This window comes from Mesorhizobium sp. LNHC221B00 (assembly GCF_000502935.1).
Classification (GTDB): domain Bacteria; phylum Pseudomonadota; class Alphaproteobacteria; order Rhizobiales; family Rhizobiaceae; genus Mesorhizobium; species Mesorhizobium opportunistum.
This window is the reverse complement of the sequence record NZ_AYWR01000020.1, coordinates 1-55103: the sequence shown is the minus strand read 5'-3', so window position 1 is coordinate 55103 and position 55103 is coordinate 1. Positions and strand designations below refer to the sequence as shown.

The following is a 55103-nucleotide window of genomic DNA, read 5'->3' as shown; positions in this document are numbered from 1 at the left end:
TTCGCCCCTGGCAACGAAATCGCGCAGATGTCGAATGACGTCGCCTGCCCGCAGGGCCTGCTCGGCGGCCTTTTCCACGGCATCCCGCAGCATCGGCGCGTTCTTTTCCTCGCTATTCTCGAGAAGCCGTCGGCTGCCCTTCAGGTAATTCGTGATGGCTGTCAGCGGTTGGTTGATCTCATGGGCAAGCGTCGATGCCATCTCGCCAAGCGCGGTAAACCGCGCCATGTGCAGAAGCTCCTGCTGCTGTTCCTGAATTCTTGCTTCCGCGCGATGACGTTCGGTCAGGTCGCGGCAAAAGCCGGTAAAGAAGCGTCCGGTTCCCGGGTGCATTTCGCCGACGGAAAGTTCCATCGGGAAAGTCGTGCCATCTTTGCGCGCCCCGGTCACGGTCCGGCCGAGCCCGATGATCCGGCGCTCTCCCGTCGTCAGGTACCGAAGCAGATAGGCATCGTGCTCTTCGCGATATGGCGCCGGCATCAGCATTTTGACATTCCGTCCGATGACCTCGCCTGACTGGTAACCGAACAGCGTTTCGGCAGCCGTGCTGAAGGACTGGATACTGCCTTGCTCGTCAATGACGACCATCGCATCGGGCACGGTCGCCAAGATTGAACGCAGATGATCTTCGCGCAACAGAAGCGCAGCATTCGCAAATGAGAGGTCGCTGACATCCGTGCCTTCAATGAAGATGGCGGTAATTCGCCCATCGTCGGCCTTGATCGGCTGATAGACAAAATCCAGGATGCGCTCTTCAATTGGCCCATCACTGCTGTTGCGGAAGCCGACCTTCACGCCTTTGCCGCTATAGGGCTGGCCGGTCATGTACACACGGTCGAGCCGTTCGAGAAATTCGTGCCTCTCGAGTTCGGGAAAGGCCTCGCGCGCCGATTTTCCAATAACCTGCCGATCGCCAACGAGATGCTGGTAGGCGGCATTGGTCAGCACGAATACATGGTCAGGCTCACGTATCAGGGCCATGAATCCGGGAGCTTGCTCGAACATTTGCGACAACAGGGATTTCAGCGTCGTCCCGCCAGGTGTCAAACTGAATGCTTCGTCTTGGATCACCTGCGGTTCCTAGTCTCGAGACACATAAAGAAGGCCTAACTATCACTTCTCCGATCAGAGACAAAATGGATCGAGGCCGAAGTGTAGATGCAAAAGCAATTGACCGGTTCTTTGACGCGCATCAAGGAAGCCATCGCCAGTGAATGCAATTCATAGCGCGTCCAAATCGCTTGAGTGAAAGGCGCGTCCAATGTCCTATAAGTCCATAATAGCGAATCTCGCGGTCGACGCGCCCCCTGCTGCCATTGTGAAAGTAGGTATCGAACTCGCAGAGCGTTTTGGCGCCCATCTCATTGGTCTGGCGGCGGCGGATGTTCCGCCTCTGGTCGCGACAGGCGAAGGCATGGTCTACGAAGGCGAGGTCATGCAGATTCAGCGAACCGAAATCGAAAAGCGTATTGCCGAACTGCGTGCCGAGTTCGAAAGCCTGGTCCCGGCTTCGATCACAAGCGAATGGGGCCAAGCCATCTGCAGCCCGACCCGGTTCCTCAGCGTTTTCGCCCGCGCAGCCGACCTTGTCGTGACCGGTGCGTCGGGAGACGACGTGTTTCGCGCCGCCGATGTTGGCAGCCTGGCGCTCGGCATCGGCCGGCCAGTCCTAGTCATCGGAAACAACGTCGAACACCTTCGCGCTAACACGGTCCTGGTTGCCTGGAAAGATACCAGGGAGGCGCGCCGGGCGGTGGCGGATGCCTTGCCCTTTTTGGCCAAGGCCAATGAGGTTGTCGTCGCCACGATCGCCAGCAACGGCGACGACAGCGTTCGTGACAGCCTCGCCGATGTGGCGGTCTATCTTGAGCACCATGGCATTATGGCCCAGACGGAACTGATCATCGGTGAAGTCGACGGCGAGCAGTTGTTGACATTCGCACGCTCGATCCAAGCCGATATGATCGTCTCAGGCGCCTATGGCCATAGCCGCCTGCGCGAATGGGCGTTTGGTGGCGTCACCCGTACGCTGATTGAAGAGACCAGCATCAACCGTTTCCTGTCATATTGATGGAATCGAATATCGTGTCTCCGAGCGTGGACCAGGAATCCGTCACGGCGGCCGCAAGTCCCTATTGGTCGATCACCAGCGATGAGCTCGTGAGACGCTTGGCGACGTCCGCCACGTCTGGGCTGGCAGGATCCGAGGCCGCCTCTCGGCTCGTCAGATACGGCGCAAATATGCCGGCGTTGAAGCCAGGCGCGTCGGCGCTTACCGTGTTTGTTCGCCAGTTCCGCAGCCCACTCGTCCTGATCCTGATCTTCGCAGCCATCGTTTCGGCCTTCGTCGGCGAAGGTCAGGAGGCCGCAATCATCGGGGCGATCGTGCTGGCAAGTTGCGTTCTCAGCTTCACCCAGGAATATGGGGCGTCGCGAGCGACAGAGGCTCTTAAACAGCGTATCTCACGCAAGGCTATCGTGCTGCGCGACGGCCTCGAATCCTCCGTTTCTGCTGAAGAAATTGTGCCGGGCGATCTCATCCGGCTGTCGGCCGGAAACCTCATACCCGCCGATGGTATCATCCTCGAGGCGCTGGATTTCAACGTCAGCGAGGCGGTGCTGACCGGCGAAACCTTCCCCGTCTTGAAGGCGGCGGGGCGATCAGACCCCGATGCGCCCGTCGCCCAACGCAACAATGCGGTGTTTACCGGCACATCCGTGCGCAGCGGCACTGCAACCGTACTTGCGGCCGCGACCGGCGCCCACACCGAATTCGCCTCCATCGCAGCGGCATTGGAGCGACAAATCCCGGAAACGGGTTTTGCCCGGGGTATCAGATTGTTTGGCTATCTGATGACCGAGATCATGCTGGCGATCGTCATCATGGTGTTTTTTGCAAATCTGATGCTGCATCGTCCGCTGATTGAATCGCTGTTGTTTTCGCTGGCTCTCGCGGTCGGCCTCACCCCGGAGCTGCTCCCGGCCATTATCAGCGTAACGCTTGCTCGTGGCGCCCGCGCCATGGCTGCCAACGGAGTCATCGTGCGCCGCCTCGATGCCATCGAGAATCTCGGCAGCATGGATCTGCTGTGCACCGATAAGACAGGTACGCTGACGAAAGGTGTAATCCACCTCGATGGATGGTTCGATGTCGATGGTAATCCGTCTGAGGAGATCCTGCTTTGGGCTCGTCTCAACGCCACCCTACAGACCGGACTGAAGAATCCGCTCGATGAGGCCATTGCGGGGGGTGGGAGCGCTTCATTGGGTGCTTTCACCAAGGTTGACGAACTGCCTTACGATTTCATTCGCAAGCGCCTCTCCGTTGTTGTGCGAAGCAAGGACGGTGGCGACCTCCTGATCACGAAAGGCGCGGTACAGAACGTCCTCGAAACCTGCAGCTTCGTCGGCACAGCGAAAGGCCTGGAACCTCTCGAAGACGCTCACCGCGCGGCGATCGACAAGATATTTCGGCGCTGGAGCGCGGAGGGATATCGCGTCCTGGGGATAGCGACGCGTCGATTCGAAGGCTGCGGTCCCTACAGCAGGAAGGATGAGGTCGATCTCGCTTTCGCCGGTTTTCTGCTTTTCCTCGACCCGCCCAAGGAAGGCGTAAAGAACACGCTTGCCGAACTCGCCCACCGGGGCATCGCGGTGAAGGTCATTACGGGCGACAATCGCTACGTTGCCGCCCATCTTGCCCAAGCTGTCGGCTTGCGCAGCGATCGGATCTTGACCGGGGAGGAGCTGTCGAAGCTGACTAAGAGCGCTCTCTTTGCCGGAGTGCAGGACACCGATCTCTTCGTCGAGATCGATCCCAACCAGAAAGAACGCATCATCCAGGCCTTACGGAGCAGAGGCCATGTCGTTGGCTATCTTGGTAACGGTATCAACGATGCGCCCGCGCTTCATGAGGCCGACATCGGTGTCTCCGTCGACAGCGCATGCGATGTCGCGCGCGAGGCGGCCGATATCATCCTCCTCAAGCAGGATCTCGGCGTACTGGTGCGGGGCGTCGACGACGGCCGCAAGACGTTCGCTAACACCATGAAATATATCTCGATCACCACCAGCGCCAATTTCGGCAACATGATCAGTATGGCCGTCGCTTCGCTGTTCCTGCCTTTCCTGCCGCTTCTGGCAAAGCAGATCCTGCTCAACAATTTCCTTTCCGACGTTCCCTCACTCGCCATCGCCAGTGACAATGTCGATCAAGACCAACTGCGACGGCCTCGCCACTGGGACATCAGCTTCGTGCGGCGGTTCATGATCAGCTTTGGCCTTGTGAGCTCGTTGTTCGACTTCGCAACCTTCGCCTTCCTGCTTTTGTTCGCTCACGCAACGGCGTCGACATTCCAGACCGCCTGGTTCGTCGAATCCTTGTTGACGGAACTCGCCATTGTGCTCGTCGTGCGCACGCACGGAGCTTTCTGGGCGAGCCGCCCGAGCCCGTTGCTTGCATGGCTCACGCTAGCCGTCGGAATTGTCGCGATCGCGATCCCTTATCTGCCGTTCGCGGCATGGTTCGGCTTCGTGCCTCTGCCGCTACCGGTGCTGGCCGGACTTGCCTCCATCACTGCGCTCTACCTATTGGCATCGGAGGCGACAAAGCGCTGGTTCTTTGATCGTGACGGGAGAGGGTACAAGTCGAGTTTGGCGACGCTTCGCAAAAACACGACAACGCTGGGGTCTCATTACTGAATTGCCCGCACCTATGTGATCGTGGCGCGGCGCCCCTCAGGAACCAAATCGTGCTGAAGGGGGCCAACATCACCTTTTCCGTGACGGACAAACAGACAGACGTCAAAGTACACGGCATTCGTCCTGACCTCTCCGAGAGGGCAGGGCATGATCCCCGAGGGCGGCTTCGGCCCCGCCGCGGGTGTCGTTGTTGCGGAGAGCGTGCTGGCCAAACATGACGAGCGCTATATACCCCAAGGACGTGGCCGAGGGCCTCAAGGACAGGGGGGCGTTTGGCAGGAGAGCAGAAACAACCAGCAGCTGGTGCTGATACGGCGCTTGCTTTTGTGGCCAGACGAGCAATAAAAAACGGATGCGCCCAGCGGACTTTTGCGCTGCTCCAGTGCCGTGGCAAGAAGACTACGAAACCAGGATCACGGAGACCGGATCTGCGCAAAACAGATTGTCTTCGACGAACCTGACGCCTGCGACATTTTCAGCGGCGACGATGGCTGCCTGGCGCTCGCGTTCGTCGAAAATGGCGCCGCTGAGTTTCGCCACGCCCTTGTCCACCATCACGTTGATCAGGGCTTTGCCGGCCCATTTCTGCTTCGCAAGCTCGGCAATGATGCTCTGTCGTATCCGTTGGTCATCGATCGCTGTGGGCTCGGCATCCGGAAGGAGGCTGAGCAATGCCCGCACAATATCAGAGCGGGTAATAATGCCGACGACTCTCCTACTTTTCACGATCGGGATGCGTTTAACGTGGTGGTGCATCATGAGATCGACGATCTCGGCGAGTGACGCGGCAGGAGATGCAGTGACGACGCTGTCGGACATCACCTCTTCGATCCGTCGACCATTGGCCCGGACATATTCGTCGGCGGCTTTTCCGGGGCTGACCAGAAGCTCCAGCCAGCGCGAGCGCTTCTGTTGCGTGCCCAGTTCTCCTCGCTGCAGGAAATCGCCTTCGCTGACAATCCCCACCAGCGTGCCATCGCCACTAATGACAGGGAGGCCGCTGATCTTTTTGGACAGCATCAGCCCGGCCACCTCGGCGATCGAGGCAGACGGGTCCGTGCAGATGACTGGCTTGCTCATTATGGCTTCGGCTTGCATGGTCGCTCTCCGGAGATATTTCCATTCCCCAGCTTCCTAGATGCCGCATGAGCGATGGGCCTTGATCTGAATCATTTTACCCTCGAGACAAATGACCCAAGCTGGGGCTGCAAATAACCGGGCGCGTGCCAGTCAACCAGCAATCGTGGTCTTGGCGACGTTCACGCCAAGTTCGTAGACAAGCAGCCCACCATAATAGGCCGTCGCCGTGACCAGAATTGCTCCGCCAATTTCAATCAGAGGAATAGCAATGGTCAGTAGCCGCAGTTCACGATTCCGCACCCAAAGGCCGAGCCTCACAAGGCCCCAGATCAGAAACGCGAACGCTGTGATGCCTCCCAGGCTCTCGTGGATCTCCGCTATGTCACTGCTGAAGCCGGCCGCTTCGGCATGATCGAGGGCAAGTCCGCCATAGAACCAGGTTCCAATGGCGAAAGCCCCGGCTGCGAGGGCGATAAAAGTCGAAATCGTCCCCGCGCCAGAACGCTTGGTTACCGTGTTGCCACGGGCGAGCGCCACAAGGTCGATCACTACCAGTGTGTAGATGAGGACAATGGGAAAATGCACGAGCATGGGATGAATATGCTGGACTGGAATCATGACAAGAAGATCTCCGGAGTGGCAAAGAGATGGCGCGGCGATAGAATGGGCAAGTTTCGGCGATAGGGCAGTTGATCAGCGGGCGCTCGGCTCAATGGCAGGGCATAAGCTTTTCGATATTAGTCGCCGTCCCCCTGGCCGTCCTCGTCAGTGCTGCTGAAAACAGCTTTACTGGAAGCATAACTGTCGCCGCATTCGTGGTCATCGCCAACGCCCTTGATCGCCTTGAGACCGGTGGCATCTTGCATGGGAATGGCCTCCAGATCGATTGGGCCGGCAGGGGCAATTGAGGATGACGCTCCGCATGAACCTTCTTCAGATTCAGCGGCTGCCGGCAGGGCAAAGGTCGAGAAGCATCCGAGTGCTACGAGTAAGAACAGGGAATTACGCATGGTTTCGACATCCTTTTTTCTGCGCGGCCATGATTGGCCCGAGGAGGCCCTGATAGGGAACCTTTGCTTGCTGGCAGCTGTGGATGGTTGACAGCAAATTGAAAGCTTCGACGTGCGACATGCCTCGCTCATGATGGTCAACCTAACGCGCCTCGCAATGCTGGGCCTGGCCGGGCTTGTCCTGGCCCAGCCACTCGCCGCGCGCGCTGACGAGGACGATGATGGCGATCATGACAGGGCGCGGGACCTCTACGAACACGGCGAGATAAAGGGCCTTTCCAATATCCTCGATATTGTTCGCGCGCAGGCTCCAGGCGACATCGTCGCGGTTGACCTCATCCGCAAGGCCAACAAATGGGTCTACCGATTCCAAGTCGTCGGCGCCGATGGCCGGCGAAAGACTGTCGATGTTGACGCCGGTGCCGGTGTCATCATGCGCGAAGGGGAGGGGGACTGATGAAGATCCTCCTGGCCGAGGACGAGCCCCGTATCGCCGCCGATATCGCGATAGCCCTTAAGGCATCCGGTATGGCGGTCGACATCGTTCGCGATGGAGAGGCTGCCTGGTTCGCAGGCGATGTAGAAAACTACGATGCTGCGATCCTGGACCTCGGGTTGCCGAAGCTCGATGGTCTGACGGTCTTGAAGCGCTGGCGGGCCAATGAGCGCAGGTTTCCGGTTCTCATCCTGACCGCAAGAGGCACGTGGACCGAACGCGTGGACGGCATCAATTCCGGTGCTGACGACTACCTTCCCAAGCCTTTCGAGATGGAAGAACTGCTCGCCCGATTGCGGGCAATCCTGCGGCGCTCGGCCGGGCAGTCGGCACCCATATTGAAGTCCGGGCTGTTGCTTCTGGATACTCGCCAGATGCGTATCTCGCTCCGTGGCGTTCCCGTTTCCCTGTCGCCGCTGGAGTACCGGCTCCTGGCATTTCTGATGCACCATGCCGGCCGAGTGGTGGCGCCGACCGAACTTGCTGAGCATCTCTACGATTCAGGGAACGACCGCGATCCGAACACGATCGAGGTGATCGTCGCGCGCTTGCGTCGCAAGCTTGGGAGTGGCGTCATCGAAACGCGGCGCGGCTTCGGGTATCTGATGCCCGATGATCCTGCCTGATGGGCAACTCGATCCGCTTCAGGCTGTGGCTGGCGGCAACGATCTCGATTCTTGTCGCGCTCGCCATAGCCGGCGCCGGCTTGCGCTATTTGTTCGAACTTCACGTCGAGCGGCGCGTTGTGGGCGAGCTGACGGTCGACCTCAATGAGTTGATCGGCGCAACGAGCTTCACAAGTGACGGTCACTTGGTGGTGGCCCCGGTGCTCACCGACCCGCGCTTCGCCAATCCGCTGTCCGGTTACTACTGGCAGGTCGAAGACGTCGCCACCGGCGGTCTCGAACGCTCGCGATCTTTGTGGGACGCCAAGCTGGTCCTGCCTGCCCGCAGCGCAAGTGGCGAGATGCGTACGGTAGAGGAGTTCACGGGTCCTGGGGGAGAACTCAGCATTGCGGTCGAGCGTACAATCATCGACGCTGGAGATCGGTCCTTTCGCGCCATCGTGGCGGAAGACCATCGCACCGTTGAGATATCTGTAAGCGAATATGTTCGTGACCTCGCTCCGGCTCTCTTGATGTTCGCCGCAGTTCTCATGGCCGCGTTTTTCATCCAGATCACGATCGGTCTCGCACCTCTGGAGACCTTGCGGGCCGCCGTCGGAAGCGTGATTGCGCAGCGAACGACACGGCTCGATGTGGTGGCACCGAGCGAAGTGCAGCCGCTCGCTGACGAAATCAATCGTCTTCTCAATGCCCAGGAGAAGGCTCTTGCTCGGGCCCGTTCGCGCGCCACCGATCTGGCGCACGGCCTCAAGACGCCGCTACAGGTCCTGTCGGCTGACATCCGTGCCTTGCGCAAGAAAGGCGAGACGGATCTGGCCGACGAGATCGAGAAGAGCGCAGGAGCTATCCGGCGCCATGTCGAGCGGGAGCTCGCGCGCGCCCGCCTCGCGCCCGGCGTTTCCGGCGAGGCATCCTGCCGGGTATCGGAGGTCGCGGCCGGCGTCATTGCCGTCGTCAAGCGTACGCCAACTGGCAGGCAGCTTTCGTTCAAGATGGATGTCGCGGAGGATCTGACTGCGCCAATCGACGAAGGCGACCTGTCTGAAATTTTGGGCAATTTGATCGAGAACGCGGCACGCTACGCGAAATCGTCGATCCGCATCGATGCATCGGCCACAACCGCCGAGGTGATCGTCACCGTCACCGATGATGGCCCGGGTATACCGGATGCCGATCGGGAAACCGCTCTGTTCCGTGGTGTCCAGCTCGACAGCAAGGGCGGCAGCAGCGGTCTTGGCCTGGCCATCGTTTCCGACATCGTCGAAGCCTATGGGGGACGCCTTGCCATGGCTAACGCCGATCCGGGCCTGGCGGTGACCATTTCCTTGCCGCGGCATAGTTGAGCGTGCTCAGGCAAAACCCGGGAAGTAGTCGACCTTTATCTTCGAACGGCGCACGCCCATGACCAGCAGCTTCTGGCGCAGGGCCTTGACCATCGCCTGCGGACCGGAAATGTAGAAAGTGCGCTCGAGGTAGTCGGGTGTGGCCAGACGTATCAGGCGCTCGTCGATGTTGCCGGGATACTGGCCGCGCTCAGCACCTTTCGCCACAGCATGGATCGTCTTGATTCCCAGTTCCTGCTTGGCCGCGTCAAGCACATCGTGATAGGCGATGTCCTGCTGGCCTTCGGTTCCGTAGAGGATGACGATCGGTCGCTGCTCTTTACGGTCGATGAGATATTGCAGCATCGAGCGGAACGGCGTGATGCCGATCCCTCCGGCCAGGAACGCGATCTTGGTTTCACGTCGGGCCGGCAGCGTGAAATTGCCGGCCAGTTGCGCGGCGTGGATCGTGCTGCCTGGCTTCATCGTCATCAATTCGCGCTTGAAGGCGCTCGATTGCGGATAGAACTTGACGCCGAGGCGGACGGTTTCCTCAGTCGGAGCCGAGGCGACCGTGAAATAGCGGCGGTTGCCGCGATTGTCGGCGCGATCGAGGCCAAGCGTCCATTCGAGATACTGGCCGGCCTCGAAGGCGAGCTTGCGCGGCGACCGGAATACGAAGTCAAAGCTGTCGACCGCCGACTGCTCGATGCGTTCAAGAGTCAGCACGAAGCGTCCTTTGGGGCCTGCCGCATAGGCAAACAGGTTGCCGGCAATCAATGCCAATTCCGGCGTGAAATAGAACGAGCCGATATGGATGTTGGGAGCAAGCAGAAAGCCGACGATGGCGGCAAAGGCGATACGCGGCCAACGCATCGTCGGCGCGGTCAGCGGCTCGGTCAGCATCACGAAGGCAAAGAACAGCAGAGGCGACGAACCCAGTGTCTCGGCAAGCGCGGTCCAGTATTGCGATGGATCGCTGGTTGCCAGAATGGTGGCCAGCGCCACGACAACAAAGGTCGAGACAAGATCAAGCCGGCGCAGTTTGCGGACAATGAGCCTGCCGCCGAAGAGCACGAGCGGCAGCAGCGGCAGATTGCCACCAACCCACCAGGTGGCTGGTTGGTCGAGCAGCAGCGCGGACAGCGCCACGCCCAGCGCAGCCGGATTGAAAAGATGCTTCCGGCCGATGGCGAGAATGAACTTGGATGATATCGCCCAGATGGACGCGAATGCCACCGCCGCGATCCCGTTGATGTCCGTGACCGCAACCGGATTGAGGATAAGCGCCAGGATGAGCGCGGTGATGTAGACGGACTCGTTGTTGGCCGGGACTGCAAAGATCCGCGCAAAAACCTTGTTGGTAATCCAGCAGGCCGCCAGCGCCAAAGCCGTCGTGAAGGCGAGTGCAAGCGGGTCATGTGGCACCAGCTTGACGAAGCCGAGCACGAACGCCGCGCTGAGCAACGTGATCAGATAGTAGAGGACCAGCCGATACATGGTCAGGTGATCGAGAAATCGGTCGATGGCTTTGATCATGGCTGGCAAAGGGCTCCGAACCCGGTTGTCGGCGTGGCGCGGCCGTTGACGTCGATGAGATAGCCTTCCAGGCCTGCCGTCTGCTCGATAAAGAGAATGCCGTCGCGGCCCATGGCGAAGGCAGCGGTGGCGAACCGGTCGGCGTCGAGCACGTCGGCGCCGATGACGGTCAGGCTGACGATGTCCTGGATTGGGCCACCACTTCCGCGCGGGTTGTAGATGTGTTGACCCCGGACATAGGTTCCGGAGGTCGCCACACCGCGACGGCGGGGATAGACGACCTTTACGATCTCGTCCGCGTTGAAGGGATTGCGGATGCCGACGCTCCAGTCTTGGCCCCGGGCATTCTTGCCGCAGGACTGGATATCGCCGCCCGCTTCGATGAAGAAATCGCTGATGCCGGCCCGTTGAACGATGCCTGCCGCATTGCGGATTGCCCAGCCCTTGACGATGCCGGAAGGATCGAGCGATCCGTCGGGCTTGCGAATATCGAAGTATCCGTCCGTCTCGTCTCTCGTCTGTCTGGCGAGAGCGAGCACTTCCATCATCTCGCCGCTCCAATCGGCGACCGGAACGTCGCCACGGTTGATGGCCGCGATCTCACTGTCGGCCCGGTATGTGCTGAAACGCCGGTCGATATACTCGAAATAGCCGAAGACCGTGTCGATCAACTCACCGCTCGACGCGCCACCGATGTCGACCGTTATGGGCATGCCCATCAAGATTCGCGTGTCGCGCATGGACCTATGACGACGCTTTCTTCAACGCGCCGCGCAGCGACTGGATGAAAGCCCTGCTGGTTAGCGTCGCGCCCGAAATAATGTCGACATTGGCGCTTTGGGCGCTGATCGCTTCGTCGCGCAGCATGGGCAGCGCTTGCCTGTTGATGTTGATGGAGGTGCGGCGGTCGGATGGGTATTTCAGCACTTTCAGCGCGGTAAGCTGCCCGCCCTGTACCAGGGCCTGAATCTGAATGAGGCCGTAGTAGGCATCGGCCGTGGGGCCGGTGTAGACGCCGTCGGCATAGATCTTCATGCCCACTCGGATGACACGTGCCGGCGCATCCCGATATGCTGGCCTCGGCTGCGGGACTGGTATGTAGACGGCGGGAGTTACGGCGAATGAAGGTACCGATGGCGCAGGATCGGAGGCGGCCGGAGCCAGTGCCTGCTCCAGTGGCGCTCGCGACGGTTGTGGTGCCACCTGAACCACTGTTTGCTTGACCGGATCATTTGGCCGTTCGGCGGGCGTTGCTATGCCAGCCGTCGTCTCCGGGGCAATCGGGAACCTTGTTCTGAACCGGGGCTCGACGGGCGCCGGCAAGGTCCGAAGCAGCGGCAAAGTCGCAAAGGGTGCTGGCTCTTTTGGCTGCGCTGAAGGCGCTTCGGCTGCGTCGGCCGGCAGCCCTTCGCCGAGCATATCGTTTGCAGGATCCTTGCCGGCCTGATCCCAGACATAAGCGCCCGAGGCGGCGATCACGAAAAGTGACAAGGCAATCTGTTTCATCGGATGTGTTTCCACGTTGAATCTCGCAGGGCGGGCTATCCGGTCCGCTTGGAAGGCAATATCCCACGACCAAGCTGACAACTGGCTGTCAGCCTAGGCCGAGCTGCGAGGTGCCGTTAAAGCTCATGGTAGGGACGGCAAATTGATTTGTCCTGGATCAACATGGTCGCATAAGCAGCGAGGTAGGAAGGTTCTCAAGCGAGGTAGCTGCCTATGACTGTTGCCAACGAGCCGGCGAGTTACACCGGAATCCAGATAGTGCTGCATTGGACAATCGCGGTGCTAGTCGTCCTGCAGCTTGTAATCGGCGAGGACATCAAGCCGGCTTACCGGGCGTTCTCACGCGGCGCCGAGCCTGCGGCTGGCGACGTCTTCAACGCGAACATTCATGTCTATGTCGGGCTGGCCGTTCTGGTGCTGGCGATCTGGCGGCTCGCGGTCCGTCTACGGCATGGCGTGCCTGCGGCGCCGCCTGAAGAAAGCGTCCTGTTGAAGCGGATTGCCGCAGTCGCCCATTTCCTGTTGTATCTTTTCATTTTCGGGATGCCGATTACCGGGGCGCTGGCATGGTACTTCAGCTTTAGAGCGATGGGGGAGATTCACGAACTCGCCAAGCCGGTGATCATCATTGTCGTCGGCCTCCATGCCGCAGCAGCGCTGTGGCAACATTTCTATGTGAAATCGGATGTGCTGGTCAGGATGCTGCGACCTGCCGGACGGCGCGCGCCGTGATGTCATGAGCCGGCTGCACAAAGAAAACCACCTTATATCCCGCGTCGGCTGGTTGCGCGCCGCAGTGCTCGGCGCCAATGACGGCATTGTGTCGACGGCTAGCCTCATCGTTGGCGTGGCGGCGGCCGATGCCGCGGCCTCCAATGTTCTGGTTGCCGGCGTAGCCGGACTAGTCGCCGGCGCGATGTCGATGGCGGCCGGCGAGTATGTCTCGGTCAGTTCGCAGTCCGATACCGAACAAGCCGACCTTGCGCGTGAGAAAGGGGAACTGTCGACGCAGCCAGATTCCGAGCGACAGGAGCTTGCGGAGATCTATGTCAAACGTGGATTGGAGCCAACGCTTGCCTTTCAGGTCGCCGACCAATTGATGGCGAAGGACGCGCTTGGCGCCCACGCTCGTGACGAACTCGGTATTTCAGAGGTGACGACGGCTAGACCGATCCAAGCTGCGCTGTCGTCTGCGGCTGCATTTTCGGTTGGCGCGGCCATGCCATTGGCGATGGCACTTGTTTCGCCGGCCGCCTGGCTTGCCGCAACGGTGTCTGTTGCCTCGCTCTTGTTCCTGGCAGTGCTGGGTGCCATTGGGGCCAAGGCCGGCGGCGCCAATGTGCTGAGGGCAACAGTCCGTGTCACATTCTGGGGTGCGTTTGCCATGGCGCTGACGGCCGGCATCGGTGCCGTCGTTGGTACTGCCGCCATCTGAGCCAGTGTGCGATTCTTGATTTCGTCGACGGCGCGAGCCGAGACCCTCAAGGTCCAGCCATCTGTCGGCGCCAAGCGGCATGGACCCGCCTCGGCACTGCATACCGGCGGCTGTTCGAACGGGGCTGAGAGTTCTGCAAATTCGCTGAGAGAGGGCGGTTTAGCCGCCGCGTCTCTCTGTAAGCCTCTGATATTTATTGAGAAACTGGTAGCGGGAGAGGGACTTGAACCCCCGACCCCAGGATTATGATTCCCGTGCTCTAACCAACTGAGCTACCCCGCCAGGGCGGCGAAAGGCCCGAAATCCGCCTTAGATGGAAAGGCATTTCGAGGCTTTCGCCAAGGTCGCGCGGATATAAGGTTGGGAGGGCGAGCCTGTCAAGCTTCGAAGCATTCCATATCGCCGCATATTCTCGTTGCCGAAAAAAGCTTTGCCGCGCCGAATTTGGTTGCAGCCGCCGGGGTTGAGTTCGAAGGGGCACGTCGCTATGTCTCGGCCACGAGTTTTTAGAGTTTGAAACAGATGAAGCCGCGCATTGCAGTCCTCGGTTGCGGATACTGGGGCAGCAACCATATCCGCACCCTCAAGGCACTCGGCGCGCTGCACGCGGTCTCGGACGCCAACCGTGCCCGTGCCGAAGGTTTTGCCAGCGAACAGGATTGCCTGGCGATCGAGCCCGACCAGCTGTTCGTCCGCGACGACATCGACGCCATCGTCATGGCCTTGCCGCCGCAGTTCCATGCCGACCTTTCCGTGCGCGCCGCCGAAAGCGGCAAGGATTTGCTGGTGGAGAAGCCGATCGCGCTGACGGTCGCGGATGCCGAGCGCTCGGTGCAGGCGGCCAAGGACAATGGCCGCGTCTTCATGGTGGGACATGTCCTGCGTTTCCACCCCGCCTTCGAGACGCTGAAGGGACTGATCGACAAGGGCGAACTCGGCGAGGTCCGCTATATCCACTCGCACCGGCTCGGCCTCGGCAAGTTCCACACCGAGAACGATGCGCTGTGGGACCTGGCGCCGCACGATCTGTCGATGATCCTGGCCATCACCGGCACCGAGCCGATCGAGGTGCGCGGCGAGGGGGCGGCCCTGCTCGACAACCTCAGCGACTTCGCGCATCTGCACATGCGCTTTCCCAACGGCCTGCGCAGCCACCTCTTCGCGTCACGGCTCAACCCCTATCGCGAGCGGCGGCTGACCGTGGTCGGCACCAAGGCGATGGCGGTGTTCGACGATGTCGAGCCATGGGAGCGCAAGCTTGCCGTCTACCGTCACGCGGTGTGGCAGGACAGCGGCCAATGGGCGTTCACCACCAATGAGCCGTCCTATGTCGCGGTCGCGCAAGGCATGCCGCTGACGCGCGAACTTGAGCATTTCATCCAGTGCATCGAGACGCGGGCCGAGCCACGCACCAGCGGCGAGGAAGCGATCAGGGTGCTGCGCATCCTAACGGCGGGAACGGTCACCCACACCAAGTCCTGAGAGACCGTTTGGAAATTCTACTCTGGCGGCCATCTGACGGCGTTTTCTGCGCTTCCGGTGCTCACGGACCCAAATGTCCGCTGCGCTCCGGTTCTCGAAATCACCACCATATGACTCGCCAGAGCGAATTTCGAAACGGTCTCGGAGGGTAGAGTTTACTCGGCCGGAATCTGGGCCGGCCTTGCGGCAAGCCGGCTCAGCATCGCCTCGGCCTCGGCGCCGCGCTCCGAGCGCTCGATGAAGCCGCCGCCGAAGACGCGGGCCTCGTTGCCGTCGTCGGAATAGAGCACGCAGGCCTGTCCTGGCGCGATGCCGGACTCGCCGTCGGCCAATTCGACCGAAGTCACACCTGCCTCGTGGCGCAGCACCGCAGGGCGCGGCGGCCTGGTCGAGCGGACCTTGGCGAACAGCTCGATGCCGCCTGCGGGAATATCGGTGAGCCGCCCGTCGCCAAGCCAGTTCATGTTGCGCAGGTAGATCTTGTGCGTCTCCAGCGCCTCGCGGGGGCCGACCACGACGCGGGCCCGTTCGGCGTCGAGATGGACGACATAGAGCGGCTCGCCAGACGCGATGCCGATGCCGCGGCGCTGGCCGATCGTGTAGCGCAGGATGCCTTCATGGCGGCCAAGCACGCGGCCGTCGATGTGCACGATGTCGCCCGGATTGGCGGCTGAAGGCTTCAGCTTGGCGATGATGTCGGAATATTTGCCCTGCGGCACGAAGCAGATGTCCTGGCTGTCCTGCTTGGCCGCGACCGTCAGCCCCATCTCCTCGGCAATGGCGCGAACCTGCGGCTTCGACAGGCCGCCGAGCGGAAATCTGAGATAGTCGATCTGCGCCTGGGTGGTGGCGAACAGGAAATAGCTCTGGTCGCGGTCGGCATCGACCGGCCGGTAGAGCGCGCGATGGGCGCCGTTGGCGCCGGAGCGGATGTAGTGACCGGTGGCCAGCGCATCGGCGCCCAGCTCCTTGGCGGTGGCCAGAAGATCGGCGAACTTCACTGTCTGGTTGCAGGAGACGCAAGGGATGGGCGTCTCGCCGGCGACGTAGCTCTCGGCGAACGGGTCGATGACCGCCTTGCGGAACCGTTCCTCGTAATCGAGCACGTAGTGGGGAATGCCGAGCGTCTCGGAGACCCGGCGGGCATCGTCGATATCCTGTCCGGCGCAGCATGAACCGGCCCGGTGCGTCGCCGCGCCATGATCGTAGAGCTGCAAGGTGACGCCGACGACGTCATAACCCTCGCGCTTCAGCAGGCCGGCGACCACGGACGAATCCACGCCGCCCGACATGGCGACGACGATGCGGGTGTTTTCGGGACGTCCGGGAAGATCGAGACTGTTCATGGTGCTTTCATTCTGCGCGGCACCTGAATGCCAATGTCGAGAATATAGGTCAAGCTTTCCGGCGGCGCCAGCTTGCAGGCCAATTCACGGGCCAATTCACGGCTTGTGGCCGATCCGCCACCAGGCGGATTTTCCCGGCCAATTCAGGCTTCCAGCCAGATATTTCAAATGCCGGCGAAAAGACTAACGCGGCGTTCACGATCCTTACCTAGTCATTAGGGTCTGCTTAGGCAATTTTTAAAGCTGTGGCGGTAACGTGGCGGGGATTGGGTCTTTGAGTTTTTTGTAGAGAGTACGATGACCGATCTGGTTAGACCTAGAGTCAAGTATGTTATCGGGCCTGACGGCAGCCCCCTTACGATTGCCGATCTGCCGCCGACGAACACGCGTCGCTGGGTCATCCGGCGCAAGGCGGAAGTGGTCGCGGCGGTGCGTGGCGGACTTTTGAGCCTCGAAGAGGCCTGCCAACGCTACAAGCTGACCACAGAGGAATTCCTGTCCTGGCAGGCGTCGATCGACGAATACGGTCTCGCCGGGCTGCGCACAACGCGCATCCAGCAATACCGGCACTAAAGAGCCGGCCTGAACACGGTCAAAGGGCGCGGCATTCCGCGCCCTTTGTTTTTCGAAACGGTTTCTGGTGTTTTTCGAGCAATTTCTGGCGGTCAGACCGTCAGCGCCGCCTTGCCGATCGGCCTGGTCGCGAGAAAGGCGTGGGCAGCGCCGGCCTCTTCAAGCGGGAAGCTCTTCGCCACATGGACGGTGAGTTTGTTCGCATCGATCAAGCGGCCAAGTTCCACCAGGCCTTCGCGATCGGGCACGACGGACATGCGCTCGACCCGGATGTCGCGCGCGGCGGCATCGGCTCGCGTGGCGTCGTTGACATTAAGCAACGACACCAGCACGCCTCCACGCTTGATGACCTTCAGCGAGCGATCGGCATGGTCGCCGCCCACTGGCTCCAGCACCAGATCGATGTCGGTGATCTGGCTGGTGAAATCGCCCTTGGTGTAGTCGATGACCTCGTCGGCGCCGAGCTTGCGGACGAAATCGAGCTTGTTCGGGCTGGCGGTGGCGATGACGTAAGCGCCGCGCGCCTTGGCGATCTGCACCGCCAGATGGCCGACACCGCCGGCACCCGCATGCACCAGCACGCGCTGGCCCGATTTCAGTCCGCCATGGCGGACAAGGCCTTGCCAGGCGGTAAGGCCGGCCAATGGCAATGCGCCGGCCTGGATGTGGTCGGCTCCCTTCGGCTTCAGAGCAATTTCATCCGCGGGGACAGCCACGAGTTCCGCGTAGGCCGCCGCCTGCTTGGGGAAGCGCGGCATGCCGAACACCTCGTCGCCAACCTTGAAGGCGGTGACGCCGGCGCCCAGCGCCTCGACCGTCCCCGAGATGTCCCAGCCGAGGATGAAGGGCGGCTCGCCAAGCAAGGGATAATAGCCGGCGCGTACGGCGCCATCGACGGGATTGATGCCGGCGGCCTTGACTCGAACCAGCACCTCGCCGGCTTCGGGCGAGGGATCAGGCTGGTTGGCAATGACGAGGACGTCGGGTCCGCCGACAGTATTCTGGACAACGGCACGCATGGGGTGTCTCCTGCTTGATTGCTGCCACTATCATCTGGATAGTAATAATCTCTTGTCCAGTATGTACCTTTTTGATATATAGGGACCCCATGGATAGTCAAGACAATTGCCCCTTGGGCTATGACGCGTTCCGACGGACATGTCCGTCGCACACCGTGCTCGAGATGCTGGCCAGCAAATGGGTCTATCTGGTGGTTTGCGCGCTGCGCAAAGGCCGGCGGCGCAATGGCGAGCTTGCCCGCAAGCTCGAAGGCATCACGCCCAAGATGCTGACGCAGACATTGCGCGTGCTGGAGCGCGACGGCCTGGTGCGGCGGGAGGTCTATCCGGTTATTCCGCCACGCGTCGAATATGAGTTGACCGAGCTTGGCCAGAACCTGGCGGGATTGCTCACCCAGATCAGGTCATGGGCCGAGCAGCACGCACCGGACATCAAGGATGCCCGCGCAAGGGCGATTGCCGCAAATGAAGGGGATTGGGCCGCCTAGAGCCGGTTCACCCTCTCGAGGCCGTCGCCCGGTAGGTTGCGCGCGCCGGGCGGACGCGCTCGGGACGCGGATGTCAGCCGATCATGGCGCTGCGGCCGCCGGTTTCGGTCTCGCGGATCTTGGTGTCGCGCGATTCCAGCATTTCAGCCTTGGAAAGCTCCGCTTCAGCTTCGCCGAGTAATGATTCGGCAGCGCTTCGCTGCTGGGCGAGGTCGCTTTGCGAATTTCTAAGGTTGTCGCGGCGCAAACGCGCCGCCTTGGCGAAGGTCGGATAGGCAAAATGGTTGATGTCGGTGATGCCGGCTTTCTTTTCCTCGGCGGTGATCTGAAGCTCCAGTTCGACCGCCATGCGTTCGAACTCGGCGATCATCATGTCGAGCTGCAGAAGCTGACGCCGCTTCTCATTCACCTGAAACTGTTTCAGCCGAACGAGGTTTTCACGTGACTTCATGATTCGGTACTCCCGGAAACGCACACCCGCACATATCGTCCAAACCGCCTGGAAAGGCCCAAGCTCTGCCCATGTCCACCGGCATTCCCCGAACTATGGGAAACAAAACCCTAAAGTTTTTTGCCGACGGTAACCATTCGTTTACGGGCATTGTTAATCATACGGGTCAGGACTTAAGGCCGGGTAAAAATTCCGGCCGCCGAAGCGAAGCCGCCTCGATGAGTCCCTGGAGTCACTTAGTCCAGGTTATTAATGTGTTGCATTAGGAATTTTGGTCTGTGATTCGTCATTAGATTCAAGAGGGTGTAGAAAGGGGTTAAAAAATCTGATACCGTCATGGACGGGAAATTAGGTTTTGTTAACCATTCAATGGCAGCCTCTGCACAAGGCAACCACTGCTCCGGGGCAGGACGGGTCGTGAAATGGTCCGGCGGCAGAAAAGGGGAATGAAATGCGTGTTCTGCTGATAGAAGATGACAGTGCAACCGCACAAAGCATCGAACTGATGCTGAAATCGGAAAGTTTCAACGTCTATACGACGGACCTCGGCGAAGAGGGTGTCGATCTCGGCAAACTCTACGACTACGACATCATCCTTCTCGATCTCAACCTGCCCGACATGTCCGGCTACGAGGTCTTGAGAACGCTTCGCCTCTCCAAGGTAAAGACGCCCATCCTCATCCTCTCCGGCATGGCCGGCATCGAGGACAAGGTACGCGGCCTAGGCTTCGGCGCCGACGACTACATGACCAAGCCTTTCCACAAGGATGAGCTGGTGGCGCGCATTCATGCCATCGTGCGGCGTTCCAAAGGCCATGCCCAGTCGGTCATCACCACTGGCGACCTGGTGGTCAATCTCGACGCCAAGACCGTTGAGGTCGGCGGCCAGCGCGTGCACCTCACCGGCAAGGAATATCAGATGCTGGAGCTGCTCTCGCTGCGCAAGGGCACCACGCTCACCAAGGAAATGTTCCTCAACCACCTCTATGGCGGCATGGACGAGCCGGAGCTGAAGATCATCGACGTCTTCATCTGCAAGCTGCGCAAGAAGCTCGACGCCGCGTCCGGTGGCCAGAATTACATCGAGACGGTCTGGGGCCGCGGCTATGTGCTGCGCGAACCGGAAGACATCCGCGTCAGCGCCTGAGCTGCAAACGCCTTTACCATCGATAAAAACCCGGCTCAGGCCGGGTTTTTTGCGTGATGGGCAGATACTTCATGTGGGCGGATACTTGCGGGGCGAATGCTTGCGGGGCGAATGCTTGCGGAAAAGCATCCCGGATTTTTCCCGGAACGGTTCCAGGCCCCCGAATCAGGCGGCGATCTTCAAGGCGCGAAAGCGCTCGAGCAGCTGCGGGCGGTTGAAGGGCTTCAGGAGATAGCCCTGGGCGCCGGCGCGCTTGGCCCGCATGATCGACGCAATATCGAGCTCGACCAGCGAGATCAGGATCTGCGGCCTGATCGGGCTTTCCATCGCGCGTACGCGGCGGATGAGGTCAACCGCCTGCACGTCCGGCAGGGCGCCGTCGACGACGATGATGTCAGGCATGTCGGCGGCGCACATCTCCAGTGCGTCAAGCCCGCTCGCTGCCTCGATGACCATCATCTCGGAACCGCCCAGGATGCGTTTTGCAACCTTCCTGATGACGCTCGAATCGTCGACGAACATGCAGCGTTTCATTTCCGAGTCCTCTTTGCCTTTTGGCAATCCGGTAGCGTCGGGGCATCGAGGAGCACCATAAGCCAATCTGGTAAAGAAGCCGAAAAGGCATTGGGTAAAATTTTTGCAAAGATGCCATTTGACTGACTTTTCCTTGCAGATGCTTCGATGTGGTCGTTTGGGAGAAAGCTCAACGCTTCCAATTCAGCGATCGCGCTAATATTACGCCGTTAAAAATACTTGTCCGTGCAGATCGACCCGGTACTCAGGCCGCTGAAAGCACGATTTCTTCCGCCGTGGCGTGGATCGATATCGTCATGGCGGCCTCACGGGCCAGAAGCAGCGTGTAATAAGGCTGGACCGAATGCGCATCGATCGGCTCTTCCGGCTTGTGGCCGGAATGCAGTTCGAGAAATTTCGGGGGTACGCGCAGCATCGGCCCGCTTGCCGAGAGTGAAAAGCGCGGCTCGGTTTCCAGATTCTCCAGCGTTACGACCAGCTTGCCGCCGCGCGGGATGGCGGCGTTGGCAACCAGGAGCAGGTTGAGCAGCAGCTTGACCTTGTTCTTGGGCAGCAGCGCTCGGATCCCGTTCCAGACCAATTCCGGCTTTTCGTTCTTGAGGAATGCGATGGCGACGGCTTCGGCGTCTCCGGTATCGATCATCATGCCCGCCGAGCCGGCCGCGCCAAAGGCGATGCGGGCGAACTGCAACCGGGCCGAGGCGTTCCTGGCGCTCTGGCGGATGAGCCGCATGGCGTCTTCGTCGGCGCCGCCCTCGTCGAGCAGCTCGAGCCCGTTGTTGATCGCGCCGACCGGCGAGATGATGTCATGACAGACGCGGCTGCACAAAAGTGCAGCCAGATCAGGTGCGGAAAGAGTGAACAGATCGGCCATCGGCGAAAATCCCTGCAAATTTCACAACTCACGGCCGAGCGATCGATCGTCGCCTGCCAACACGAATCACGCTCGCTCCCAGGCTTTTTGAATACACAGCGCCCGTGCTTGCAGCAACAAATCCAAAATTGTGGTTATGGCAAATGGCGCGTTCACGCAGGCCGCCGCCCGTATGAGCGACCCCAAACAGCCTTCGAACCGCCATGTTCATGTGCGAGCTTAATGGTTGAAAAAGGATTACGGCATAGTTTGCCCCTAACAGTTACCCTTAACGGCCGCCTAAAGAGCCGTATGGGGTGCGAGGCGTCGGCGAAGGTGCTCCCTGACGGAGATTGGAAGCATGTTTTCCCGATTCTATGACCGGACCTTTTTCCGTGTCACCTCTGGCCGGAACCTGTTCCGTGTCATACCAGACCGGACATTTGTCCGTGTCGTATCAATGGCGATCGCGCTCATGGGTGCTCTCGTCTTCTCGACTTCAGCCCTGCGGGCCCAGGAATATACCGCTCAGGAGATTGTCGATTCCGGTCACAAGTTCTTCGGCGCGACATCGGGCGGGCTGGCCACCGTCATCGAGAAGATCTTCGCTTCCTACGGCCTGCCCAATGGCTACCTGCTTGGCGAGGAGGGCTCGGGCGCGCTCATCGGCGGCCTGACCTATGGCGAAGGCACGCTCTACACCAAAAATGCCGGCGACCACAAAGTGTTCTGGCAGGGCCCGTCGCTGGGTTGGGATTTCGGCGGCGAGGGATCCCGGGTGATGATGCTGGTCTACAACTTGGACGATGTCGGCAACCTCTACAACCGCTACGGCGGCGTGGCGGGGTCGGCCTATGTCGTGGCGGGTGTCGGCTTCAATGTGCTGAAGAACAACAATGTGCTTTTGGTGCCGATCCGAACCGGTGTCGGTGCTCGGCTCGGCGTCAATCTCGGCTATCTGAAACTGACCGAGCGGGCGACGTGGAATCCCTTTTGATCGAAGCCCGTCGTGACCGCAAAGCCGGCCTTTCGACGGGGTTGTAGGACCGTGATCCCCAATGCGCTGCGGCAAGCCCTTGCCGCAGCGCCGGATTTCCGCCATGCCAATATGGTACGGTCCAGTTCAGGCGGTTGCCGCCGATAGCGGGTAGTCCTTTGGTTCAGTCGGTCCTGTTCTTTGCCCTTGGCTTTCTGTGTGCCGGCTTTCTGGCGCTGATGATCGCTCCGGCGGTCTGGAGGCGAGCCGTCGCCCTGACCCGCAGGCGCATCGAAGCTTCGATCCCGTTGACCCGGGCCGAGATCCAGGCCGACAAGGACCGGATCCGGGCCGAGTACGCCATGTCGGCGCGCCGTCTTGAGATGAACGTCAAGGCGCTGCGCGAGAAGGCGGCCGAACAACTCGTTGAGATCAATCGCGGCCGCGAGGCGTTGAAGGGGCTGGCCGTCGAGCGCACGGAAAAGAACCACGCGCTCGCCGAACTCGGCGCCAAGGATGAAGCGCTGCGGCAGCGCGAAGAGGAACTGCATCAGCTTTCGGAACGGCTAAAGGAAACCGAACGAAAGCTGGAAAAGCGGGCGCTCGAGCTCGAAAAGCTGGAGCACATGTATGACGACGCCAGTTTTTCTTCCAGCAGCCGGCAGATCGAGCTAGTGGCCCGCGAGTCCGAATTGCAGAAGCTTGCCAGTGACATCTCGCTGCTGCGCGGCCAGCGCAAGGAGGCGGACCGCCGCCAACAGGAGATCGCGGCCGAAAGCAAGGCAGCGCGCGAGGCCCTGAAGGCCGAGAAGAAAAGGACGGCTGAACTCGACAAGAAGGTCGAACGGCTGCTCGCCACGCTCGCCGATCGCGAGGACAAGCTCGAGCGCCGCGAAAAGGATCTGGCGCGGCTGCGCGAAAAAGCGAAAACCGAGGAGGGCGGACCGGCTCTGCGGCTGGTCGGCAAGCCTGATCAGGCCGACAAGCTTGAGACTGACAGGCGTGATGAGGCCGCCAAGCGTGATGAGGCTGAAAGGCGCGATGAGCTGGATAGGGCGATCGCCAAGCTCGACAGCGATCGCGAACGGCTGGAGGCCAGGCTGACGGCGCTGGCGCGCGAGAACAAGCGGCTCAAGGCGGATCTTGGCGCCATGGCATCATCGGGCACCACGAATGGCGGTGCCGCGCTGCGCGAGCAGATGAACGAGCTGGCGGCGGAAGTCGTCCACCTGACGGCCAAGCTCGAGGGGCCCGATTCGCCGATCGCCAAGGCGTTGGCGGTACCGCAGGACAGCCGGCCCAGCGGCGGCGACCGCAGCCTCGCCGATCGAGTGCGAGCCTTGCAGAATGCGGATGCTACCTGAGGCTGCGGCTGTCGTTCTCCCAAAAACCGAGGTCACTTTCGGGCGACATGCCTTAGCGGTGCGAGAAATGATGCAGGGCAATGGCTGAGGCCGCTGCCACGTTCAGGCTGTCGAAGCCGTCCGCCATGGTTATCCGTACGGTCTGCAGGCGCGCGAGCAGGCTTTCGGGCAGGCCTTCGCCCTCGGTGCCGAGATAGAGCGCCAGACGCCCGGCCGGCTTTGCATCGCGTATGTCGGTCCGTCCGCGTGGCGACAGGGCGAACTGTTCAAAGCCCCGCTCAGCCAGCATCGCCGTGAAGCCGGCGGTGTCGGTGAAGGACGCAAAAGGGATCTTCAGCGCGGCGCCGACCGAAACACGGATCGCCTTGCGGTACAGCGGATCGCAGCATGTCGCGTCGATCAGCACCGCATCGGCGCCGAAGGCGGCGGCGTTGCGGAAGATCGAACCCATATTGTCGTGGTTGGAAATGCCAACGAGCACCACAACCAGGGCCAGGGCGGGCAAGGCATCCAGCAATGGGCCGGCCGGCTGCGGCGTCTCCTTGCGGCCGATGGCCAGGATGCCGCGATGCAGGTGAAAGCCGGCGATCGCGTCCATCACCGCACCGGTGACGACATAGACCGGCAGATCCGCGGGCGCCTTGTCCAGCGTGTCCTTCAGGCCGCCCAGCCGGTTTTCCAGGACCAGGACGGATTCGGCGCTGAAGCGTCTCGACGACAAAAGCAGGTCGAGCACCACCTTGCCTTCGGCAACGAAGCGGCCTTGCCGGCCCGCGAGATCGCGTTCGCGGATATCGAGATAGGCGGCGACGCGCGGATCCTGCGGGTCGTCGATGCGAATTGGGTTCATGTCCCCTGCTCAAAGATCTAGAGCGCGGATCGTGCGTCGGAAAGGACGCACTAGCCACGCTCTGGAAATCGTCGGCGAGGTAAACGGCCGCAGAAGCGTCCGGTCAAGTCCCGGCGCGGCGCAATCTCTGTGCCATCTGGGACAGGTCCTCCTTGCCGCTGCCGAAAATACCATCCAGCATGACAAGCAGTTCGCGCACCGCATCGGATTTGCAGGAGTAGTAGATCATCTGACGGTCGCGGCGGGTGTCCACCAAATCGAGCGCCCGCAGCTTGGCCAGATGCTGCGAGAGGGCGGATTGGCTGAGCATCACCTTTTCGGCGATAGCGCCGACCGACATTTCACCGTCGATCAGATAGCTCATGATCAACAGCCGTTTTTCGTTGCCCATAAGCATCAAAAATTCGGCCGCCGGTTCAGCGTTGGCGATTAGCTTTGTCGAGACCATAAATGCCCCATGCTGTTTGCTCATCGAGGTGCCATGGGGGCGATGGCGCCTGAATCCATAAATTCACTTGCGAAAGGACACTGACGAGTCAGCGCCACCCCTTGAGCGTAGAACATTTCTTCCAAATCTCAAGCATTGCTTTTGATCAAATGCAATTAAGTTCTGTCATTTGTCTTCATCATTGTGCGGCCGCTCCTGACCATTTCAACCAAAACGGGCCGCAATTCACCTGCTGCCACCAGGGGTTGCGGAAAGAAAATACGGCAAACATTATCCCCGGATACCAAGTCCATGCCGTCGGCATCCAGTCCGGCGATGGTCCAGCCCTCGCCGGATGCCCTGGCAAACTGATGTGCGTAAACGGCGACCGCGTCGAGATGTTCCGCGTTCATGTGCTCGATGGCGGATTGTTCGCTGTCCGCAAGCTCTTCGACGATGGGTCCGCTGCTGGTGAGATCGGACCGATCGAGCAGATAGGCCTTGCCGAAGCCGCCATTGAGGCTGGCGCGTTGCGGTTCGAGGCGAAAGATCGAAAAGTCGCCGAGCCCGGCATAGAGGCCGGCCTTGGGATTGCGGTTGAGATAGCGGCGCTCGGCGCGGGCGTGGATGCCCGAGCCACGCTCCAGCCGCGATGCCCCGCAGATCAGCGTCAAGCGCGGATGCGCCAGCGGGTCGCCCTTGCCTGGCTCGCCGAGCAGCAGGGAACAGCGCGGATCGGCAAGCAGAGCAGGTGTGTGCGCGGAAAGCATCGACACCAGGATCAGCGGCGTGCCATCGATGTCCGTGGCCACGCCGACCCGGCTCACCAGCGGCGACCCGGTCCGCGGCTCCAGCACCGCCAGTGCGCCGAAGCGGGCGCTGCGCAGAAGCGTCTTCGCCAGCCGGATCGCCTCGGCATCGGTCTCGCGGATCACATCCTTCTTTCGCTCGCCCAAGGGTCTGGCTCTTCTAAGTTGATCTTAATATTCCACTTATCGGACGAAGATGCTGGGTTTGGCAAGGGCTAGCTCTTTATGCATTTCGTTTCTCAAAAACGCTTCGCATCTTGGACGGCATGCATCACTTCGGCGCCATGCGGATGGCGCCGTCGAGGCGGATGGTCTCGCCGTTCAGCATCTGGTTCTCGATGATGTGCAGGGCAAGGGCGGCATATTCGGATGGTTCGCCGAGGCGCGAAGGGAAGGGCACGGCGGCGCCCAGCGAATCCTGCACCTCCTGCGGCATGCCGGCCATCATCGGTGTCTTGAAGATGCCGGGCGCGATGGTGCAGACGCGGATGCCGGAACGGGCCAGGTCGCGCGCCACCGGCAGTGTCATGCCGACCACACCACCCTTGGAGGCCGAATAGGCCGCCTGGCCGATCTGGCCGTCATAGGCGGCGACCGAGGCCGTGTTGACGATGACGCCGCGTTCGCCACCCTGCAGCGGCTCGAGCTTCGCGGCGCGTTCGGCGACGAGGCGGATCATGTTGAAGGTGCCGATCAGATTGACCTCGATCACCTTGCGGTACTGGTCGAGCGGATGGGGACCATCCTTGCCGATCGTCTTCACGCCGATGGCGATGCCGGCGCAGTTGACCAGGATGCGCGGCTCGCCGAGCTTGGCCGCGACCTCGGCGAGGGCGGCAGCACCGCTGTCGGCGCTGCTGACGTCGCATTGGACGGCAATGCCGCCGATCTCGGCCGCGACCTTGGCAGCGCGGTCGATGCCGACATCGAATATGGCGACGCGGGCACCCTTGGCGGCAAGCGCCCGCGCCGTCGCCTCGCCAAGGCCGGAGCCGCCGCCGGTCACGATTGCGATCTGGCCGTTCGGGGTCATGGCGTCATTCCTTCTGTAAAGCAGGCCTTCCTGTGAAAGCAGGCCCTCCTGTGAAAGCAGGCCCTCCTGTGAAAGCAGGCCCTCCTGTGAAAGCAGGAAAGGATCAGTGCCAGATCGAACGGGAAGGTCAAGCCATGGCGGCGATGTGCTCGGCGACCCTGGCCTGACTGGCGTGACCGACCTCGCCCAAGAGCTTGGCGACGGAACCCGGCACGATCTCATGCGACAGCAAGCGGTCGAGATCGACAGGGCGCGGCATCGAAATCTGGCCGCGCGGGATCCGCTTGAAGCCGAGCGGCCCGTAATAGGGCTCGTCGCCGACCAGTATGACGGCCGGCGCACCGGCCTTGGCGGCAGCTTCCAGGGCAATCGCCACCAGCCGGCGGCCAATGCCGAGATTCTTGAAGGCGGGCCGTACCGCGAGCGGCCCGAGCATCAGCGCGCGGCCGGGGCCGGCGGCAATGCGGGTCATGCGCACCGAAGCGATGACGATGTCGCCGTCGACGGCGACAAAGGACAGAGCGCGTTCGTGCCCTCCAGCCTCGCGGATCTTGTAAGCAGCCAGGACAAAACGGCCGGGGCCGAAGGCCTCGTCGTTGATGGCTTCGATTTCAGCATCATGCGCCGGGGTTTCCGGCAGGTATTTCACGTCGGCAAGGCTCATGGTCTTTGCGTTCCGGTAGAGAGGAAAGGTTGCTGCAAACGGCAGCGTTCGCCAGTCAGCGCTTCATCAAGCGCGGGCGCCCTTTCGTCGTCGGTCAAACCGGATCAAAGCAAAGTCGAACATGCGGAGTGTCCGCTAGCATCAATTTTCGGCCGCTGCAATCGACCCGTTCACTGGCCCTAACGATTGACAGTCTGTTCAGCCCTGATGATTTCAGCCTTGCCGCGTCGCGCTCTACATCAGATGGAAAAGCGAAAGGACGTCCCATGGGATTGCTGGTCGACGGCAAGTGGCAGGACCGCTGGTACGATACCAAGGACAGCGGCGGCAAGTTCGTGCGGGCGCAGTCGCTGTGGCGCGATTGGATCACGCGTGACGGCAAACCGGCCGAGGGCAGCCATCGCGGCTTCAAGGCAGAGCCCAGCCGCTACCACCTCTATGTCTCGCTTGCATGTCCGTGGGCGCACCGGACGCTGATCTTTCGCGCGTTGAAGAGGCTCGAAGGCATCATCTCCGTCTCGGTCGTGCACCATTTCATGGGTGCGAACGGCTGGACGTTTCTCGCCGAGGACGGCGCCACCGGCGACACGCTCTACGGCCTCGACGTCCTCCACCAGATCTACACCAGGGCCGATCCGGCCTATTCCGGCCGGGTCACGGTACCGGTGCTGTGGGACAAAAAGGAGCAGACCATCGTCTCCAACGAATCCTCCGAGATCATCCGGATGCTCAATTCGGCCTTCGACGAGTGGGGCGATGCCGGTCTCGATTTCTACCCGCAGCCCTTGCGCGGCGAGATCGATGCGATCAACGCTCTAGTCTATCCCGCCATCAACAACGGCGTCTATCGTGCCGGCTTCGCCACCACGCAAGCCGCCTATCAGGAGGCCTTCGACGCGTTGTTCTCGGCCCTCGACACGCTCGAGGATCGGCTTTCCAAGCAGCGTTATCTCGTTGGCGATCGCATCACCGAAGCCGACTGGCGGCTGTTCACCACGCTTGCGCGCTTCGACCCGGTCTATGTCGGTCATTTCAAGTGCAATCTGCGCCGTATCGCCGACTATCCCAACCTGTCGAACTATCTGCGCGACCTCTATCAGGTACCCGGCGTCGCCGGCACGGTGAACCTGCATCACATCAAGGCGCATTACTACGGCAGCCACGAAACGATCAACCCGACGCGGATCGTGCCCATGGGACCGGAGCTGGACTATGCCGCGCCGCATGACCGGGGACGGTTCAGGAAGGCGGCCTGATAGCCGGCAGGCTGATCAGCGGAAAAGTTTGGTGTCGAGTTGCGTTTGTCTTTTGCGATTGGCTTTCAACATCCGATTTCCGAACCAACTCGAGTAACCGAAGGCGTTGAGGCAGAAGGCAAACAGCGTCGCCAATGCCATGATCGCAACCCAGCCACCAAATGGGATTCCTCTCAATTTTGCCGCCGTGGCGTCGTCCGCGAGTGAAAGCAGAAGGAACAACATCGAGAATAAAATGATGGCTATCGTGGAAAACACCACCGTTTTCCAATACTCCCCTCTATGGAAGGTTCTCCCATGTTTTCGTATAAATAGGGAATACGCCGTCAAAGTAGAGGCAAAATTCACCCCGAAATAGGTATTCTTTCCGGTAAGCGCGATGAATGACGGAAAAATTATTGCCAAGGCGATCAGGGCCAGGCTGACCAAAAACGTTACAAGCATGTAAATGCCGACATAAGGCCATATACTAACTGTATCTGTTTTTTCGTAAGCCATTTATCGCCCCTCGATAAGATTTTAGTGAAATTAAAATCATTGAAGTCGAGGTGCAGGATAACTGTATTTCGTAAATCACCAGTAACTAGAAATCGGCTCTCCCTGGAAAACCTCGGCGATCCGCCGCAGTGTCGCCGGCGTCGTTGCTTCCGGCAAGCGGTCCAGCGGGAAGAAGCCGGCTTCGGCGATCTCATGATCAGGCAGCTTGGGCGCCGTCTGGGCGAACTGCTCGATGAGATAGAAGCCGACATGATCGCGGCGGCTGGAGCGGCGGTTGAAATGCATCGATTTCAGCGCCGGCGGGGCGGTTAGCGCGATGTTGCCTTCCTCCGCCAATTCGCGCGCCAGCGCTTCGTCCATCGTCTCGCCGACCTCGACGCCACCGCCGGGAAGCTGCCAGCCCGGCACATAGGTGTGGCGGATGAGGAAAACGGAATTCGTGGCGGTATCGTGGATCAGGCCGCGCACGCCGAGCGTCATTGGCCGCCGCAGCACGAAATAGAGATGGAACAGCCGGGCCCTGAGGCCAGCCCAACCGGTCTGGCGGAAGGGATCTTGCGGGCTCGTCATCAGTAGCGAAACCGTGGGTGGAAAGGAGGGCGCTGGTCGCCTATGAAGGATGCATGTTCAGGCTCGCGCATATTTCCGATGTCCATCTGGGGCCGCTCCCGGATGTATCCTATCGCGATCTCGCCTCCAAGCGCGTGCTCGGCTACGTCAACTGGCAGCGCAACCGCCGCCGCCACATGCATGACGCCGTCATCGACACCATCGTCGCCGACGTCAAGGCGCAAAGTCCCGACCATCTCGCCGTCACCGGCGACCTGGTCAATCTGGCGCTCGACGGCGAGATCGAGATGGCCAGGCACTGGCTGGAGACGTTGGGACCGCCGCACGACGTTTCCGTCGTTCCGGGAAACCACGATGCCTATGTGCCCGGCGCCTTCGACAAGGTCTGTCGCTCATGGGCGGCGTGGATGAGCGGTGACGGCATCAACACGCCGGTCGACCGCAATGCCTTTCCCTTTCTGCGCGTACGCGGCAATGTCGCGCTGATCGGCGTCTCGACGGCGCGCGCCACGGCGCCCTTCATGGCCAATGGCTTCTTTATGGAGGGGCAGGCGGAGCGGCTCGGCAAGATCCTGCGCGACACCGGCGGGCAAGGCCTGTTCCGCGCCATCATGATCCATCATCCGCCCGTGCGCGGCGCTGTCCCGCAGCACAAGCGGCTGTTCGGCATCGCCCGCTTCCACAAGATCATTCGCCGGCATGGCGCCGAGCTTGTCCTGCACGGCCACTCGCATCTGCCGTCGCTGTTCCAGATCGGGGTCCGCGGCGCCAAGATCCCGGTTGTCGGCGTCGCCGCCGCCGGCCAGGCGCCGGGCGGCAAGCACCCGGCGGCACAGTACAATCTGTTCGACATCGACGGCGAAAAGGACAATTGGCGGATCCGCCTGACCCGGCGCGGCCTGACCGGGCCGGCGATACCGCCTGTCGACCTGCAGACGCTGGAGCTAGGGGCCCCGGCCGCTATGGCCGCAAGCTGAGCCCCATTGCCACGAGGCGGTCCCAGAACAGGGCGATCGACACCGCCAGGCCGACCAACGCGCCGGCGGCGATCAGGCCAAGGCCGGACAGGAAGGCAGACCAGCCCTTGCTGCGTTGTGGCGACCGCAGCGGCGGCTCCGCCTCGCTCACCTCGGCGCGCTTCATGCCGGCGATTGCCGGTTCGACCCCGCCTTCCATCATCCTCTGGCGCTCGACGATGCGCTCGGCGACATAGCGCGTCACGGCGTTGGCAACCGGCTTCATCTCGGTCGATTCGGCGAGCACTACACGGCCGATGCGGGTGTCCTTGAGGAAACGGTAGGTGCGGCGATCACGGCCCATCGCGACATGGCTGACGGCGTCGATCCACAGACGCGGCTGCAGCCCCGAGGAAACGACGAAATCGAAATTGTCCATGTCGGCGGGAACGTCGGCAAAGACGGGCGCGAGTTCGGCGGCCAGGAGATCGAGGCGCATACGATGCGCCTCGCGCATGTCGACGACGACATCGTCGCGGTCGGCAAAGGCGTTCTTCACATCACGGATGGCATCGGACAGTTTGCTTGACGGATCGATCTTTTCGCCTGCGTCCTTCATCGGCGTGGCCTCGCGGGTTTGGTTAACACGCAGTTAACACAGCCGCCGGCAAAATGCACTGGCGAGATGGGGACGAGATCAGGGGGCGAAGCGCCGGGGGATGGCGCTCAGCGGCAACTCGGCGGTGGTGGCGAGTGTCGGGCGAACGGGTCTCGCGCGACGGTTCATGTTGCGCTGGATGATCCTGGCGATCAGAGCGGGCGCTTCCTCGATCAGCATATGGCCGGCCTCCAGAACGTGATGCACATGAAAGCGCGCCGGCAGGCCATCCGCATGGGTGAAGGGCAGCACCGCGTCTTCAGTTCCCCACACCACCATCACGGGCATGGCCAGCGTGTCCAGCAGATCGCGCGGGATGACGCCTTGCCGGTCGTCCCTGGTCATGGCAGCTGCGATCTCGACAAGTTTTTCCAGTTGCCCGGGCCGCCTGCGCATTTCGGAAAGCGTATCGGCGGCGTGGTCAAAAGGCAGCGCGCGTGGACCTGACATGGCGGCAAGGCAGGCAAGGATCTCGGACGACTCGCTCGCGGCGGCAAAGCGGCGCAACAGCGTCCCGTTGATCTCGGGGCCGAAGCCACCGGGCGCCAACAGCGTCAGCGAGGCGACTTTTTCCGGGTCGGCCAGCGCCATCAGCACCGCGACAGCGCCGCCCATCGAGTGGCCGACCAGATGGACCCGCTTGAGCGCCCGCGCGGAGAGATCGGCGAGAATGGCCCTTGCCGCCACCTTGGCCGGACCGGCACCCGGGAAATCAAGCGACAAGCCGTGTCCCGGCAGATCATAGGCCAGCGTGCGCGCCGAAGCCGACAGGGAAGAGATCACCTCACCCCAGACGTCATGGCAACCACCGAAGCCATGCAGCAGAACGATGGTCTTCGAACCAGCACCTTGTTGGGCGGCATAAAGCGATGAAATCATGAACTGGAGGCTTGTTGCGAGATTGGAAGAGCGCGAGACGAGACACCAAATGTGGCTGGAATGCCCTTCGTCGAGCGCAATGGCCAGTAAAATCTTCGTAGAGTATGAAATCGACAATGGGTGGGCAGGCCGAACCCGTGGATGTCGCTTGGCGTTAGCTGGCGTTCCCGAGCCCGGCGGCGCGCAAGGCGCCGACCAGCCGCTCGGTCAGGTCGGCCGGATATTTCCGGTCGACGAAGGTCGCGCGCGGATTGGCGGCGAATTTCGGAAATTTGACGCTCAGCTCATCGAGCAGCTTGCGCGCCTGACTGTCCCGGCCGGCAATTTGGGCGCCGATCAGCCGCGCGGCGAGATAGTGTGATTTTGTTGCAGTCGTTCTCAAGGCGTTGCTGGCAATGGTTGCCTTGTTCATGTCGCCGAGCATGAATTCGCCGGCGAAGAGTCCGAAATCCCACCATGTCGGATGCCCGCTGGAGGCATCCACGGCATGAGCCAGAAGCGGTGTTCCCTCGGTGTAGCGGCCGGCGAAAATCAGTCCGTAACCATAGGCGGCGGCCATGGAGGCGTCGTAGGGGTTGAGGTCATAGGCCTTGCGCATCCAGCGCAGCGCCTCGTCGGGATTGCCAAGGCGCGAATAGATGTAGCCATAGGCGCGATGCGCGTTAGGGCTGGTCGGCCCCATCTGTATGGCGCGGTGGGCGAACGTCAGCGCCTTCTCGATCGTCGCATCCGGCGGATAGGCGTAGTGGTCGTTCACCGCCTCGAGGTGCAACGAGGCGAGTTCCGAATAAACCAGCGACGATTTTGCGCCGTCGTCGGCCAGGGCTTCAAGGCAGCGGTACGCGGCGCCGTGGGTTCTGACGTTTTGGTCGAGATAGTATTTTTCGTTGAGCAGCAGGCATTGCGTCAGGCCGGTCTGCATGCCGCTCTGCTCGATATAGTTGTAGATCGTGCCGGAAGCGGGAAGAGCCGAACTCAGGATGCCGGCGATGCGGTCCTCGACGGCGTTCGGCGCGCTGTCGGCGGCGGTCAGGTTGCGCGACAAAAGCACCCGGCCGGTCGCCATGCTCTGCAGCTCGATGGTGATGTCGCCCGCGCCCGGTCCAGGCAGGATATCGAAGATGAAGCTCGTGGCATTGGTGCCCGGATCGGTCTCGTCGGCGGCCTCGCGGCCGATGAAGTCGACCGTATCGAAACCGCTCAGGCCGGCGCGCAAGGACGCGGCGACACGGCTGGCATCTTGGCCATTGGCCTTGACGGCGAGGTAGACGAGCGGCAGGGCCTCGCTTGCCGGGGACCGGGCGATGCTGCCGGTCAAGCCGGCGGGCTCAAACGTAGCCGGTATGTCGCCACCTGCCAGCAGGGCGCCGCTGCCCTGACGCAGGATCAGAACACCGAGCATGGCGATGACCACGGCGATCGCCATCCAGAAGAACCTGAGATGGCGCGCCACAGAGGGCTCCGGAGCCGCAGTCGATGCCACCAATGCGGCGGACGGAATGTCGACGGCGCTCGGCTGCTCGGATGCCAGCGCTTCCGTCAGCCCGGCAAGGTTGGCCGTTTCCGGCAGGCGGATGGCGTTGAGCTCATAGGCCGGGACATAGCCGCCGCGCGGAATGGCGATGCGGACGGGTTCGGCGACGCCTTCATTGGCGAAATACTGCTGCAGCAAATCGCGCAGCCGGCCAGCCTGGACCCGCACCACCGCATCGGTCGACGGATCGAAATCACCGTCCTTGCCGAAGACGTCCATGGCGATGGAAAAGCCCTTGAGCCTGTCGGCTTCGCCTGCCTGTTCGCGTTCGACGAGATAGCGGATCAGTTTGCGCGCGCGTTCGGACCGTCCAAACGTTTCGCTGGCAAGTAGTCGCTCCAGTGTCTCGCGCACTGCGGGGGCGGCAGGCGTGGCATGCTGCAAGTGTCGATCCTCTCGAAGTCGGCACAGGTTGAGGCACGATCATATAGTGCCCGCATCTCCACACAAGTATGCACCCATTATGCGATCGCGTACCTAACCGGATAATTTTCCGGTGGTTAATGGCCCGGCTGCAGGACGTCGGCGGCGGACCCCGAAGCGGGCCCCCGACATCATCGGCCATTTTGGGCCAAGCCCGGTTCGGGTTCGAAAAACGTCGGCGCGAGAGCGCTGCTGCTCTCGCGCCGACGACCGGTAGGGATTACCGCGCCTTGCGGCCCACGATTCGGTTGGCGGCGGAAGTCACGGCTTCCAGCGAGGCGGCGACGATGTTGGTGTTGATGCCGGCGCCGAACAGCTTTCCGCCTGGATACTCCATCTCGACATAGGAGATGGCGGAGGCATTCGAGCCGCGCTGCATCGAGTGCTCGGAATAGTCGAGCACCGACATCTCGACGCCGACATGCCGCGACAGCGCATCGACGAAGCCGTCGATCGGGCCGGTGCCAGTGCCTGATATCGTCGTTTCCTTGCCGTTGTCGAGGATGACAGCCTCGACCACGCGCCGCCCCTTGACCTCGGTGTCGGGGTAGGTGTGGTGATCGAGGAATTTCAAGCGTGCGCCCGGCTGGTCGACATAGGCCTCGAGGAACCGCTCATGGATGCGCTTGGCCGGCACCTCCTTGCCTTCCGCGTCGGTGATCGCCTGGATCGCCTGGCTGAACTCGATCTGCAGATTGCGCGGCAGGTTGAGGCCGTAATCGGCCTGCAGCACGTAGGCGATGCCGCCCTTGCCCGACTGCGAGTTGATGCGGATGATCGCCTCGTAGCTGCGGCCGACATCGGCCGGATCGATCGGCAGGTAGGGCACTTCCCACAGCGGCGTGTTGGCCTTCTTCAAGGCCTTCATGCCCTTGTTGATGGCATCCTGATGCGAACCGGAGAAGGCCGTGTAGACGAGTTCGCCGACATAGGGGTGGCGCTCGGGAATCTTCAACTGGTTCGAATATTCGTAGACGTCCTTCATCCGGTTGATGTCGGAGCAGTCGATGCCGGGATCGACGCCTTGCGTGTACATGTTGAGAGCCAGCGTGACGATGTCGACATTGCCGGTGCGCTCGCCATTGCCGAACAGCGTGCCTTCGACGCGGTCGGCGCCGGCCATCAGGCCGAGCTCGGTGGTGGCGATGCCGGTGCCGCGGTCATTGTGCGGATGCAGCGAGATGATCAGCTTCTCCCTGTTGTCGAGATTGCGGCACATCCATTCGATGCGATCGGCATAGACGTTGGGCGTCGACATCTCGACCGTCGACGGCAGGTTGATGATCAGCTTGTTGTCTGATGTCGGCCTGACGATCTCGGTGACGTCATTGCAGATCTCCAATGCCACGTCGAGCTCGGTGCCGGTGAAGCTCTCCGGCGAATATTCGAAACGGAAACCGCCACCGGCCTTGGCGGCCATGTCGGTGATCATCTTGGCCGCGTCGGTGGCGATGCGCTTGATGCCGCCGACATCCTTCTCGAAGACGACGCGGCGCTGCAATTCACTGGTCGAATTGTAGAAATGCACGATCGGGTTGGTGGCGCCCTTCAGCGCTTCGAAGGTGCGGGTGATCAGCTCGGGCCGGCACTGCACCAGCACCTGCAGCGATACGTCGGCGGGAACATTGCCTTCCTCGATGCACCAGCGGGCGAAATCGAAATCGGTCTGCGAGGCCGAGGGGAAGCCGATCTCGATCTCCTTGAAGCCCATGTCGAGCAGCAGGCCGAACATGCGCGCCTTGCGTTCATGGCCCATCGGATCGATCAGCGCCTGGTTGCCGTCGCGCAGGTCGACCGAACACCAGATCGGCGCCTTGTCGATCACATTGGACGGCCAGGTGCGGTCGGTGAGGCCGACCGTGGGGTAGGGCTGGTACTTGCGGGCTGCGTCCGGCATGCTTCGGGCCGACCCTTCCCGGGCTGCCCCAGGCGTGCCCCTTGCCGCATCCTTGCCGGCTACCGCGGCATCAGGGCGGATTTGTTCTCGTGCGTTCATCGTCGTTTCTCCCGGCGGCCCTCGGATCCGTCCTGGACGGATTGATGGCGAGTGGCGCCTTTACCAGATTTTCGTTCGCTTGATGTGATTGCCAATTTTGAGACTGGCCAAGGAGCATGCGCTTGCGCGGCGGTTCGACCGCCGGGCGCTCCTTCAGCGAACCCGGCGATCGCCGATAAGGCCGAGAAGAAGCAGGGTCGAGGCAAGCGCGCGCACGGTCTCGCCGGCAAAGCCGGTCTGACGGGAAGCGGTGGTGGCGCGCGTGTTCATGGCGGTTCTCTTACAGGAGCGGCTTGTGAGAGGCAAGCGGGGTGGGACCCGGTTGAATGCCATACTAATGCGGATGCTCTTCCCCGCGCGCTGCAAATACGCCAGACTTGAGCGCCGGCGGGGCTGCGGTGCCCTTTCGCCGGGAGGGGACTGGCCATGAATTTCGTGTTCTTCTCGCCGCATTTTCCAGCCAACGGCGCCGATTTCTGCGACCGGCTGAAAAAGGCCGGCGCGACGGTGCTCGGCATCGGCGACGCACCCTATGAAGCGTTGGACGGCAAGCTGAAGGCGTCGCTCTCCGAATATTACCGGGTCGCCGACATGGAGGACTACGATCCGGTGTTCCGGGCGATGGGGCATTTCATCCACAAATGGGGCCGCATCGACCGTTTCGAGTCGCTCAACGAGCATTGGCTGGAACTCGAAGCCAACATCCGCACCGACTTCAACATCTACGGCACCAAGCTCGATTTCGTGAAGAACCTGAAACGCAAGAGCCGTATGCGGGCCTTTTTCCGCAAGAGCGGCGTCGAGACGATCGCGCAGCGCAAATGCTCCGACCGCGCCGGCGCCATGACCTTCATCCGCCGGGTCGGCTATCCCGTGGTGGTGAAGCCGGATTCGGGATCCGGCGCCTCGAACACCTTCAAGATCTCCAACACGGGAGAGCTCGACCAATTCTTCAGGGACAAGCCCGAGGGCGTGACCTTCGTCATGGAGCAGTTCATCGAGGGGCTGGTGGTGACCTATGACGGGCTGGTCAACCGCGACGGCGAGGTGGTGCTGGCCGCCAGTCACCGCTACGACCAGAGCGTCATGGAGGTGGTCAACAAGGACCGCCACATGAGCTACATCTGTTTCCCCCGGATCCGGCCCGTTGTCGAGGAGGCGGGCCGCAAGATCCTGAAGGCGTTCGACGTGCGCGAGCGCTTCTTTCACATCGAGCTGTTCGAGACCAGGGACGACCGGATCATCGCGCTGGAGGTCAACATGCGGCCGCCCGGCGCCTGGATGACCGACGCGATCAACTATACGTTCGATATCGACGTCTATGCGGCATGGGCCGACATGGTGGTCAAGGACGCCGCCGGCGGCCCTTATGAGGGCAAGTATTTCACTGCCTATGCCAGCCGCAAGCGCCGCCTCCGCTATTTGCACAGCCATGAGGACGTGCTAGCCGCGCATGGCGACAAGATCGTCCACCATCAGGCCATCGAAGAGGTTTTCAGCCGCGCCATGGGAAATTACGCCTATCAGATGCGGTCGAAGGATCAGGCGGCGCTGCGCGAAGCGGTCGCCTATATCCACGCGGAAAAGGCGTGAGGGATGGACATCACCTATCACAAGGCCTTCGCCCGTAATCTTGGCCGCGACATGGAGTACAAGCGCTACGGCCATGCCGGCCGGCCGGTCGTAGTGTTTCCGACCTCGCAGGGGCGGTTCTATCAATTCGAGGATTCCGGCGGGGTGGGCGCGCTCGCCGAGTTCATCGACACCGGCCGCATTCAGTTGTTCGCGGTCGACGGTATCGATTCGGAATCCTTCTTCGACAAGCATCACGATGCCGCGCACCGCATCGCCCGGCACGAGGCCTATTTCCGCTATGTGCGTGAGGAGGCGCTGCCGGAATTCCTTGAGACCGCCTCGGCAGCCAATGGCGGACGCAAGCTGAAGCCGCTGTTCTCGGGCTGTTCGATGGGCGGCTACCACTCGTCCAATTTCGTCTTCCGCTTTCCGGAACTGGCGAGCGGCGTCATCGCCCTGTCGGGCGTCTATTCGGCCCGCGACTTCTTCGGCAAGGCGCTGGAAGGCGACATCTTCTACAATTCGCCGCTCGACTATCTGCCCGGCATCGTCGATCCGAAACTGCTGGCCCGGCTCAAGTCACTCAGGCTGATCTTCTGCTGCGGGCAAGGCGCCTGGGAAGAACGCATGCTGGTCGAGACGCGCCAGCTGGAACAGATCCTGCGCGACAAATCGATTCCCGCATGGGTCGATTATTGGGGCGGCGATGTCAGCCATGACTGGCCATGGTGGCACAAGCAACTGGGCTATTTCTTCGGCCGATGGCTGGATGAGGATTTGATGCACAGGCTCGATTGATGACCACGCCCGACCCCATCCGCCGCTTCGTCGAGGCCACCAATGCAGCTGATACGGAAGCCTTTCTCGACACCTTTGCCGACGATGCGTTGCTGAGCGACTGGGGGCGGGACTTTCACGGACGCGAACAGATCGCGCGCTGGAACCAGTCGGACAATATCGGCGTGAAGTCCAATCTCCGGATTGTCCGCATCGCAGCGGCGCAAGGCACTTATCGCGTCCGCACCGCCGTCACGGGCGACGGCTTCAACGGCGAGGGCGACATGACCTTCACGCTGGACGGCGATCGCATCGCGAGCCTGGTCATCACCTAGATCCGCAGCCTATCCTTCCTGGCATGCCGGGACAGGTACGGCCTCATGTTCCACCGTCGATACGCGACGCAGGCCGAGGAACACGACAAGGGCGGTGACGATGGTGATTGCCGCCAGCACGATCAGCAGCCTGTCGAACGCCGCTTCGTAAGCCCCGACCAGGATGGCGGCGCTGGCCGTAGGCAGATGTTGCGCACTTGCACCGACATTGCCGGTCACCAGCAGCTGCGCTGCGGCGGCCGTATCCGTGGACGCTCCCTGAACGGCCAGCTGTGCCGCGGTGAAGCCGGACAGTGTCGCCATGACGATTGCCACCGCCACGCCCTCGCAGGCGACGCGCGTGGTGTTGAAGATGCCGACCGCCATGCCGGCGCGCTCCCTCGGCACGACGCTGACGGCAAGCCCGTCCATCAGTCCCCACGGCAAGGCAATTCCGACGCCGATCAGCACCAGCGGCGCCACCAGCGCGATGTCGACTGGTGGTGTCAGGCTCAGCCAGACGAGCCCGGCGGCGGTGATGAGCAGACCGACGCCGCAGATCGTGGCCGGCGCGATCCAGCGCGCAAGCTGGCCGGCAAGCAAAGGCAGGATCAGCAACGGTCCCGAGAGGCAGATCATCAATTGCCCGGCCTTGATCTCGCCCATCCCTTCGATGCCGATGAAGCGGATCGGCAGAAGCACGAGCAGAACGACAAAGCCATAGGCAGGTGCCGCGGCCAGGAACTGGACGCCGACGAAGCGAGGAAAGCGAAACAGGGTGAGATCGAGCATCGGCCGCCGCACGCGCCGCTCAACGACGACGAAGATAGCAAAGAAAATAACCGCCACTGCCAGAAGCGCGATGACGAGGGGATCGGCCCAGCCGCTCTGCGGCGCCTGCAACACGCCATAGGTCAGCGAGGCCAGCGCAATGGTGAAGGTGCCGGCTCCTGCCCAGTCGAGCCCGGTCGCATCCGGGTCGCGCGATTCCCTGATGGTGCGCAGGCCGAGGACCGCCGAGGCGATCGCGAGCGCCGCGACCAGAACAAAGATCGATCGCCAACCGAATGCGGAGATGAGCAGGCCGGAGGCGATTGGACCAAAGGCGAGACCGATGCCGAAGCTGGTGCCGAGGAAGGAGAAGGCGCGCAGCCGCAGCGGTCCCTCGAATTCCTGGGCAAGTGCCGAGGCGCCGCCGGCGAAGGCCAGGGAACTGCCGATCCCTTGCGCGGCCCTGAACATGTCGAACCAGGCGATGTCGGGCGCCAGCATCGCGCCAAGTGACGCCACGACATAGAGGCAGAGGCCAGCGAGGAAAATCCGCTTGCGGCCGTGATTGTCGGCCAGCGCTCCGGCCGCCATCAGGCTGGCGCCGAAAGTCAGCATGAAGGCGTTCGTCACCCAGTTGAGCGCGATCGGGCTGCCGCCGAGATCGGCCGCTATACGCGAGAGCGCGACCGCCGGGCCGGTGAAGGTCAAGGGCATCGTCATCGCGGCAAGGCATACCGACAAGAGCACCAGCCATCTCTCGGCCGAGCCGTTTGTGGTCTTCAAGGTCATGGATTTTCCTATCTGAAAAAGCATCCGCCGGCATGCCGCGTGGGTCGCGCACCGGTCGCAAGGAGAAGATAGGCCTGCCGCCTTTCCAGAAAACGATTTCCTGGTCCGCGAGGCGTTGCGCGAGGACAAGCTGCGCATCGTTCTGGACGATCATGTCGACGGCCGTGGCCAGTTCCGGATGCTGTGGCCCTCCAATCGCCATTTGTCGCCGAAGGTGCGCGTTTTCGTCGATTTCCTCCCCGAACGCCTTGCAGCACCGCGATAGGCCGGCCGGCATAAATCAGATCTCCGACGGCTCATCCAGAAATATGATTACTTAAGTCAAGTTTCTTATGGAAACGACGGCGGCGCTGTGGCATGCCCGGCGATGGCGACGAGGCCAAGATCTTTCGGCGGCTTCGTTTGAACCGCTATTGAAGGACTTGAACGATGGACCAGTTGAGTGCGCAGACCCGGATCAGCGATGAGGCGATGAGGTCGGCGATCGAGCATCTGCGCACCGAGCACGCCGAATTCGAGATCGAAACCGGTGCTGCGGATCGATGGGAGCTTCGCCTCTATTACGGGTCGTTGAGCGCCACGCTCGACGGCAACGCCATGCTGGTCCGTGTCGCGGCGATGGACGAGACCTGCCTCTCCTACATGAAGATGACGGTCGCCGGCCAGGTTGCCCAGCATCTCGGCACCACCAGCGGATTGCGTTGGGAAGGCGACGGCAGCGATGCCGGCACGCCGGTCTTCTTCCGCGAGATCACCGTGATGTCGTCGACGCGGATTTCGCCGCACATGAAGCGCCTGCGTTTCGCCAGCAAGGATCTCGGCCGTTTTCCCCATGGCGGTCTGCACATGCGGCTGCTCTTGCCGCCGCGTGGCCGGCGGCCGGTCTGGCCCATCCTTGGCGCTGACGGCTTGCTTGTCTGGCCCTCGGGCGAGGATGCGCTGACCGTGCGGGTCTACACGATCCGGGCGATAGACGCCGCAAGCGGCTGGCTCGATGTCGATTTCGTTCTGCATCCCGGCCAGGACACGCCTGCCGCCGCCTTCGCGCAGAACGCACGGGCTGGAGATGTGATCGGCATGATCGGACCCGGCGGTGGCGAGGCGCCGGGCGCGCAGACCCTGCTTCTGGCCGGCGACGACACGGCGCTGCCCGCCATTGGCAGGATCCTGGAGCACCTGCCACCGTCGACCCGCGCCGAGGCGCTCATCGAGGTCGACGGTCCGGATGACCGAATCGCCTTGCCGCAGGGCGAGAACATCGACATCACCTGGCTCTACCGGCACGGGTGCGAGGCCGGCACCGCCGGCCTGCTGCCAGGCGCTTTGCGGGAGCGCAGCCATTCCGCGCTTGCCGACGGGCTCCATGTCTGGGCCGGATGCGAATTCGCCGACTTCCGCGAAATCCGCAAGATCGTGCGCAAGGAGTGGGGCCTGTCGCGCGACAGGCACCTTGTCGCCGCCTATTGGCGCCGCGGCGCGCTGGGCGAAAATGGGGGCGGCGAGGAGTAGCGGCTGCTCCCCGCGCCGGGGCTGATCTCAGAAACGATAACGCAGGCTGGCGAACAGCGAGCGGCCTTCGTCGCGGTAGCAATAGCCGGCCGAGCAGATGGTCTTGCGAGTGTCGAACAGGTTCTTGGCGTGACCTATCGCACAGCGGCAACGCCGGCTTGGATCCGGGCCAGCCAAATTATGAGGTCTGGGAAGCAGTCCTGCCTAATCTCTGATCGACCGGGCCACCAGCAGCGCGACGCTCGGGCCGACCAGCAGCACGACGAGGAAACGTGCCGATTGCAGCGCCATGACGAAGGAGATGTCGACGTTCCGCGCGGCGGCCGCGATGATGGCGACGCTGTCCATGCCGCCGGGGCTGGTCGCCAGATAGGCGGTGAGCGGATCGATGCCGAGGAGATGGCTGATCAGGAAGGCGAGCCCGCCGCAAAAGGCGATTAACGCCACGATCGAGGCGATGATCTGTGGCAGGGCGCGCGTTGCATGGCGCAGGATCGGCCGGGTGAAGTTCAATCCGATCGACCAGCCGACCATGGCGTAGCTGACGGCCAGCAGCCAGGGCGGCAATTGCATCTCCACGCCAAGGCCGAGATGGATGACGGTGCCGAAGATGAAGGTACCGAGGAAAAACGGCGAGGGCAGCCGGCACAATTTGCCCGCCAGGCCGCCGACGATCGCGATGCCGATGGTGGCGGCGAAGGCTTGGGCATCGATCGGCGGAAACCAGACGATGGGCGGGATCTCGATGCCCGATGTGTCTACCCACATCTTGGCGACCAGAGCCGCCGTCACCGAAACGAAGATGACGCGCAGATACTGCATGAAGGCGACGAGGCGCTGGTCGGCGCCGAAGGCGCCAGCCATCAGCACCATGGCGGTGGCGGCGCCCGGCGAGGAGCCCCAGACGGCGGTGGTGCCGGGCAGGATACGCCAGCGGCTGATCAGCCAGCCTAGCAGGCTGGAGGCCGCGACGGTCGCCACCACGACACCCAAGAACAGGGGCCATTCTCGGTAGAAGACGGGAAAGATGTCGGCCGAGATCGAAGCGGCGACGAGGCAGCCGACGATCGCCTGGGCGGAGCCGAACAGAAGGCGCGGCACGCGCACCGTGGCGCCATTGGTGCCGGCGGCGATGGCCGCCAGCATCGGCCCGATCAGCAGCGCCGCCGGCAAAGCGGCGAGTTCGAGCGCGCCGGCAAAAAGGGCCGAGATGGTGAGCAGGACCAGCCATTGCCAAGGCCTGCTTATCCGCGCCATGCGCTCGATGGCAGGATGATCCAGAGGTGGCTCGGTCGAGGAATCCATTTTTCGGTCTTAGACGCGAAGCCGGGCGATGCGAAGCCGTTGCGCCGAAAAAGGAGCCTACGCGTTGGCGTCGAACTGTTGCTCGATCTGTCCGTCGCCCATGCGATCGAAGTCGTCGGGGACGGAAAACTGGCCAGCCATAAAATCGATCCGTCGCGCCTGAGCCGACGCCGGCTGGTTGATCGACACGACCTTGACCAATGGCTTGCCCGCCTTGGCTATGATGAATGGCTCACCTTTGGCGGCTCGGTCAATGAGACGTGAAAGATTGGCCTTCGCATTGTGGATGTTCACGATCTGCATTGCAGGTTGACCCGTTGGCACGGCACTGTCTGTTCTAGTCAGTCAGTCTTGCCGTCAGCCAACCCGAAGCCGCCAACCGGATGGGTCTCGACCTGGAACTCGAAGCCGGCGATGAAGGGCCGGGCCTTGGCGATGGCCGCCTGGACTTCGGGGAGCTGCAGCGAGGCCTTGTGGCTTTCGGCGTCGGTCCACACTTCGGTGACCCAGATCGCGTCGGCATCAGCGGGGTCGCGGGCGATGATATAGCTCAGGCAGCCGGGCAGGGCGCCGGTGCTGGCGCGCAGGACATCCATGACTGCATCGCGCTGGCCGCGCGCCGCCCGCATCTTGCCGATCAGTCCGTACATTCCGTTGTCTCCCCTTCAAAGTCCCCGACAATAGTATGCGGGCCGCCAGTATGCAGATAGCTGGTCACGGCATCAACTGGCCGCCATTCACCTCGATCACCTGGCCGGTGATGTAACCGCTCAACAGGTCCGATGAAAGGAACAGATAGGCGCCGACGCAGTCTTCGGCGGTGCCGGCGCGCCCTTGCGGAATGGTGGCGACCATGCCTTTCATCTGTTCGTCGGTCGAATAGCGCTCGTGGAACGGCGTGAGAATGGTGCCGGGCGCCACGGCGTTGACGCGGATGCCGAAGCCGATCAGTTCCTTGGCCATGCCGCGCGTCACGTTGGAGACGAAGGCCTTGGCGGAGCCGTAGAGGCCGGCGCCGCCGCCCGCCCCGTTGCGCGCGGCGATCGACGAGGTGTTGACGATGAAGCCACCCTGCTTCTTCAGCCACGGCATCGCCTTGCGCGAGGCGGTCAGCACCGAGCGGGCGTTGAGGTCCATCACCGCGTCGTAATGAGCTTCGGTCTGCTCCGCATAGGGCAGGCGGCCGAGCATGCCGCCGGCATTGTTGACCAGCCCGTCGAGATGGCCGAAATGTTGCGCGCTGTCCTCGACGACGCGTTCGACATCGGCGGCGACGGAGAAGTCACCCTGGACGAGGAACACCTCGCCGCCATTGTCGGCAATGGTCTCGCCGAGCTTCTCGGCGGCGTCGCGGCTTGAATTGTAGTGCAGTGCCACCTTGGACTTCTGCGCGGCATAGGCCAGCGCCAGTGCGGCGCCGATGCCGGTCGAGGCACCGGTGACCAGCACCGCCTTGCCGGCGAGATCGGGGATGGTAAGCGCGGTCGTGCCTGGCACTACAGTTTCCTCCGGAGATTTTCATGAGACCAGCCGTTTGCGACCGTCCAGTCAAGACTGTGCACTATGGCCTGAGATAGGCATAGCCCTGGCTTTGCAGTTCGGCGAGCTTGACGACACCACCCTTGTCGGCGGCATGGAAGCCGGCGAGCAGGTCGGCCAGCGAAATGTCCATGCCGTGCATGGTGTTGGCGCAGGCATGCGGCTCCAGCCCCTGCTGTACCAGGCCGGCGAAGCGGCCGGAGACCGCCGCCGATATGCCCTTCGACTTGAAGCCGGCAAGGGCCGGGCCATGCACGACGAGCACGATGTCGACATTGCCGCCAGTGCCCTCATAGTGATTCTTGATGTTGCCGAGCACGAAGTTGACCTTGTCCACATCGCTCAGGTGATAGGCGACCTTCAGCCTGGCGGGCNGCGGGCTCGGTGGCCGCGACCTGCACAGCCCGCAGGCCAAGAAGCGTTCCGGTTCCGGCAAGAACCGCGCGGAACATGTCGCGCCGGCGCATGGCATCCCTCCTCGGATTTCTCCGCGATTTGCGTGGCTCCAGCCGCAATACTAGCATAAATTGACGTTACGTCCTGTCGATGCGAGGAGGGGTCACATGACGTCCAAGGTAGGGCAATGGAAGACAATCGCCGGCGCCGGATTTGGCGCCGCGCTGCTCGGTTTGCTGGCAGGCACGGCCGCTGCCGACGATGCGCTCAAACTCACCGAACTCAGCCCGAACGGGGCGGACGCCTGTTTCGGCCGGGTCTATGACGCGGCGCATATGAAGGCGTATCCGAAGCAGAAGGTGGCGCGGATCTTCTTCTACTATGGTCATGATCCGGTCAGCAGGCCGAACGAGGAACCATCGGCGAATTCGGACACGTCCTACAATGGGTTCCTTACCACCACCGTGCGCGGCGCCAAGGCGCCGCAATGGGCAGGCGGCTGGTGCAATCACGCGTCCGAGGACGGCACTTCAGGCTTGATCCATTGCGGCATGGATTGCGACCGCACGCTGGCGTCGCTGAAGGTCGACGACAAGGGCCGGTTGCTCCTGTCCGATCTGTCGTCCGATATCTATCTCGATGCGGATTCGGAAGAAGAACTCGGCGCGGCCGAATACGACAGGCAGGCGCTTGGCAAGGAGGACGACAATTTCCGCCTCGACCCAATGCCGGCCGCGACCTGCAAGGCGGAGTTCGCGCGCATCGATCCGATCGATCCGGCGCTCGGGGTGCCGTTGCGCGAGCGGCTGAAGCCCGACCAGGCCTTTTGCTACGGCCGCGACTACGACGCGTCGCATCTGGCCTCGCATCCCGGCCAGCTGACGCAATCGATCCGGGTTTTCCGCGGCCCGGTGGAACTGGCCTCCTACGCTTCCGGCGGTGACGTCGCCAATTGGCCCGACGGCGCCGATATTGCCGTCTCGGTCACGACGCGGCAGAAGTCGGGCAAGGTCACGCAGACCTATTCCTGCCAGGGCGAGGCGGACCAGTGGCGTTGTGCCGCGAGCTCGAAAATGAGCGATTTCTCCTGCGACATCGCGCAGAAGGAGATTTTCCTCAAGCGCGGTACCAACGGCATGATGATGCTGGCCAATCCCAACAGCAGCCTGGCGATCGTCGATCTCTGCTCGAAGGCGGCCGACGGCAAGACGCAATCCGATGACAAGGTCTACCGGCTGCAGCCAATGCCGCAATCAGCCTGCGCCCCGTGAGGCCTGCCGATATTCAGGTGATGCCGGCCTGCGAACGGCAGCTTCCTGCGCTTCCGGTGCTCACGTACTTAAGTACGCTCCGCTCCGGTTCTCGGAAGCCACCATTCTCGGCTCGGCCTGACCTGAATCTCGACAGGCCTCGCAAACTGCAGGCTATGCAAACGGCACAGCCGTCGTGCCTTTCGGCAGCTTGGCTTCATCGTCGGGCTCGACGTGGATGGTGACGCGCACCGAGGGGATTTCGGCCTTTAGCGCGTCCTCGATGCGGTCGCAGATGACGTGGCTGGCGCCGACCGACATGTCGGCGTCGACGACCAGGTGAAATTCGATGAAGGTGGCGCGGCCGGCGATGCGGGTCTTGAGGTCATGCACCTCCAGCGCGCCCTTGCAGTTGGCCGAGATGACGTCGCGGATGCGCATGTTTTCCTTCGTGTCGACGGCGCGGTCCATCAGTCCGTTCATCGACGAGCCGATGACGTGCCAGCCCTGCCACAGGATGTTGAGCGCGACGAGGACGGCGAGAGCCGGATCGAGGATCTGCCAGCCGGTCAGGATGGCCCCGACAAGGCCGCCGAAGACGCCAACCGAGGTGACCACGTCGGTCATGATGTGGTTGCCGTCGGCTACCAGCGCCGGCGACTTCTCGGCCCGGCCGGCGCGGATCAGCGTCCAGGCCCAGAAGGCGTTGATGACGGTGGCGACGCCGTTGACGGCAAGACCTTTCCAGGGCTGCTCAAGTGGCGCCGGCGCCTGCCAGGAGCGCCAGACTTCGTTCAGGATCAGAAGGGCGGCGAGCACGATCAGCACGCCTTCGAGCACCGCGGAAAAGTATTCCGCCTTATGATGGCCGAACGGGTGATCCTGGTCGGCAGGCCTGTAGCTGATCTGGATCGCCCAGAAGGCGGCGGCCGAGGCAATGACGTTGACGATCGATTCCAGCGCATCCGAATAAAGCGCCACCGAACCGGTAACGTACCAAGCCGCGATTTTCAGGCCGAGCACGATCACGGCAATGATGATCGACCAGAAGGCAAGATTGGCGATCTTGCGCTTCGCCGCGGCCTTGGCCGCGATCGCCACCGTGTTCTCGGCTTCGGCCATTAAGTTCAGGCTGCCTTTTCCTTGGCCTTGCGCGGCAAATGGGCGACGATGTTCTCGATGATGCGCATGCCGGCATTGTGGCCGAGCGTCATGATCGATTCCGGGTGGAACTGGACAGCGGCGATGGGCTCCTTGCGGTGCTCGAAGGCCATGATGATGCCATCCTCGGTCTCGGCCGTGACGATGAAGTCATCGGGCAGCCGCACCGGATCGGCGAAGATCGAGTGGTAGCGACCGACGGTGACTTCCTTGGGCAGGCCGGAAAAGATGATGCCCGGCTTGGAGACGCGGATGCGCGACGGCTTGCCGTGCATAGGAATATGCAACTGCCTGAGTTCCCCGCCATAGGCCTCCGCCAGCGCCTGCAAGCCAAGGCAGACGCCGAAGATCGGCAGCTCGCGGGCACGAGCTCGTGCGATGGTGGCGGCGCAGTCGAAATCCTTCGGCGTGCCGGGGCCGGGCGACAGCACGACAAGGTCGGGCTTCAGCCGGTCGAAGACTTCCTCCGGCACCGGTGTGCGCACGGTCGAGACATTGGCGCCGGTCTGCCGGAAATAGTTGGCGAGCGTATGGACGAAGGAGTCCTCGTGGTCGACGAGCAGGATGTTGACGCCGTCGCCGACGCGCGCGGTGGTGCGCTCGGTGCTGGCGGAATTGCCTGCCTTGGCGTCGCGGATGGCGGAGAGCATGGCGGATGCCTTCAGTTCGGTTTCGGCTTCTTCTTCCTCGGGAATGCTGTCGAAAAGCAGCGTGGCGCCGGCGCGCACCTCGGCGATACCGTCCTTGATGCGGATGGTTCGCAGCGTCAGGCCGGTGTTCATGTCGCCGTTGAAATTGACCATGCCGATCGCACCGCCATACCAGGCGCGCGGGCTCTTCTCGTTCTGCTCGATGAAGCGCATGGCCCACAGTTTCGGCGCGCCGGTGACGGTGACCGCCCAGGCGTGCGAGAGAAACGCGTCGAAGGCGTCCATGCCTTCGCGCAGGCGGCCCTCGATGTGATCGACGGTGTGGATCAGGCGCGAATACATCTCGATCTGGCGGCGGCCGATGACGCGCACCGAGCCCGGCTCGCAGACCCGCGACTTGTCATTGCGGTCGACGTCCGAGCACATTGTGAGCTCGGATTCGTCCTTCTTCGAGTTGAGCAGTTTCAGGATCTGCTCGCTGTCCGAAATGGCGTCGTCACCGCGCTTGATGGTGCCCGAGATCGGGCAGGTTTCGACGCGGCGGCCGTTGACGCGCACGAACATTTCGGGCGAGGCGCCGATCAGATATTCGCCTTCGCCGAGATTGATGAAGAAGGAGTAGGGCGAGGGGTTGATCGACTTCAGCTTGCGTGAAATCTCCGAGGGCTGCGTCTCGCAGCGCTCGTAGAACATCTGGCCGGGCACGACTTCGAACAGGTCGCCGCGCTTGAACGAGTCCATCGCGCGGCGCACCAGATTGGCGTATTCGCCGGGCTCATGATCACCGCGCGGCGGGATGCGGTCGGCGGTCTTGAACGGCTCGGCGATTTCGTCGCGCGGCAGGCCCTCGGTGGAAAAACCCTCGCCCGAATAGTCGTAGCGGTCGGTCCAGGCCTTGGCCGAATAATGGTCGACGACCAGGATCTCGTCGGGCAGGAACAGCACGAGGTCGCGCTGGCTGGGTTTGCGCTCGAGCTTGTAGTCGACCGGATCGAACTGGAAGGCGAGGTCGTAGCCGAAGGCGCCGTAGAGGCCGAGATTGGCGTCTTCGGCGGTCTTGAACAAAGCGGTGATGGCGCGCAGCACGGTGAACACCGAGGGAACGCGGCTGCGCTCTTCCTCGGTGAAGACGCGGCCGGGCTTGGCGACGTCGAGGCGGATGAGTTTCTTCGAAGTTTCGGCGATCGTCACCTCGGAAAGGTCGCCGAGCGTCTTACCGATGACCGGCAACAGCGCCTCGCCGCGGCCGTTCAGCGCCTCGATGCGCATGGCGCGGCCGCGCGCCGAGATCACCAGCGGCGGATCGATGATGGCGGTGTCCCAGCGCGTGTAGCGGCCGGGATATTCGTAATTCGAGGAGAACACCGCGCCCCGGCGCGAATTCAAGCCATCGACATAGCTGTCGATGGCTCCCGCATAGGGCCTGTCGTGACGCTCGCGGGTGATGGTGATGCCACCCGCAGTCACGAAGCTTTCAGCGCCGTTTTCCAGAACCTTCATCGTCATTGCCGTCTCCATCAGCTTGTTGGGGCAACGGACCCAGGACTGGCTTTGGAAAAACAAATGGCCGCCCGGACATTCCGTTGCGGCCACCCTCTCTTTCACGCACGCGCGTTCGAACAGGCCGCTGTCAGCAGGCCCACCACCAAATGGTCTTGGTCGAACGCATGTTCATGGCGAAATCCATAGCGGCGAAAAACCGGATACGCAACTGATTTGAAAAGTCTGTTCGGTGGCCGCCGCTTCTCAGGCCCATGGCACATCGCCACAGCCGGTAGCCCTGCTTAAACTGCGTGTCCAACATCGAGAAGACGGGATAAACATCAATGACCCAGCAGATCGAGCGCGCGCGAACGTTCCACTCCCTTCACGTCAAGGGCAATCCGGTCGTTCTCTACAATGCCTGGGATCCGGGTTCGGCCAAAATCGTCGAGAAAGCCGGCGCCAAGGCCATCGCCACCGGAAGCTGGCCGGTCGCGGCCGCCTTTGGCTACGCCGATGGCGAGAAGATCCCGCTGGAACTGGCGCTCGACAACATCAAGCGCATCGTGGCGGCGGTCGATCTGCCGGTGACCATGGACCTCGAGGGCGGCTATGGCGTCGAGCCGGAGGTCGTCGCCCAAACGGTGACGCATGCCTTGCAGGCCGGCGCCATCGGCTTCAATTTCGAGGACCAGATTGTCGGCGGCAGCGGGCTGCACGACATTGCCGTGCAGGTGAAGCGGGTCGAGGCGGCTGCAGCGGCCGTCAAGGCCTCCGGCATCCCGGCCTTCCTCAACGCCCGCACCGACGTCTTCCTCAAGGCGAAGCCCGATGCGCATGACAGGGCCCTGCTCGACCAGGCGATCGAGCGCGCGCATGCCTATGAACAAGCCGGGGCAAGCGGCTTCTTTGCGCCGGGCCTTGGTGACGAAGGGCTGATCGAGGCGCTGTGTAAGGCCACGACGCTGCCAGTCAACATTATCGCGCTGGCGCATGTGCCGCCACGGCAGCGGCTGGCTGAACTCGGCGTCGCCCGCATCAGCCATGGCCCCGTGCCTTACCGGCAGATGGCTGAGTGGCTGGAGGCCAAGGCTCGGCAGGCCATTTCTGGCTAATCCTCCAGCGTGCCTGACCTCGCGTCGGCGCTCTTCCTGTCACCGACCAGTTTCAGCAAATCCTCGCCGGCGCGGACGATGCGGCGCGAGCGGCGGGTCAGGATGAGGCCATCCTGCGGCGCGAACACTTCCGTGCGGCCATCGGCTTCGCCCGGCGCATGGACGATGGTGGCCAGCCGCGCGCCCCGCGCGACGCGGTCGCCGGGCTTTACGTCATAGAGGACAGCGCCAGCCCGGGGCGCCGGCATCATGTCGATGTTTTCCAACGGCGCGACGACACCCTTGAACGGACCGGGCGCCGGCAGGGCGCCGTCTGCGATCACGCCGCGTGCCACCAGCAGCCGGTAAAGGCCTTCGGCATCGGCGGCGGCGAACGCACCATCGACATCGAGGATGCCGCGATATTCGACCGTTGTGGCGACGCGGCGGTCGAGCTTCGCCACCTCGGCGGGAACGTTCTGGTAGGGCATGATCGAGGCGCCCTCGAAAGTGCCGTCGGTATCTTCACTCCACAGCACCACCGCCTCGATGCCCATGGCGGCGGCGCAATCGGCCATGGCTGGCCACAGGCTGGTGTGGATGTAGAGATAGGCCAGGCCTTCGTCGTCGCAATGCAGGTCAAGCACGATGTCGTTGCCGAGCGACAGCTGCACCAGGCGTGACTTCAACCGTTGGTCGGCGCCACCGAACGTGGTGTCGGGCAAAAGCTTGGCATCAGGTGCCGCAAGCAACGGAAAGCCTCTGTTGAAGTTGGTGCGGGTGCCCAGATGGAAGCGGCCCTGATGCTCGCCGAAATGATACTGGGCGCGGCCGATCGGGTTGGCCCACGGCACGATTGTGATGTTGCCCTTGATGCGGCCTTCGGCTTCGGCCTTGGCGAGCATCGGCATCAAGGCATCGATGGCGACGATGCCCGGCAACTCGCCGGCATGGAGTGCCGCCTGCAAATAGGCCGAGGGCGCCGCCTTGTCGGCGCCGGTGAAGCGGAACACCGGGAATTCGTAGGAAACGCCATCGCTGTCGCCGGCGATGCGTTCGATCGATTTCTGCATGACTTCCTCCTTCGGCAGGCGGAGAGACATGCCCCGCGGCGAGGCCATTGTCGATTGATCCAATTTGTCGCGCTATGGGCGCACTACTCGGCGGGTTGTGCGACGGGGATCCGCCGGTCCAGGGCCTGTGACAGCACCGCCACGGTGACCGCCAGCAAAGCGAGCACCGCGCCGACCAGGGGCAGATGGGCATAGGAAACGCCAGCCGAAAGGGCCACGCCGCCGATCCATGCCCCGCTGGCGTTGCCGACATTGAAGGCGCCCTGGTTGAGCGTGGCGGCAAGGTTCGGTCCTTCGGAAGCCGCCTCGACGACGCGGATTTGCAGCGGCGGCACGACGACGAAGACCAGCAGCCCCCACAGGAAGACCACGCCGATGGCGACGCTTGGGATCGCGCCGAACTGCATGAAGCCGACGAACAGGACCGCCATCATAAGCAGCGTGCCGATGACTGTCGGCATCAGCTTCCAGTCGGCCAGCCGGCCGCCGATGACGTTGCCGATGGTCATGCCGGCGCCGAACAGCAAGAGCACCCAGGTGACCGCCGAGGTCGACAGGCCGGACACGTCGGTGAGATAGGGCTTGATGTAGGTGAAGACGGCGAACAGGCTGGCCGAGGCCAGCGAGGCGATCAGCATCGCCAGCCAGACTTGCAACTTGCCCAGCACGCGCAGTTCGCCGCGCAGGCCGCCGCCGCTCGGCTCGGCGACATCGGACGGCACCAGCCAGGCGATGGCCGCGACCGAGATCAGGCCGATGCCGACCACGGCGAGGAAGGTGGAGCGCCAGCCGAAAGCTTCGCCAAGCGCCGTGCCGGCCGGAACGCCCAGAATGTTGGACAGCGTCAGCCCGGCGAACATCAGCGCGATGGTGCTGGCGCGCTTGTTGCGTGGCACCAGGCTTGCCGCGACGACCGAGCCGATGCCGAAGAAGGCGCCGTGGCCGAAGGCGGTAAAGACGCGCGCAGCCATCAACAGCCAGTAGTTGGGGGCGATGGCGCAGAACAGATTGCCGACAACAAACAGAGCGGCCAACCCGACCAGCACCGGCTTGCGCGGCAGATGCGCCGTGGCCATGGCGACGATCGGCGCGCCGAAGACGACGCCCAGAGCATAGCCGGTGACCAGCAGGCCGGCGGCGGGGATCGTCACGCCGAGGTCGGCGGCGACCTCCGGCAGCAGCCCCATGATGACGAATTCGGTGGNTGCCGATGCAGAAGGACGCAATGGCAAGCGCAAGGATCGGCAAAGGCATGGGGCGTCCAGACTGAATCGGTTCAATTTTAGACTGCGCGAGGATCCATGCCGGGCGCAACATACATCGCTGCAATGCAGCAATGCAGAAAGGATGGAGCAGATCCGCAGCGGGCTGCCGAGGCATCGGACCGGAAGCCGAAAAGGTTCAGACCAGCGGCTTCAGCTCCTGCGCGATGGTGGGCAGCAGTTCCGAGACGGTCGGATGGATGTGCATGGCGCGCGCCAGCGTGTCGACGGGCGCCTTGGCGTACATCAGGTCGAGCACGCAATGCACCGCCTCGTCGCCGCCAGGACCGAGCACCGAACACCCGAGGATTTCCCTGGTGTCGGCATCGACAAGGATCTTCATGAAGCCTTGCGTCTCGCCCTTTTCGACGGCGCGTCCGACGCGCGTCATCGGCCGTTGGCCGACCAGCGCCCGGCGGCCGGATTTCCTGACCGCGGCCTCCGTCATGCCGCAGCGGCCGAGCGGCGGGTCGATGTAGAGCGCGTAGGCCTCGACGCGGTCGCTGACCTTGCGCGGATCGTTGTCGAGCAAATTGGCGGCGACGATCTCATAGTCGTTGTAGGAGGTGTGGGTGAAGGCGCCCTTGCCGTTGCAGTCGCCCATCGCCCAGATGCCCGGCACGCTGGTGCGCAACTGGTCGTCGACGGCGACGAAGCCGCGTTTGTCGACTTCCACGCCGGCCTTGTCGAGGCCGAGGTCATCGGTGTTGGGGTTGCGGCCGAGCGCCAGCAGCACGTGCGAGCCGACAGCCGGCGGCTTGCCGGCGGAGAAGGTTACGGCAATGTCGTCGCCCTGCCTGGCAAAGCCGATGTCGTCGGCGCCGAGATGAACCGCGACGTCTTCGTTTTCGAGAATGGACAGGATGGCGGCGGAGACGTCCTCGTCCTCGCGGCCGGTCAGGCGCGGGCTCTTTTCGATGACGGTGACTTCCGAGCCGAAGCGGCGGAACATCTGCGCGAATTCGAGCGAGATGTAGCTGCCGCCGACAACGATCAGATGGCGCGGCAGCACGTCGAGATCCATCATCGTGGAATTGGTCAGATAATCGATGTCGTGGACGCCGGGCAGATCGGGCACCGAAGCGCGGCCGCCGGTGTTGAGGAAGATCTTTTCGGCGGTCAGCAGCTCGTCGCCGACGCGCACCGTGTTGGCGGTCTCGAAGCGTGCGTGGCCGCGATAGAGGGTACAGCCCTTCATGCCCGCGATCCATGTCTCCAGATTGGTGCGGGCGTTGATCGTAACCTTGTCCTTGCGCGCCTTGATCACCTTGTAGTCGACACCGACGGGTCCCGAGAGCGTCACCCCATAATCGGCGGCACGCCGCGCCAGATGCACGGCATAGGCGCTGGCGACCATGGTCTTGGTCGGCATGCAGCCGGTGTTGACGCAGGTGCCGCCGACCAGCTTGCGCTCGATCAGCGCCACGCTCATGCCGGCGGCCGTCAGCCGGCCGGCCAACGGCGACCCCGCCTGGCCGGCGCCGATGATGATGGCGTCGAAAGTCTTGGCCGTCATGCCACCGCCGCCACGATCAGCAGGCCGCCGATGATCGCCACTGCGTCCTCGATGAAGGCGGCGGGCGGATCCTTGCCGAAAGCCGCCGCCAGCCGGCCGCGCGCCTCGGCGCCGCCCAGCGTGCCGATAACCGCGCCGA

Annotated in this window: 53 protein-coding genes, 1 tRNA gene and 4 pseudogenes (1 of these 58 running past the window's edge); 22 read left to right on the top strand and 36 right to left on the bottom strand. The window is 62.5% G+C overall.

Annotation, left to right across the window (positions count from 1 at the left end):
• On the bottom strand, window positions 1–1071 hold the 5' portion of the coding sequence (locus tag X741_RS144190) for a PAS domain-containing sensor histidine kinase (RefSeq protein ID WP_023779511.1). The gene continues 486 nt to the left of window position 1, outside the view; only the first 1071 of its 1557 coding nucleotides appear in the window; its start codon is at window positions 1069–1071; the stop codon falls past the left edge of the window.
• Between the two features lie 190 nt (window positions 1072–1261).
• Here X741_RS144190 and X741_RS144195 point away from each other — a divergent pair, with 190 nt between their 5' ends.
• Both X741_RS144195 and mgtA read left to right on the top strand, forming a co-directional pair.
• Window positions 1262–2071, top strand: a complete 810-nt coding sequence (locus tag X741_RS144195; RefSeq protein WP_023779510.1) for a universal stress protein — start codon at window positions 1262–1264, stop codon at window positions 2069–2071.
• Window positions 2071–4701 carry a magnesium-translocating P-type ATPase gene (mgtA, locus tag X741_RS144200; RefSeq protein WP_023779509.1) on the top strand — a complete coding sequence of 877 codons (2631 nt, stop codon included), beginning with the start codon at window positions 2071–2073 and terminating at the stop codon, window positions 4699–4701. Before X741_RS144195 ends, mgtA begins: the two co-directional genes overlap by 1 nt.
• A gap of 399 nt (window positions 4702–5100) precedes the next feature.
• On the opposite strand, the gene X741_RS144205 is transcribed toward mgtA, so the two are convergent.
• The 3 genes from X741_RS144205 to X741_RS1000000169990 all read right to left on the bottom strand — a co-directional run bounded on the left by X741_RS144205 (window position 5101) and on the right by X741_RS1000000169990 (window position 6791).
• Window positions 5101–5799, bottom strand: coding sequence for a CBS domain-containing protein (locus tag X741_RS144205; RefSeq protein ID WP_023779507.1), 699 nt, complete (start codon window positions 5797–5799; stop codon window positions 5101–5103).
• Window positions 5800–5931: 132 nt separating this feature from the next.
• Window positions 5932–6399 (bottom strand): DUF2231 domain-containing protein, encoded by a 468-nt coding sequence (locus X741_RS144210; protein WP_023765270.1) that lies wholly within the window; start codon window positions 6397–6399, stop codon window positions 5932–5934.
• Window positions 6400–6518: 119 nt separating this feature from the next.
• Window positions 6519–6791, bottom strand: a complete 273-nt coding sequence (locus X741_RS1000000169990) for a hypothetical protein (protein WP_156937935.1) — start codon at window positions 6789–6791, stop codon at window positions 6519–6521.
• Window positions 6792–6948: 157 nt separating this feature from the next.
• Here X741_RS1000000169990 and X741_RS144215 point away from each other — a divergent pair, with 157 nt between their 5' ends.
• The 3 genes from X741_RS144215 (at window position 6949) to X741_RS144225 (ending at window position 9256) form a co-directional block, all read left to right on the top strand.
• Window positions 6949–7248 (top strand): PepSY domain-containing protein, encoded by a 300-nt coding sequence (locus tag X741_RS144215; protein WP_245264200.1) that lies wholly within the window; start codon window positions 6949–6951, stop codon window positions 7246–7248.
• On the top strand, window positions 7248–7913 hold the full coding sequence (locus X741_RS144220) for a response regulator transcription factor (RefSeq protein ID WP_023765273.1): 666 nt from the start codon (window positions 7248–7250) through the stop codon (window positions 7911–7913). Before X741_RS144215 ends, X741_RS144220 begins: the two co-directional genes overlap by 1 nt.
• Before the next feature lie 80 nt (window positions 7914–7993).
• Entirely contained in the window at window positions 7994–9256 is a 1263-nt protein-coding gene (locus X741_RS144225; protein WP_245272768.1) for a HAMP domain-containing sensor histidine kinase, read from the top strand.
• A 6-nt stretch (window positions 9257–9262) separates the two neighbouring features.
• On the opposite strand, the gene X741_RS144230 is transcribed toward X741_RS144225, so the two are convergent.
• The 3 genes from X741_RS144230 to X741_RS144240 are packed head-to-tail and all read right to left on the bottom strand — an operon-like array spanning window position 9263 to window position 12280.
• A complete protein-coding gene (locus X741_RS144230; RefSeq protein WP_023779501.1) occupies window positions 9263–10774 on the bottom strand; it encodes an RnfABCDGE type electron transport complex subunit D in 1512 nt (503 codons plus the stop codon).
• Complete coding sequence (locus X741_RS144235) at window positions 10771–11493, bottom strand: FAD:protein FMN transferase (RefSeq protein ID WP_023779500.1); 723 nt, start codon at window positions 11491–11493, stop codon at window positions 10771–10773. Before X741_RS144235 ends, X741_RS144230 begins: the two co-directional genes overlap by 4 nt.
• A gap of 25 nt (window positions 11494–11518) precedes the next feature.
• A complete protein-coding gene (locus X741_RS144240; RefSeq protein ID WP_023779499.1) occupies window positions 11519–12280 on the bottom strand; it encodes an FMN-binding protein in 762 nt (253 codons plus the stop codon).
• A gap of 213 nt (window positions 12281–12493) precedes the next feature.
• Here X741_RS144240 and X741_RS144245 point away from each other — a divergent pair, with 213 nt between their 5' ends.
• Both X741_RS144245 and X741_RS144250 read left to right on the top strand, forming a co-directional pair.
• Window positions 12494–13012 carry a cytochrome b/b6 domain-containing protein gene (locus tag X741_RS144245; protein ID WP_023779498.1) on the top strand — a complete coding sequence of 173 codons (519 nt, stop codon included), beginning with the start codon at window positions 12494–12496 and terminating at the stop codon, window positions 13010–13012.
• 4 nt (window positions 13013–13016) lie between these two features.
• Entirely contained in the window at window positions 13017–13715 is a 699-nt protein-coding gene (locus X741_RS144250) for a VIT family protein (RefSeq protein ID WP_023779497.1), read from the top strand.
• Window positions 13716–13920: 205 nt separating this feature from the next.
• Here the strand turns inward: X741_RS144250 and X741_RS144255 are convergent.
• Window positions 13921–13997, bottom strand: a tRNA-Met gene (locus X741_RS144255).
• A gap of 240 nt (window positions 13998–14237) precedes the next feature.
• Between X741_RS144255 and X741_RS144260 the strand changes: the two genes are divergently transcribed.
• Entirely contained in the window at window positions 14238–15197 is a 960-nt protein-coding gene (locus X741_RS144260; protein WP_023765280.1) for a Gfo/Idh/MocA family oxidoreductase, read from the top strand.
• 155 nt (window positions 15198–15352) lie between these two features.
• Here X741_RS144260 and mnmA read toward each other — a convergent pair whose 3' ends face one another.
• Complete coding sequence (mnmA, locus tag X741_RS144265; RefSeq protein ID WP_023765281.1) at window positions 15353–16543, bottom strand: tRNA 2-thiouridine(34) synthase MnmA; 1191 nt, start codon at window positions 16541–16543, stop codon at window positions 15353–15355.
• 297 nt (window positions 16544–16840) lie between these two features.
• Between mnmA and X741_RS144270 the strand changes: the two genes are divergently transcribed.
• Window positions 16841–17116 carry a DUF1153 domain-containing protein gene (locus X741_RS144270; RefSeq protein ID WP_006203587.1) on the top strand — a complete coding sequence of 92 codons (276 nt, stop codon included), beginning with the start codon at window positions 16841–16843 and terminating at the stop codon, window positions 17114–17116.
• Window positions 17117–17208: 92 nt separating this feature from the next.
• Here X741_RS144270 and X741_RS144275 read toward each other — a convergent pair whose 3' ends face one another.
• Complete coding sequence (locus X741_RS144275; protein WP_023779496.1) at window positions 17209–18135, bottom strand: NADP-dependent oxidoreductase; 927 nt, start codon at window positions 18133–18135, stop codon at window positions 17209–17211.
• Between the two features lie 89 nt (window positions 18136–18224).
• Here X741_RS144275 and X741_RS144280 point away from each other — a divergent pair, with 89 nt between their 5' ends.
• Window positions 18225–18623: a helix-turn-helix domain-containing protein gene (locus X741_RS144280; RefSeq protein ID WP_023779495.1), complete on the top strand. Its 399-nt coding sequence runs from the start codon at window positions 18225–18227 to the stop codon at window positions 18621–18623.
• Between the two features lie 73 nt (window positions 18624–18696).
• Here X741_RS144280 and X741_RS144285 read toward each other — a convergent pair whose 3' ends face one another.
• Complete coding sequence (locus X741_RS144285) at window positions 18697–19074, bottom strand: flagellar export protein FliJ (protein WP_013893381.1); 378 nt, start codon at window positions 19072–19074, stop codon at window positions 18697–18699.
• Between the two features lie 451 nt (window positions 19075–19525).
• Here X741_RS144285 and ctrA point away from each other — a divergent pair, with 451 nt between their 5' ends.
• Window positions 19526–20221 carry a cell cycle two-component system response regulator CtrA gene (gene ctrA, locus X741_RS144290; RefSeq protein WP_006203583.1) on the top strand — a complete coding sequence of 232 codons (696 nt, stop codon included), beginning with the start codon at window positions 19526–19528 and terminating at the stop codon, window positions 20219–20221.
• A 165-nt stretch (window positions 20222–20386) separates the two neighbouring features.
• Here ctrA and X741_RS144295 read toward each other — a convergent pair whose 3' ends face one another.
• Together X741_RS144295 and X741_RS144300 are read right to left on the bottom strand one after the other, a co-directional pair.
• A complete protein-coding gene (locus X741_RS144295; RefSeq protein WP_023779494.1) occupies window positions 20387–20755 on the bottom strand; it encodes a response regulator in 369 nt (122 codons plus the stop codon).
• Window positions 20756–20999: 244 nt separating this feature from the next.
• Window positions 21000–21629, bottom strand: a complete 630-nt coding sequence (locus X741_RS144300) for a histidine phosphotransferase family protein (protein WP_013893383.1) — start codon at window positions 21627–21629, stop codon at window positions 21000–21002.
• 439 nt (window positions 21630–22068) lie between these two features.
• On the opposite strand from X741_RS144300, the gene X741_RS144305 reads away from it, so the two are divergent.
• The gene (locus X741_RS144305) at window positions 22069–22605 is read left to right on the top strand and encodes an EipA family protein (RefSeq protein ID WP_083833235.1); all 537 of its coding nucleotides are present in this window, start codon (window positions 22069–22071) and stop codon (window positions 22603–22605) included.
• Between the two features lie 158 nt (window positions 22606–22763).
• Window positions 22764–23948, top strand: a complete 1185-nt coding sequence (locus X741_RS144310) for a hypothetical protein (RefSeq protein ID WP_023779493.1) — start codon at window positions 22764–22766, stop codon at window positions 23946–23948.
• 52 nt (window positions 23949–24000) lie between these two features.
• Here the strand turns inward: X741_RS144310 and X741_RS144315 are convergent, their stop codons facing one another.
• From X741_RS144315 to X741_RS144335, 5 genes are all read right to left on the bottom strand, one after another.
• The gene (locus X741_RS144315) at window positions 24001–24798 is read right to left on the bottom strand and encodes an RNA methyltransferase (RefSeq protein WP_023779492.1); all 798 of its coding nucleotides are present in this window, start codon (window positions 24796–24798) and stop codon (window positions 24001–24003) included.
• A gap of 103 nt (window positions 24799–24901) precedes the next feature.
• Window positions 24902–25246, bottom strand: coding sequence for a metalloregulator ArsR/SmtB family transcription factor (locus X741_RS144320; RefSeq protein WP_013893387.1), 345 nt, complete (start codon window positions 25244–25246; stop codon window positions 24902–24904).
• A gap of 155 nt (window positions 25247–25401) precedes the next feature.
• The gene (locus X741_RS144325) at window positions 25402–26181 is read right to left on the bottom strand and encodes a HugZ family protein (RefSeq protein WP_023779491.1); all 780 of its coding nucleotides are present in this window, start codon (window positions 26179–26181) and stop codon (window positions 25402–25404) included.
• Window positions 26182–26305: 124 nt separating this feature from the next.
• Complete coding sequence (locus X741_RS144330) at window positions 26306–27067, bottom strand: 3-hydroxyacyl-CoA dehydrogenase (protein ID WP_023779490.1); 762 nt, start codon at window positions 27065–27067, stop codon at window positions 26306–26308.
• Between the two features lie 127 nt (window positions 27068–27194).
• Entirely contained in the window at window positions 27195–27731 is a 537-nt protein-coding gene (locus tag X741_RS144335) for an N-acetyltransferase (RefSeq protein WP_023779489.1), read from the bottom strand.
• A 266-nt stretch (window positions 27732–27997) separates the two neighbouring features.
• Here X741_RS144335 and X741_RS144340 point away from each other — a divergent pair, with 266 nt between their 5' ends.
• A complete protein-coding gene (locus tag X741_RS144340; RefSeq protein ID WP_023779488.1) occupies window positions 27998–28987 on the top strand; it encodes a glutathione S-transferase family protein in 990 nt (329 codons plus the stop codon).
• A 15-nt stretch (window positions 28988–29002) separates the two neighbouring features.
• Here the strand turns inward: X741_RS144340 and X741_RS144345 are convergent, their stop codons facing one another.
• Window positions 29003–29485 carry an ABZJ_00895 family protein gene (locus X741_RS144345; RefSeq protein ID WP_023779487.1) on the bottom strand — a complete coding sequence of 161 codons (483 nt, stop codon included), beginning with the start codon at window positions 29483–29485 and terminating at the stop codon, window positions 29003–29005.
• A 75-nt stretch (window positions 29486–29560) separates the two neighbouring features.
• A complete protein-coding gene (locus X741_RS144350; RefSeq protein WP_023779486.1) occupies window positions 29561–30055 on the bottom strand; it encodes an NUDIX domain-containing protein in 495 nt (164 codons plus the stop codon).
• A gap of 53 nt (window positions 30056–30108) precedes the next feature.
• Between X741_RS144350 and X741_RS144355 the strand changes: the two genes are divergently transcribed.
• The gene (locus tag X741_RS144355) at window positions 30109–31032 is read left to right on the top strand and encodes a metallophosphoesterase (protein ID WP_023765295.1); all 924 of its coding nucleotides are present in this window, start codon (window positions 30109–30111) and stop codon (window positions 31030–31032) included.
• On the opposite strand, the gene X741_RS144360 is transcribed toward X741_RS144355, so the two are convergent.
• The 4 genes from X741_RS144360 to leuA all read right to left on the bottom strand — a co-directional run bounded on the left by X741_RS144360 (window position 31016) and on the right by leuA (window position 36402).
• Window positions 31016–31630 carry a hypothetical protein gene (locus X741_RS144360; RefSeq protein WP_013893396.1) on the bottom strand — a complete coding sequence of 205 codons (615 nt, stop codon included), beginning with the start codon at window positions 31628–31630 and terminating at the stop codon, window positions 31016–31018. The two genes, X741_RS144355 and X741_RS144360, sit on opposite strands and share 17 nt — an antisense overlap.
• Before the next feature lie 78 nt (window positions 31631–31708).
• Entirely contained in the window at window positions 31709–32548 is an 840-nt protein-coding gene (locus tag X741_RS144365) for an alpha/beta fold hydrolase (RefSeq protein ID WP_023779485.1), read from the bottom strand.
• A 154-nt stretch (window positions 32549–32702) separates the two neighbouring features.
• Window positions 32703–34466, bottom strand: coding sequence for a tetratricopeptide repeat protein (locus X741_RS144370; RefSeq protein WP_023779484.1), 1764 nt, complete (start codon window positions 34464–34466; stop codon window positions 32703–32705).
• Window positions 34467–34725: 259 nt separating this feature from the next.
• A complete protein-coding gene (gene leuA, locus X741_RS144375) occupies window positions 34726–36402 on the bottom strand; it encodes a 2-isopropylmalate synthase (RefSeq protein ID WP_023779483.1) in 1677 nt (558 codons plus the stop codon).
• Window positions 36403–36927: 525 nt separating this feature from the next.
• Between leuA and X741_RS144380 the strand changes: the two genes are divergently transcribed.
• The 3 genes from X741_RS144380 to X741_RS144390 are packed head-to-tail and all read left to right on the top strand — an operon-like array spanning window position 36928 to window position 39188.
• Complete coding sequence (locus tag X741_RS144380; RefSeq protein WP_013893401.1) at window positions 36928–38094, top strand: ATP-grasp domain-containing protein; 1167 nt, start codon at window positions 36928–36930, stop codon at window positions 38092–38094.
• Window positions 38095–38097: 3 nt separating this feature from the next.
• A complete protein-coding gene (locus X741_RS144385) occupies window positions 38098–38874 on the top strand; it encodes an esterase family protein (RefSeq protein WP_023779482.1) in 777 nt (258 codons plus the stop codon).
• On the top strand, window positions 38874–39188 hold the full coding sequence (locus X741_RS144390) for a nuclear transport factor 2 family protein (RefSeq protein ID WP_023779481.1): 315 nt from the start codon (window positions 38874–38876) through the stop codon (window positions 39186–39188). The genes X741_RS144385 and X741_RS144390 overlap by 1 nt, the downstream gene beginning before the upstream one ends.
• 9 nt (window positions 39189–39197) lie before the next feature.
• Here X741_RS144390 and X741_RS144395 read toward each other — a convergent pair whose 3' ends face one another.
• Complete coding sequence (locus X741_RS144395) at window positions 39198–40727, bottom strand: MFS transporter (RefSeq protein WP_023779480.1); 1530 nt, start codon at window positions 40725–40727, stop codon at window positions 39198–39200.
• 94 nt (window positions 40728–40821) lie between these two features.
• Between X741_RS144395 and X741_RS1000000168895 the strand changes: the two are divergent.
• Both X741_RS1000000168895 and X741_RS144400 read left to right on the top strand, forming a co-directional pair.
• Window positions 40822–40992, top strand: a pseudogene (locus tag X741_RS1000000168895) (LysR substrate-binding domain-containing protein); the annotation flags it as partial.
• Window positions 40993–41156: 164 nt separating this feature from the next.
• Entirely contained in the window at window positions 41157–42236 is a 1080-nt protein-coding gene (locus tag X741_RS144400) for a siderophore-interacting protein (RefSeq protein ID WP_023779478.1), read from the top strand.
• 204 nt (window positions 42237–42440) lie between these two features.
• Here X741_RS144400 and X741_RS144405 read toward each other — a convergent pair whose 3' ends face one another.
• The 5 genes and pseudogenes from X741_RS144405 to X741_RS01000000167085 form a co-directional block, all read right to left on the bottom strand.
• Window positions 42441–43541 carry an AbrB family transcriptional regulator gene (locus X741_RS144405; protein WP_023779476.1) on the bottom strand — a complete coding sequence of 367 codons (1101 nt, stop codon included), beginning with the start codon at window positions 43539–43541 and terminating at the stop codon, window positions 42441–42443.
• Window positions 43542–43598: 57 nt separating this feature from the next.
• Window positions 43599–43844, bottom strand: a complete 246-nt coding sequence (locus X741_RS144410) for a type II toxin-antitoxin system prevent-host-death family antitoxin (protein WP_023779475.1) — start codon at window positions 43842–43844, stop codon at window positions 43599–43601.
• 38 nt (window positions 43845–43882) lie between these two features.
• A complete protein-coding gene (locus tag X741_RS144415; RefSeq protein WP_023779474.1) occupies window positions 43883–44191 on the bottom strand; it encodes a putative quinol monooxygenase in 309 nt (102 codons plus the stop codon).
• Window positions 44192–44255: 64 nt separating this feature from the next.
• Window positions 44256–45038: an SDR family oxidoreductase gene (locus tag X741_RS144420; protein ID WP_023779473.1), complete on the bottom strand. Its 783-nt coding sequence runs from the start codon at window positions 45036–45038 to the stop codon at window positions 44256–44258.
• Between the two features lie 64 nt (window positions 45039–45102).
• Window positions 45103–45547, bottom strand: a pseudogene (locus X741_RS01000000167085) (DsrE family protein).
• A gap of 96 nt (window positions 45548–45643) precedes the next feature.
• On the opposite strand from X741_RS01000000167085, the gene X741_RS144425 reads away from it, so the two are divergent.
• Complete coding sequence (locus tag X741_RS144425) at window positions 45644–46747, top strand: hypothetical protein (RefSeq protein ID WP_023779472.1); 1104 nt, start codon at window positions 45644–45646, stop codon at window positions 46745–46747.
• Between the two features lie 153 nt (window positions 46748–46900).
• Here the strand turns inward: X741_RS144425 and X741_RS144430 are convergent, their stop codons facing one another.
• Window positions 46901–47848, bottom strand: a complete 948-nt coding sequence (locus X741_RS144430; RefSeq protein WP_023779471.1) for a cation diffusion facilitator family transporter — start codon at window positions 47846–47848, stop codon at window positions 46901–46903.
• Window positions 47849–47853: 5 nt separating this feature from the next.
• Window positions 47854–50043 (bottom strand): anthranilate synthase, encoded by a 2190-nt coding sequence (locus tag X741_RS144435; RefSeq protein WP_023779470.1) that lies wholly within the window; start codon window positions 50041–50043, stop codon window positions 47854–47856.
• 320 nt (window positions 50044–50363) lie between these two features.
• Between X741_RS144435 and X741_RS144440 the strand changes: the two genes are divergently transcribed.
• A complete protein-coding gene (locus X741_RS144440; RefSeq protein WP_023779469.1) occupies window positions 50364–51134 on the top strand; it encodes an isocitrate lyase/phosphoenolpyruvate mutase family protein in 771 nt (256 codons plus the stop codon).
• Here the strand turns inward: X741_RS144440 and X741_RS144445 are convergent.
• The 4 genes and pseudogenes from X741_RS144445 to X741_RS1000000168890 all read right to left on the bottom strand — a co-directional run.
• Window positions 51131–52186, bottom strand: coding sequence for a succinylglutamate desuccinylase/aspartoacylase family protein (locus X741_RS144445; RefSeq protein WP_023779468.1), 1056 nt, complete (start codon window positions 52184–52186; stop codon window positions 51131–51133). The two genes, X741_RS144440 and X741_RS144445, sit on opposite strands and share 4 nt — an antisense overlap.
• Window positions 52187–52269: 83 nt before the next feature.
• A pseudogene (locus X741_RS01000000167080) lies at window positions 52270–53440 on the bottom strand (MFS transporter).
• 147 nt (window positions 53441–53587) lie between these two features.
• Window positions 53588–54964 (bottom strand): FAD-containing oxidoreductase, encoded by a 1377-nt coding sequence (locus X741_RS144450; RefSeq protein ID WP_023779467.1) that lies wholly within the window; start codon window positions 54962–54964, stop codon window positions 53588–53590.
• Window positions 54961–55103: pseudogene (locus X741_RS1000000168890) on the bottom strand (DUF4126 domain-containing protein); the annotation flags it as partial. The gene X741_RS144450 and the pseudogene X741_RS1000000168890, both read right to left, overlap by 4 nt.

Bases quoted from the DNA above. Each gene is read 5' to 3' on its own strand.
- X741_RS144300 (WP_013893383.1), bottom strand. From the start codon at position 21,629: ATGGCCGATCTGTTCACTCTTTCCGCACCTGATCTGGCTGCACTTTTG.
- X741_RS144280 (WP_023779495.1), top strand. From the start codon at position 18,225: ATGGATAGTCAAGACAATTGCCCCTTGGGCTATGACGCGTTCCGACGG.
- X741_RS144440 (WP_023779469.1), top strand. From the start codon at position 50,364: ATGACCCAGCAGATCGAGCGCGCGCGAACGTTCCACTCCCTTCACGTC.
- X741_RS144395 (WP_023779480.1), bottom strand. From the start codon at position 40,727: ATGACCTTGAAGACCACAAACGGCTCGGCCGAGAGATGGCTGGTGCTC.
- X741_RS144245 (WP_023779498.1), top strand. From the start codon at position 12,494: ATGACTGTTGCCAACGAGCCGGCGAGTTACACCGGAATCCAGATAGTG.
- X741_RS144210 (WP_023765270.1), bottom strand. From the start codon at position 6,399: ATGATTCCAGTCCAGCATATTCATCCCATGCTCGTGCATTTTCCCATT.
- X741_RS144380 (WP_013893401.1), top strand. From the start codon at position 36,928: ATGAATTTCGTGTTCTTCTCGCCGCATTTTCCAGCCAACGGCGCCGAT.
- X741_RS144355 (WP_023765295.1), top strand. From the start codon at position 30,109: ATGTTCAGGCTCGCGCATATTTCCGATGTCCATCTGGGGCCGCTCCCG.
- X741_RS144360 (WP_013893396.1), bottom strand. From the start codon at position 31,630: ATGAAGGACGCAGGCGAAAAGATCGATCCGTCAAGCAAACTGTCCGAT.
- X741_RS144415 (WP_023779474.1), bottom strand. From the start codon at position 44,191: ATGTACGGACTGATCGGCAAGATGCGGGCGGCGCGCGGCCAGCGCGAT.
- X741_RS144205 (WP_023779507.1), bottom strand. From the start codon at position 5,799: ATGCAAGCCGAAGCCATAATGAGCAAGCCAGTCATCTGCACGGACCCG.
- X741_RS1000000169990 (WP_156937935.1), bottom strand. From the start codon at position 6,791: ATGCGTAATTCCCTGTTCTTACTCGTAGCACTCGGATGCTTCTCGACC.
- X741_RS144390 (WP_023779481.1), top strand. From the start codon at position 38,874: ATGACCACGCCCGACCCCATCCGCCGCTTCGTCGAGGCCACCAATGCA.
- X741_RS144260 (WP_023765280.1), top strand. From the start codon at position 14,238: ATGAAGCCGCGCATTGCAGTCCTCGGTTGCGGATACTGGGGCAGCAAC.
- X741_RS144330 (WP_023779490.1), bottom strand. From the start codon at position 27,067: ATGACCCCGAACGGCCAGATCGCAATCGTGACCGGCGGCGGCTCCGGC.
- X741_RS144250 (WP_023779497.1), top strand. From the start codon at position 13,017: ATGAGCCGGCTGCACAAAGAAAACCACCTTATATCCCGCGTCGGCTGG.
- mgtA (WP_023779509.1), top strand. From the start codon at position 2,071: ATGGAATCGAATATCGTGTCTCCGAGCGTGGACCAGGAATCCGTCACG.
- X741_RS144435 (WP_023779470.1), bottom strand. From the start codon at position 50,043: ATGACGATGAAGGTTCTGGAAAACGGCGCTGAAAGCTTCGTGACTGCG.
- X741_RS144315 (WP_023779492.1), bottom strand. From the start codon at position 24,798: ATGAACCCAATTCGCATCGACGACCCGCAGGATCCGCGCGTCGCCGCC.
- X741_RS144220 (WP_023765273.1), top strand. From the start codon at position 7,248: ATGAAGATCCTCCTGGCCGAGGACGAGCCCCGTATCGCCGCCGATATC.
- X741_RS144385 (WP_023779482.1), top strand. From the start codon at position 38,098: ATGGACATCACCTATCACAAGGCCTTCGCCCGTAATCTTGGCCGCGAC.
- X741_RS144275 (WP_023779496.1), bottom strand. From the start codon at position 18,135: ATGCGTGCCGTTGTCCAGAATACTGTCGGCGGACCCGACGTCCTCGTC.
- X741_RS144215 (WP_245264200.1), top strand. From the start codon at position 6,949: ATGCTGGGCCTGGCCGGGCTTGTCCTGGCCCAGCCACTCGCCGCGCGC.
- X741_RS144240 (WP_023779499.1), bottom strand. From the start codon at position 12,280: ATGAAACAGATTGCCTTGTCACTTTTCGTGATCGCCGCCTCGGGCGCT.
- X741_RS144320 (WP_013893387.1), bottom strand. From the start codon at position 25,246: ATGGTCTCGACAAAGCTAATCGCCAACGCTGAACCGGCGGCCGAATTT.
- leuA (WP_023779483.1), bottom strand. From the start codon at position 36,402: ATGCCGGACGCAGCCCGCAAGTACCAGCCCTACCCCACGGTCGGCCTC.
- X741_RS144430 (WP_023779471.1), bottom strand. From the start codon at position 47,848: ATGGCCGAAGCCGAGAACACGGTGGCGATCGCGGCCAAGGCCGCGGCG.
- ctrA (WP_006203583.1), top strand. From the start codon at position 19,526: ATGCGTGTTCTGCTGATAGAAGATGACAGTGCAACCGCACAAAGCATC.
- X741_RS144270 (WP_006203587.1), top strand. From the start codon at position 16,841: ATGACCGATCTGGTTAGACCTAGAGTCAAGTATGTTATCGGGCCTGAC.
- X741_RS144450 (WP_023779467.1), bottom strand. From the start codon at position 54,964: ATGACGGCCAAGACTTTCGACGCCATCATCATCGGCGCCGGCCAGGCG.
- X741_RS144195 (WP_023779510.1), top strand. From the start codon at position 1,262: ATGTCCTATAAGTCCATAATAGCGAATCTCGCGGTCGACGCGCCCCCT.
- X741_RS144305 (WP_083833235.1), top strand. From the start codon at position 22,069: ATGGCGATCGCGCTCATGGGTGCTCTCGTCTTCTCGACTTCAGCCCTG.
- X741_RS144340 (WP_023779488.1), top strand. From the start codon at position 27,998: ATGGGATTGCTGGTCGACGGCAAGTGGCAGGACCGCTGGTACGATACC.
- X741_RS144230 (WP_023779501.1), bottom strand. From the start codon at position 10,774: ATGATCAAAGCCATCGACCGATTTCTCGATCACCTGACCATGTATCGG.
- X741_RS144405 (WP_023779476.1), bottom strand. From the start codon at position 43,541: ATGGATTCCTCGACCGAGCCACCTCTGGATCATCCTGCCATCGAGCGC.
- X741_RS144295 (WP_023779494.1), bottom strand. From the start codon at position 20,755: ATGAAACGCTGCATGTTCGTCGACGATTCGAGCGTCATCAGGAAGGTT.
- X741_RS144425 (WP_023779472.1), top strand. From the start codon at position 45,644: ATGACGTCCAAGGTAGGGCAATGGAAGACAATCGCCGGCGCCGGATTT.
- X741_RS144335 (WP_023779489.1), bottom strand. From the start codon at position 27,731: ATGAGCCTTGCCGACGTGAAATACCTGCCGGAAACCCCGGCGCATGAT.
- X741_RS144410 (WP_023779475.1), bottom strand. From the start codon at position 43,844: ATGCAGATCGTGAACATCCACAATGCGAAGGCCAATCTTTCACGTCTC.
- X741_RS144400 (WP_023779478.1), top strand. From the start codon at position 41,157: ATGGACCAGTTGAGTGCGCAGACCCGGATCAGCGATGAGGCGATGAGG.
- mnmA (WP_023765281.1), bottom strand. From the start codon at position 16,543: ATGAACAGTCTCGATCTTCCCGGACGTCCCGAAAACACCCGCATCGTC.
- X741_RS144235 (WP_023779500.1), bottom strand. From the start codon at position 11,493: ATGGGCATGCCCATAACGGTCGACATCGGTGGCGCGTCGAGCGGTGAG.
- X741_RS144345 (WP_023779487.1), bottom strand. From the start codon at position 29,485: ATGGCTTACGAAAAAACAGATACAGTTAGTATATGGCCTTATGTCGGC.
- X741_RS144285 (WP_013893381.1), bottom strand. From the start codon at position 19,074: ATGAAGTCACGTGAAAACCTCGTTCGGCTGAAACAGTTTCAGGTGAAT.
- X741_RS144365 (WP_023779485.1), bottom strand. From the start codon at position 32,548: ATGATTTCATCGCTTTATGCCGCCCAACAAGGTGCTGGTTCGAAGACC.
- X741_RS144350 (WP_023779486.1), bottom strand. From the start codon at position 30,055: ATGACGAGCCCGCAAGATCCCTTCCGCCAGACCGGTTGGGCTGGCCTC.
- X741_RS144445 (WP_023779468.1), bottom strand. From the start codon at position 52,186: ATGCAGAAATCGATCGAACGCATCGCCGGCGACAGCGATGGCGTTTCC.